This window comes from Ruegeria sp. ANG-S4 (assembly GCF_000814005.1).
Lineage (GTDB): Bacteria > Pseudomonadota > Alphaproteobacteria > Rhodobacterales > Rhodobacteraceae > Ruegeria.
Map to the genome: position 1 here is coordinate 913,087 of NZ_JWLK01000005.1, position 54,523 is coordinate 967,609.

Annotated in this window: 64 protein-coding genes (2 of these 64 running past the window's edge); 37 read left to right on the forward strand and 27 right to left on the reverse strand. The window is 57.7% G+C overall.

The genetic code is table 11. From position 1 onward, the window contains the following. A protein-coding gene (gene xseA / locus RA28_RS17455) for an exodeoxyribonuclease VII large subunit (protein ID WP_039531363.1) crosses the window boundary here: on the forward strand, positions 1 to 43 show its end. The gene continues 1,442 nt to the left of window position 1, outside the view; the window shows 43 of its 1,485 coding nt (coding positions 1,443-1,485); its start codon lies beyond the left edge, outside the window; its stop codon occupies positions 41 to 43. A gap of 8 nt (positions 44 to 51) precedes the next feature. Here xseA and RA28_RS17460 read toward each other — a convergent pair whose 3' ends face one another. Beyond that, complete coding sequence (locus RA28_RS17460; protein WP_039531365.1) at positions 52 to 447, reverse strand: hypothetical protein; 396 nt, start codon at positions 445 to 447, stop codon at positions 52 to 54. A 128-nt stretch (positions 448 to 575) separates the two neighbouring features. Here RA28_RS17460 and RA28_RS17465 point away from each other — a divergent pair, with 128 nt between their 5' ends. The 5 genes from RA28_RS17465 to RA28_RS17485 all read left to right on the forward strand — a co-directional run bounded on the left by RA28_RS17465 (position 576) and on the right by RA28_RS17485 (position 4,810). Next, the gene (locus tag RA28_RS17465) at positions 576 to 1,214 is read left to right on the forward strand and encodes a lysoplasmalogenase (protein WP_039531367.1); all 639 of its coding nucleotides are present in this window, start codon (positions 576 to 578) and stop codon (positions 1,212 to 1,214) included. A 58-nt stretch (positions 1,215 to 1,272) separates the two neighbouring features. Beyond that, on the forward strand, positions 1,273 to 2,382 hold the full coding sequence (ftsY, locus tag RA28_RS17470) for a signal recognition particle-docking protein FtsY (RefSeq protein ID WP_039531369.1): 1,110 nt from the start codon (positions 1,273 to 1,275) through the stop codon (positions 2,380 to 2,382). Positions 2,383 to 2,499: 117 nt separating this feature from the next. Next, on the forward strand, positions 2,500 to 3,402 hold the full coding sequence (locus RA28_RS17475) for an EamA family transporter (protein WP_039531831.1): 903 nt from the start codon (positions 2,500 to 2,502) through the stop codon (positions 3,400 to 3,402). Positions 3,403 to 3,419: 17 nt separating this feature from the next. After that, positions 3,420 to 4,025, forward strand: a complete 606-nt coding sequence (locus RA28_RS17480) for an inner membrane-spanning protein YciB (protein ID WP_039531372.1) — start codon at positions 3,420 to 3,422, stop codon at positions 4,023 to 4,025. A gap of 116 nt (positions 4,026 to 4,141) precedes the next feature. Continuing rightward, positions 4,142 to 4,810 carry a Crp/Fnr family transcriptional regulator gene (locus tag RA28_RS17485; protein WP_039531374.1) on the forward strand — a complete coding sequence of 223 codons (669 nt, stop codon included), beginning with the start codon at positions 4,142 to 4,144 and terminating at the stop codon, positions 4,808 to 4,810. Between the two features lie 241 nt (positions 4,811 to 5,051). Here the strand turns inward: RA28_RS17485 and RA28_RS17490 are convergent, their stop codons facing one another. The 6 genes from RA28_RS17490 to rpiA form a co-directional block, all read right to left on the reverse strand. Further along, a complete protein-coding gene (locus RA28_RS17490) occupies positions 5,052 to 6,566 on the reverse strand; it encodes a Do family serine endopeptidase (protein WP_152612101.1) in 1,515 nt (504 codons plus the stop codon). A gap of 111 nt (positions 6,567 to 6,677) precedes the next feature. Then, on the reverse strand, positions 6,678 to 6,872 hold the full coding sequence (locus RA28_RS17495) for a DUF2065 domain-containing protein (protein ID WP_039531377.1): 195 nt from the start codon (positions 6,870 to 6,872) through the stop codon (positions 6,678 to 6,680). Next, a complete protein-coding gene (hflC, locus tag RA28_RS17500; protein ID WP_039531379.1) occupies positions 6,872 to 7,750 on the reverse strand; it encodes a protease modulator HflC in 879 nt (292 codons plus the stop codon). Before hflC ends, RA28_RS17495 begins: the two co-directional genes overlap by 1 nt. Then, positions 7,750 to 8,895 (reverse strand): FtsH protease activity modulator HflK, encoded by a 1,146-nt coding sequence (gene hflK / locus RA28_RS17505; RefSeq protein ID WP_039531382.1) that lies wholly within the window; start codon positions 8,893 to 8,895, stop codon positions 7,750 to 7,752. The genes hflC and hflK overlap by 1 nt, the downstream gene beginning before the upstream one ends. A gap of 72 nt (positions 8,896 to 8,967) precedes the next feature. Beyond that, positions 8,968 to 10,326, reverse strand: a complete 1,359-nt coding sequence (gene gor / locus RA28_RS17510) for a glutathione-disulfide reductase (RefSeq protein ID WP_039531385.1) — start codon at positions 10,324 to 10,326, stop codon at positions 8,968 to 8,970. Between the two features lie 124 nt (positions 10,327 to 10,450). Further along, positions 10,451 to 11,233: a ribose-5-phosphate isomerase RpiA gene (gene rpiA / locus RA28_RS17515; protein ID WP_039531836.1), complete on the reverse strand. Its 783-nt coding sequence runs from the start codon at positions 11,231 to 11,233 to the stop codon at positions 10,451 to 10,453. 167 nt (positions 11,234 to 11,400) lie between these two features. Between rpiA and RA28_RS17520 the strand changes: the two genes are divergently transcribed. From RA28_RS17520 to RA28_RS17535, 4 genes are read left to right on the forward strand one after another with little or no spacing between them, the layout of a single operon-like run. Further along, the gene (locus RA28_RS17520; RefSeq protein ID WP_039531839.1) at positions 11,401 to 12,102 is read left to right on the forward strand and encodes a glutathione S-transferase family protein; all 702 of its coding nucleotides are present in this window, start codon (positions 11,401 to 11,403) and stop codon (positions 12,100 to 12,102) included. A gap of 1 nt (position 12,103) precedes the next feature. Further along, positions 12,104 to 13,477 carry an L-serine ammonia-lyase gene (locus tag RA28_RS17525; RefSeq protein WP_039531388.1) on the forward strand — a complete coding sequence of 458 codons (1,374 nt, stop codon included), beginning with the start codon at positions 12,104 to 12,106 and terminating at the stop codon, positions 13,475 to 13,477. A gap of 33 nt (positions 13,478 to 13,510) precedes the next feature. Further along, the gene (locus tag RA28_RS17530) at positions 13,511 to 13,921 is read left to right on the forward strand and encodes a GFA family protein (protein WP_039531391.1); all 411 of its coding nucleotides are present in this window, start codon (positions 13,511 to 13,513) and stop codon (positions 13,919 to 13,921) included. 53 nt (positions 13,922 to 13,974) lie between these two features. Further along, the gene (locus tag RA28_RS17535) at positions 13,975 to 14,889 is read left to right on the forward strand and encodes a DMT family transporter (RefSeq protein ID WP_039531393.1); all 915 of its coding nucleotides are present in this window, start codon (positions 13,975 to 13,977) and stop codon (positions 14,887 to 14,889) included. Here RA28_RS17535 and RA28_RS17540 read toward each other — a convergent pair. Further along, positions 14,834 to 15,529 (reverse strand): thiamine diphosphokinase, encoded by a 696-nt coding sequence (locus RA28_RS17540; RefSeq protein ID WP_342585426.1) that lies wholly within the window; start codon positions 15,527 to 15,529, stop codon positions 14,834 to 14,836. The two genes, RA28_RS17535 and RA28_RS17540, sit on opposite strands and share 56 nt — an antisense overlap. A gap of 134 nt (positions 15,530 to 15,663) precedes the next feature. Here RA28_RS17540 and RA28_RS17545 point away from each other — a divergent pair, with 134 nt between their 5' ends. After that, entirely contained in the window at positions 15,664 to 17,238 is a 1,575-nt protein-coding gene (locus tag RA28_RS17545; RefSeq protein ID WP_039531398.1) for a hypothetical protein, read from the forward strand. Positions 17,239 to 17,448: 210 nt separating this feature from the next. Beyond that, a complete protein-coding gene (locus RA28_RS17550) occupies positions 17,449 to 17,991 on the forward strand; it encodes a GNAT family N-acetyltransferase (RefSeq protein ID WP_039531840.1) in 543 nt (180 codons plus the stop codon). A gap of 103 nt (positions 17,992 to 18,094) precedes the next feature. Here RA28_RS17550 and RA28_RS17555 read toward each other — a convergent pair whose 3' ends face one another. The 6 genes from RA28_RS17555 to nthA all read right to left on the reverse strand — a co-directional run bounded on the left by RA28_RS17555 (position 18,095) and on the right by nthA (position 22,257). After that, a complete protein-coding gene (locus RA28_RS17555) occupies positions 18,095 to 18,811 on the reverse strand; it encodes a hypothetical protein (protein WP_052261493.1) in 717 nt (238 codons plus the stop codon). 71 nt (positions 18,812 to 18,882) lie between these two features. Beyond that, complete coding sequence (locus RA28_RS17560) at positions 18,883 to 19,125, reverse strand: DUF2842 domain-containing protein (RefSeq protein ID WP_039531401.1); 243 nt, start codon at positions 19,123 to 19,125, stop codon at positions 18,883 to 18,885. Further along, entirely contained in the window at positions 19,125 to 20,420 is a 1,296-nt protein-coding gene (locus RA28_RS17565; protein ID WP_039531403.1) for an adenylosuccinate synthase, read from the reverse strand. Before RA28_RS17565 ends, RA28_RS17560 begins: the two co-directional genes overlap by 1 nt. 219 nt (positions 20,421 to 20,639) lie before the next feature. Further along, positions 20,640 to 20,972 (reverse strand): nitrile hydratase accessory protein, encoded by a 333-nt coding sequence (locus RA28_RS17570; RefSeq protein ID WP_039531406.1) that lies wholly within the window; start codon positions 20,970 to 20,972, stop codon positions 20,640 to 20,642. After that, on the reverse strand, positions 20,969 to 21,646 hold the full coding sequence (gene nthB / locus RA28_RS17575; protein WP_039531409.1) for a nitrile hydratase subunit beta: 678 nt from the start codon (positions 21,644 to 21,646) through the stop codon (positions 20,969 to 20,971). Before nthB ends, RA28_RS17570 begins: the two co-directional genes overlap by 4 nt. Continuing rightward, positions 21,643 to 22,257 (reverse strand): nitrile hydratase subunit alpha, encoded by a 615-nt coding sequence (gene nthA, locus RA28_RS17580; RefSeq protein ID WP_039531411.1) that lies wholly within the window; start codon positions 22,255 to 22,257, stop codon positions 21,643 to 21,645. Before nthA ends, nthB begins: the two co-directional genes overlap by 4 nt. A gap of 150 nt (positions 22,258 to 22,407) precedes the next feature. Here nthA and secG point away from each other — a divergent pair, with 150 nt between their 5' ends. The 11 genes from secG to RA28_RS17635 all read left to right on the forward strand — a co-directional run bounded on the left by secG (position 22,408) and on the right by RA28_RS17635 (position 30,964). Further along, positions 22,408 to 22,773 (forward strand): preprotein translocase subunit SecG, encoded by a 366-nt coding sequence (gene secG / locus RA28_RS17585; RefSeq protein WP_039531413.1) that lies wholly within the window; start codon positions 22,408 to 22,410, stop codon positions 22,771 to 22,773. 159 nt (positions 22,774 to 22,932) lie between these two features. After that, positions 22,933 to 24,576: a CTP synthase gene (locus tag RA28_RS17590; protein WP_039531843.1), complete on the forward strand. Its 1,644-nt coding sequence runs from the start codon at positions 22,933 to 22,935 to the stop codon at positions 24,574 to 24,576. A 91-nt stretch (positions 24,577 to 24,667) separates the two neighbouring features. Next, the gene (locus tag RA28_RS17595) at positions 24,668 to 25,444 is read left to right on the forward strand and encodes an isocitrate lyase/PEP mutase family protein (protein ID WP_039531415.1); all 777 of its coding nucleotides are present in this window, start codon (positions 24,668 to 24,670) and stop codon (positions 25,442 to 25,444) included. A 71-nt stretch (positions 25,445 to 25,515) separates the two neighbouring features. Continuing rightward, on the forward strand, positions 25,516 to 25,809 hold the full coding sequence (locus tag RA28_RS17600) for a DUF1330 domain-containing protein (protein WP_039531418.1): 294 nt from the start codon (positions 25,516 to 25,518) through the stop codon (positions 25,807 to 25,809). A 42-nt stretch (positions 25,810 to 25,851) separates the two neighbouring features. Further along, on the forward strand, positions 25,852 to 26,301 hold the full coding sequence (locus RA28_RS17605; RefSeq protein ID WP_039531420.1) for a tellurite resistance TerB family protein: 450 nt from the start codon (positions 25,852 to 25,854) through the stop codon (positions 26,299 to 26,301). A gap of 20 nt (positions 26,302 to 26,321) precedes the next feature. Beyond that, entirely contained in the window at positions 26,322 to 26,759 is a 438-nt protein-coding gene (locus RA28_RS17610; protein WP_039531423.1) for a tellurite resistance TerB family protein, read from the forward strand. Then, entirely contained in the window at positions 26,756 to 27,508 is a 753-nt protein-coding gene (locus RA28_RS17615; protein WP_039531425.1) for a phosphate/phosphite/phosphonate ABC transporter substrate-binding protein, read from the forward strand. Before RA28_RS17610 ends, RA28_RS17615 begins: the two co-directional genes overlap by 4 nt. Positions 27,509 to 27,633: 125 nt before the next feature. Then, positions 27,634 to 28,410 (forward strand): ABC transporter ATP-binding protein, encoded by a 777-nt coding sequence (locus RA28_RS17620; protein WP_039531428.1) that lies wholly within the window; start codon positions 27,634 to 27,636, stop codon positions 28,408 to 28,410. Between the two features lie 32 nt (positions 28,411 to 28,442). After that, positions 28,443 to 29,192, forward strand: a complete 750-nt coding sequence (locus RA28_RS17625; RefSeq protein WP_039531432.1) for a transporter substrate-binding domain-containing protein — start codon at positions 28,443 to 28,445, stop codon at positions 29,190 to 29,192. An 81-nt stretch (positions 29,193 to 29,273) separates the two neighbouring features. Beyond that, positions 29,274 to 30,161: an ABC transporter permease gene (locus RA28_RS17630; RefSeq protein ID WP_039531435.1), complete on the forward strand. Its 888-nt coding sequence runs from the start codon at positions 29,274 to 29,276 to the stop codon at positions 30,159 to 30,161. Beyond that, positions 30,158 to 30,964: an ABC transporter permease gene (locus tag RA28_RS17635; protein ID WP_039531438.1), complete on the forward strand. Its 807-nt coding sequence runs from the start codon at positions 30,158 to 30,160 to the stop codon at positions 30,962 to 30,964. Before RA28_RS17630 ends, RA28_RS17635 begins: the two co-directional genes overlap by 4 nt. Here RA28_RS17635 and RA28_RS17640 read toward each other — a convergent pair. Continuing rightward, positions 30,961 to 31,770 carry a M90 family metallopeptidase gene (locus RA28_RS17640; RefSeq protein WP_039531441.1) on the reverse strand — a complete coding sequence of 270 codons (810 nt, stop codon included), beginning with the start codon at positions 31,768 to 31,770 and terminating at the stop codon, positions 30,961 to 30,963. The two genes, RA28_RS17635 and RA28_RS17640, sit on opposite strands and share 4 nt — an antisense overlap. Positions 31,771 to 31,918: 148 nt before the next feature. On the opposite strand from RA28_RS17640, the gene RA28_RS17645 reads away from it, so the two are divergent. The 5 genes from RA28_RS17645 (at position 31,919) to RA28_RS17665 (ending at position 37,978) form a co-directional block, all read left to right on the forward strand. Next, positions 31,919 to 33,238: a glutamine synthetase family protein gene (locus tag RA28_RS17645; RefSeq protein ID WP_039531443.1), complete on the forward strand. Its 1,320-nt coding sequence runs from the start codon at positions 31,919 to 31,921 to the stop codon at positions 33,236 to 33,238. Positions 33,239 to 33,296: 58 nt separating this feature from the next. Then, the gene (locus RA28_RS17650; RefSeq protein WP_039531446.1) at positions 33,297 to 33,977 is read left to right on the forward strand and encodes a type 1 glutamine amidotransferase; all 681 of its coding nucleotides are present in this window, start codon (positions 33,297 to 33,299) and stop codon (positions 33,975 to 33,977) included. Next, positions 33,977 to 35,335 (forward strand): glutamine synthetase family protein, encoded by a 1,359-nt coding sequence (locus RA28_RS17655; RefSeq protein ID WP_039531449.1) that lies wholly within the window; start codon positions 33,977 to 33,979, stop codon positions 35,333 to 35,335. The genes RA28_RS17650 and RA28_RS17655 overlap by 1 nt, the downstream gene beginning before the upstream one ends. A gap of 11 nt (positions 35,336 to 35,346) precedes the next feature. Next, positions 35,347 to 36,651 (forward strand): NAD(P)/FAD-dependent oxidoreductase, encoded by a 1,305-nt coding sequence (locus RA28_RS17660; protein WP_446737319.1) that lies wholly within the window; start codon positions 35,347 to 35,349, stop codon positions 36,649 to 36,651. A gap of 112 nt (positions 36,652 to 36,763) precedes the next feature. Next, the gene (locus RA28_RS17665; protein ID WP_039531453.1) at positions 36,764 to 37,978 is read left to right on the forward strand and encodes a DegT/DnrJ/EryC1/StrS family aminotransferase; all 1,215 of its coding nucleotides are present in this window, start codon (positions 36,764 to 36,766) and stop codon (positions 37,976 to 37,978) included. Positions 37,979 to 37,981: 3 nt separating this feature from the next. Here RA28_RS17665 and RA28_RS17670 read toward each other — a convergent pair whose 3' ends face one another. The 4 genes from RA28_RS17670 to RA28_RS17685 all read right to left on the reverse strand — a co-directional run bounded on the left by RA28_RS17670 (position 37,982) and on the right by RA28_RS17685 (position 41,820). After that, positions 37,982 to 38,743 (reverse strand): trypsin-like serine peptidase, encoded by a 762-nt coding sequence (locus RA28_RS17670; RefSeq protein WP_039531456.1) that lies wholly within the window; start codon positions 38,741 to 38,743, stop codon positions 37,982 to 37,984. 9 nt (positions 38,744 to 38,752) lie between these two features. After that, positions 38,753 to 39,307, reverse strand: coding sequence for a polyhydroxyalkanoate synthesis repressor PhaR (phaR, locus tag RA28_RS17675; protein ID WP_039531458.1), 555 nt, complete (start codon positions 39,305 to 39,307; stop codon positions 38,753 to 38,755). Between the two features lie 133 nt (positions 39,308 to 39,440). Beyond that, a complete protein-coding gene (locus RA28_RS17680; RefSeq protein WP_039531461.1) occupies positions 39,441 to 39,887 on the reverse strand; it encodes a phasin family protein in 447 nt (148 codons plus the stop codon). Between the two features lie 130 nt (positions 39,888 to 40,017). Next, positions 40,018 to 41,820, reverse strand: coding sequence for a PHA/PHB synthase family protein (locus tag RA28_RS17685; RefSeq protein ID WP_039531463.1), 1,803 nt, complete (start codon positions 41,818 to 41,820; stop codon positions 40,018 to 40,020). A gap of 111 nt (positions 41,821 to 41,931) precedes the next feature. Between RA28_RS17685 and phaZ the strand changes: the two genes are divergently transcribed. Both phaZ and RA28_RS17695 read left to right on the forward strand, forming a co-directional pair. Then, positions 41,932 to 43,206, forward strand: coding sequence for a polyhydroxyalkanoate depolymerase (phaZ, locus tag RA28_RS17690; RefSeq protein WP_039531465.1), 1,275 nt, complete (start codon positions 41,932 to 41,934; stop codon positions 43,204 to 43,206). Positions 43,207 to 43,208: 2 nt separating this feature from the next. Further along, complete coding sequence (locus RA28_RS17695) at positions 43,209 to 43,799, forward strand: DUF6151 family protein (RefSeq protein WP_039531467.1); 591 nt, start codon at positions 43,209 to 43,211, stop codon at positions 43,797 to 43,799. Here RA28_RS17695 and RA28_RS17700 read toward each other — a convergent pair. From RA28_RS17700 to RA28_RS17715, 4 genes are all read right to left on the reverse strand, one after another. Continuing rightward, positions 43,796 to 44,506: an alpha/beta fold hydrolase gene (locus tag RA28_RS17700; protein ID WP_039531469.1), complete on the reverse strand. Its 711-nt coding sequence runs from the start codon at positions 44,504 to 44,506 to the stop codon at positions 43,796 to 43,798. The two genes, RA28_RS17695 and RA28_RS17700, sit on opposite strands and share 4 nt — an antisense overlap. 82 nt (positions 44,507 to 44,588) lie before the next feature. Beyond that, on the reverse strand, positions 44,589 to 45,203 hold the full coding sequence (locus RA28_RS17705; protein WP_039531845.1) for a hypothetical protein: 615 nt from the start codon (positions 45,201 to 45,203) through the stop codon (positions 44,589 to 44,591). Positions 45,204 to 45,228: 25 nt separating this feature from the next. Further along, a complete protein-coding gene (locus RA28_RS17710; RefSeq protein ID WP_039531471.1) occupies positions 45,229 to 46,209 on the reverse strand; it encodes an alpha/beta hydrolase in 981 nt (326 codons plus the stop codon). After that, positions 46,209 to 46,958: an alpha/beta fold hydrolase gene (locus RA28_RS17715; protein WP_039531474.1), complete on the reverse strand. Its 750-nt coding sequence runs from the start codon at positions 46,956 to 46,958 to the stop codon at positions 46,209 to 46,211. The genes RA28_RS17710 and RA28_RS17715 overlap by 1 nt, the downstream gene beginning before the upstream one ends. A 209-nt stretch (positions 46,959 to 47,167) precedes the next feature. On the opposite strand from RA28_RS17715, the gene thrS reads away from it, so the two are divergent. From thrS to RA28_RS17740, 5 genes are all read left to right on the forward strand, one after another. Continuing rightward, positions 47,168 to 49,111, forward strand: coding sequence for a threonine--tRNA ligase (gene thrS, locus RA28_RS17720; RefSeq protein ID WP_039531477.1), 1,944 nt, complete (start codon positions 47,168 to 47,170; stop codon positions 49,109 to 49,111). Positions 49,112 to 49,333: 222 nt separating this feature from the next. Further along, entirely contained in the window at positions 49,334 to 49,621 is a 288-nt protein-coding gene (locus tag RA28_RS17725) for a BufA1 family periplasmic bufferin-type metallophore (protein WP_039531480.1), read from the forward strand. A 71-nt stretch (positions 49,622 to 49,692) separates the two neighbouring features. Further along, positions 49,693 to 50,550, forward strand: coding sequence for an MNIO family bufferin maturase (gene bufB / locus RA28_RS17730; RefSeq protein WP_039531483.1), 858 nt, complete (start codon positions 49,693 to 49,695; stop codon positions 50,548 to 50,550). Beyond that, positions 50,547 to 51,308 (forward strand): HvfC/BufC N-terminal domain-containing protein, encoded by a 762-nt coding sequence (locus RA28_RS17735; RefSeq protein ID WP_039531485.1) that lies wholly within the window; start codon positions 50,547 to 50,549, stop codon positions 51,306 to 51,308. The genes bufB and RA28_RS17735 overlap by 4 nt, the downstream gene beginning before the upstream one ends. Further along, on the forward strand, positions 51,305 to 51,832 hold the full coding sequence (locus RA28_RS17740) for a DoxX family protein (RefSeq protein WP_039531488.1): 528 nt from the start codon (positions 51,305 to 51,307) through the stop codon (positions 51,830 to 51,832). The genes RA28_RS17735 and RA28_RS17740 overlap by 4 nt, the downstream gene beginning before the upstream one ends. 1 nt (position 51,833) lies before the next feature. On the opposite strand, the gene RA28_RS17745 is transcribed toward RA28_RS17740, so the two are convergent. Then, complete coding sequence (locus tag RA28_RS17745; RefSeq protein WP_039531490.1) at positions 51,834 to 52,202, reverse strand: hypothetical protein; 369 nt, start codon at positions 52,200 to 52,202, stop codon at positions 51,834 to 51,836. Between the two features lie 41 nt (positions 52,203 to 52,243). Further along, complete coding sequence (locus RA28_RS17750; RefSeq protein ID WP_039531492.1) at positions 52,244 to 52,561, reverse strand: ArsC/Spx/MgsR family protein; 318 nt, start codon at positions 52,559 to 52,561, stop codon at positions 52,244 to 52,246. 213 nt (positions 52,562 to 52,774) lie between these two features. Between RA28_RS17750 and RA28_RS17755 the strand changes: the two genes are divergently transcribed. Then, on the forward strand, positions 52,775 to 52,981 hold the full coding sequence (locus tag RA28_RS17755; protein WP_008758035.1) for a cold-shock protein: 207 nt from the start codon (positions 52,775 to 52,777) through the stop codon (positions 52,979 to 52,981). A 72-nt stretch (positions 52,982 to 53,053) separates the two neighbouring features. Here the strand turns inward: RA28_RS17755 and RA28_RS17760 are convergent, their stop codons facing one another. Further along, positions 53,054 to 53,362 (reverse strand): hypothetical protein, encoded by a 309-nt coding sequence (locus tag RA28_RS17760; RefSeq protein ID WP_052261494.1) that lies wholly within the window; start codon positions 53,360 to 53,362, stop codon positions 53,054 to 53,056. 53 nt (positions 53,363 to 53,415) lie between these two features. After that, positions 53,416 to 54,327, reverse strand: a complete 912-nt coding sequence (thyX, locus tag RA28_RS17765; RefSeq protein WP_039531850.1) for an FAD-dependent thymidylate synthase — start codon at positions 54,325 to 54,327, stop codon at positions 53,416 to 53,418. Between the two features lie 178 nt (positions 54,328 to 54,505). On the opposite strand from thyX, the gene RA28_RS17770 reads away from it, so the two are divergent. Then, positions 54,506 to 54,523 carry the start of a VOC family protein gene (locus RA28_RS17770; RefSeq protein WP_039531498.1) on the forward strand. It continues 411 nt past the right edge of the window, so only the first 18 of its 429 coding nucleotides appear in the window; its start codon is at positions 54,506 to 54,508; its stop codon lies off the right edge, out of view.

Below are 54,523 nucleotides of genomic sequence, written 5' to 3' on the forward strand. Positions count from 1 at the left end.
GAAACCCAAACCACCGACGCCGGATCAGGGGTCACTGTTCTGACCTGAAATTCAGACGCCGACGTCCGGGCCGTAGCAGACCATCTCTTCCCCGATGTCGTCGGCTTCGTATAGTTCGGTCGCTTCCGGATCACCTTCGAACTGCGCAATCAGGCCCGAGCCGGACTGCGTAAAGACCCAGCATTGTGGATCAAAACGGTCTTCGTAAACAAAGCAAATCTGGTCGTCCCGTTCATACCAGACGCCCTCTTTGCAATCGCCGTCCAGGAAAGACCAGATCACGCGACGGTTGGGCAGATAGCGTTCCGCACCGTAAACCGTGCCGCCGAAGCCATAGAACAAGGTCTTGCCGCGTGTATAGGCATCAAATTCGGCACCGGACAATGCGGTCTGCGCCCCAGCGGCTTGCACACTCAACGACAGTAGAATCACGAACGATCTCAGCATGTAATGATTGTGTCAGATGCACCGAACCAATGCCATTCGCTTTGCTGCGAGATACCTGCCTTAACGTCACGGTTGAGCAAAGCGTCGGGCAAAGTCAGTGTTTACCCAGGAAACCGGGACGCAAGAACATGACAAATCTGCTTTTTGGGCTGGCAGCCGCATGCGCCATTACCTACCTGCCGATGGCATCCCGGCCTGCAAATGGTTTGCGATCAATGCTGAAAACCGCTGCGGTCGTCTTGCTGGCAACGATCGCAGTGATCAATGGCAGCGGCCCGCTTCTTGTTCTCGCCCTCGCCCTATGCGCCGTCGGAGATGCACTGCTGTCCCGCGACACCGATACCGCCTTCACGGCAGGTGTCGGTGCATTTGCGGCAGGCCACATCGCCTATATCGCCCTGTTTTTAAGCCAACCAGCCAGCAGCCTCGAACTTGTTCTGGATCGCCCCGGTTATTTCTGGTCGCTTATCATTCTGGGCATTGTCGCTGCGACGTTGATCGCCCCACGTGCCGGAGACCTGAGGCCTGCCGTATTTGCCTATATCCCGATCACCCTCGGAATGGGCATCGCAGCGCTGACGTTGCCCGAAAGCGGGACGTTGCGTTGGGCCCTGCCAGCTGCGGCCGGTTTCATTGCCTCAGATCTCATTCTGGCGACCGAGAAGTTTCTGTTGCCCGGCGATCACCCTGCGCAGAAGCTGACGCCCTATCTTGTCTGGGTGCTTTATTGGGGCGCACAAGCCGGATTGTTGATCGCCTTTGTCTGACCCTTTGCAACTGCTGCAAATCCGCATTAGGTGAGGGCAACACCTGCGGAGACCAAAGATGGCGTTTTTTTCCAAGCTGAAAGACCGGTTGTTCAAATCCTCGTCCCGCCTTGAGCAAGGGCTTGAAGCGATTGTCGAAGATGGCGGTGAGGAAGAAGCACCGCAACCACCTGCACAAGCGCCTGAACCAAGCCCCGTTCAAGACAGCCCGCAGCCAGAGCCTGTCCCCCAACCCGACCGTCCGCAGCAGCATGAACCTGTTGAGGCCACGGCCGAGCAACCCAAAGGTATGCTGGGCCGCCTCTTTAATCGCAGCGAAAACCGTAACGTCGTTCGCCGCGCGTTGGACGACGATATGCTTGAGCAGCTTGAAGAGCTTTTGATCGCCTCGGACATGGGCGTTGATACGGCCCTGCGCGTCACCGCCAACATGGCAGAGGGACGCTTTGGTCGCAAACTATCGACCCAGGAAATCAAGCAACTGCTGGCGCAGGAAGTCGCGCGGGTCATGGAGCCGGTGGCCAAGCCCCTGCCCATCTATCCCAAACGCCCTCAGGTGGTTTTGGTCGTCGGCGTCAATGGGTCCGGCAAAACGACGACAATCGGCAAACTCGCCAGCCAGTTCAAAGCAGCTGGCAAAAAGGTCGTTATTGCCGCCGGCGACACCTTTCGGGCCGCTGCAGTCGAGCAATTGCAGGTCTGGGGCGAACGTGCTGGCGTTCCTGTTCTGACGGCGCCAGAGGGCTCGGACCCGGCCAGCCTCGCCTTTGATGCCCTGACGAAAGCGCAGGAAGACGGAGCGGACCTTTTGATGATCGATACCGCCGGCCGTCTGCAAAACCGGGCTGATCTGATGGAAGAACTGGCCAAGGTTGTCCGCGTCATTCGCAAGAAAGACGAAACCGCACCGCACAACACGCTTCTGGTTCTGGATGCCACAACGGGTCAAAACGCGCTGAGCCAGGTCGAGACATTCCGCAAGCTGGCCGACGTCTCCGGCCTTGTGATGACCAAGCTTGACGGCACCGCAAAGGGCGGCGTGCTGGTTGCCTTGGCCGACAAATTCGGATTGCCGATACATGCCATTGGTGTGGGTGAACAAATTGACGACCTGGCCCCGTTTGACCCCGAAGAATTCGCCGCTGCCCTGACCGGTTTGCAATCCTGATCCTCGTCCGCCCCCTAAAACCCCCGGTTTTTTCGATTGCTGCTTCATCGCTTTCGGAAAACGGTGATGCAGGGTACGACCGGTCCCTTTCCCGTCCGACCAAACAAAGGCCCTGATTTGAGCGATTGGCTGATCTCACTTGAAGGTACCGAAGCGGGCCATCGGCTCGCGCTTGGGCTGGCGTTGATGGCGGCCTTTCTGCATGCGGTTTTTGGTGCCCTTCAAAAAGGGCGTCACGATCCCTGGCTGTCGCGCGGTGCGATCGATGCAAGCTATGGCCTGATGGCGGCGCCCTTTGCCTTGTTCGTTGTACCCTGGCCCGAGTCCTACATGTGGCCGATCTTTGGCATCGTCTGGCTGATCCACATCGCCTACAAGACGCTTCAGGCTATGGCATACACAAAAGGGTCTTACACAGTGGTCTACCCTGTGGTGCGCGGAACCGGGCCCCTGTTCACGGTCATTGGCGCATACCTTTTGTTCGGAGAAACCTTTTCCGGCACACAGTGGCTTGGCGTGGCCGTTCTGTTGGCCGGTATTTTCGGACTGGCGGCCTACAATCTGAGGTATTTGGAAACCGACCGAGAGACGCTTGGCATTGCCCTTATTCTGGCGGTTGCCACCGGGTTGTTCGTGGCGCTGTATACCACCTATGACGCCTACGGAATCCGGGCGACTGCGGACCCTTTTACCTTTCTGGCTTGGTTCTTCATGATCGATGGTGCGGCAATGCCCATCTACGCCTTTCTGAGATGGCGCGCCATGATCCACCGACCCACATTGGGCCCGCTGATGCTGCGCGGGCTTGCTGGCGGTATCATCGCGCCCTTGTCATTCGGATCGATCATGTTGGCAACCAGATTGGACAAAGTGGGCGAAGCCGCCGTTCTGCGCGAAACGTCAACTGTTTTCGCCGCGCTGATCGGCTGGCTGGTTCTGAAAGAAACCGTCGGACCCCGGCGCATTGCACTCATGGCGCTGATTGCATTGGGCGCCATAATCGTTGAAATGGGCGGGTAAGCAGCAGGACGCGAATAATGACAGGCAAAAAAGACATAAACCCGTTTCTGAAACAGGTGCTCGAGCTCGGCCCGCCTCTGGCCTTCTTTTTCATCTACCTTCGGCTGCGCGATGACAGCTTTCTGATCGGCGGCATCGAATATTCCGGGTTCATAGTCGCCACGATCATCTTTGTTCCGCTTATGCTGGCAGCAATGGGAATCTTGTGGTTTCTGACCGGCAAACTCAGCAAGTTGCAGATTTTTACAGCCTTCATGGTAATCTTTTTTGGGGGCCTGACCGCCTGGTTCAACGACGAGCGGTTTTTCAAGATGAAAACGACCCTTGTTTATGGCGTCTTCTCGGCCATTCTGGGTATTGGTTTGTTGCAGGGGAAATCATACCTCGCCTATGTGCTGGACGAGATGCTGCCGATGCAAAACGAGGGCTGGATGATTCTGACCCGTCGGCTTTGCGCCTGTTTTGCCGTTCTGGCCTTAGCAAACGAAGTTGTCTGGCGCACGATGTCCACTGATCTGTGGGTCAAGATCGAGACATTTGGGTTCCCAATTGCCTTGATGGTGTTCCTGATGCTGCAATTCAGCATGCTGCAAAGCTATATGGATGACCCGGACAAGCAGTAACGCAAGGGCACGGCAACAGGTTTCTGCAGATTTGGCTAAAAAAACTTGGCTTACAGTCCAACCTGTGAAAAATTGAGGCACCACTCAGCCCACTCCAGCGGAGAATAACGCACCACATGACGGCATTTCCCAATAGCGGATTCCTTTCCGAAGCCTCGGAACGGCTTCGGGCAATGCTTGCTGCGCAGGCGACCGAAGTTTCTTTGGACAGGGGTGAGGTTCTGTTTGAACAGGGCGACGAAGGTGACGCCCTGTTTGCCATTCTCGATGGGCTGCTCGAAGTATCCTTCCTGGCGATGAGCGGGCGCAAGCTTGCGCTCAATCTGTTGCGTCCGGGCGAAGTGTTTGGCGAGATTGCCCTGTTCGACGACGGCCCGCGCACGGCAACCGTGACCGCAGCCGAACCCTCGCGCGTGCTGAAAGTGCGGCAGAGGGATGTGATGGGGCAAATTCGTCAGCACCCCGACCTTGCGGTCGATATGATCCGGCTGGCCGGTCTGCGGATGCGCATGATGGGCGTGCAGTTGAACGAGCAGGTGTTTTTGCCGATGCCGATACGCCTGGCGCGTAAACTGCTGCACCTGGCGAACGAGCAGGACGACCCGTCGCAACGCATCACGTTGTCGCAAAGCGAACTGGCCGAATTTGTTGGTGCCACGCGCGAGGCGGTTTCCAAAACCATCTCGATCTGGAAGCGCAGCAACGTGGTCGAGGCGTCCCGAGGTGGTTTGCAGATCCACGATCTCGATGCTTTGCAGCAACTGGCCGAGTCCGACCTGATCTGATCCCACATTCTTGCCGCAGATTGTGACCCGGTTCACAGACCTGTCACGGCAAAACGCCTAAGGTGATTCCTGTTACCGTAGGAGGTCAGCTTATCATCCCCGATATCTGTCCACTGGCCTCTCCCTGTACACGAGCCATATGCCAAGCCCGGCATATGGCTCTTTTCTTTGTTCATCCCGTTTTTGAAGCGAAAAGGCCGGGGAAATCCCCGGCCTTTCAAACTTTGGCAATATCGGCTCTCTACTGTTCCAGGCTTAGCGCAACAAACCGGGGTTCACCGCCGCGGCGAACCAGCAACAACAGCGACTTGCGGCCAGCCTCGCGCGCCTCTTCCATGCGGGCCTCAAGATCTTCGATTGAAGTCACCTTCTGCTGACCTGCTTCCGTAATCAGGTCACCGGCACGCAAGCCCTTGGAATAGGCCTCGGACGCCTCGTCAACGTTTGAAACAACCAGACCTTCCGCATCGTCGTCGAGACCCATTTCACTGCGCAATGCATCGGTCAGGGGCGAGATGGTCAGGCCAAGGATGTCGGTATCCTCTGCTCCCTGTTCCTCGTCCGTAGCTTCCGCCTCACCCTCTTCTTCGCGTTCTGCATCTTCGCGGCGGCCCAGAGTCACCAACACGGTCTGCGTGCCGCCATCACGATGAACCACGACCCGTACAGACTTGCCCACTGTGGTTTCGCCGACTTGGCGAACCAGCCCGCGCGTGTCTTCAACTTCGACCCCATCAAAGCTCAGGATCACGTCGCCCGCCAGCAATCCGGCGTCCTTTGCAGGCCCATCCGGAACGTCACTGACCAACGCGCCGCCGGGCTTGTCCAGCCCCATCGCCTCGGCCATGTCCTCGGTCACGTCCTGAATACGCACGCCCAACCAGCCACGACGGGTTTCGCCGAACTCACGCAATTGATCTACGACCTTCGTGACGACGTTGGATGCCATGGAAAAACCGATCCCGATCGATCCACCATTGGGCGACAATATAGCCGTATTCACACCGATAACCTCGCCGTTCATATTGAACAGCGGACCGCCGGAATTGCCCCGGTTGATCGCAGCGTCGGTCTGGATGTAATCGTCATACGACCCGCTGAGCGCTCGGTTCCGCGCGGACACGATCCCGGCCGAGACCGAGAAGCCCTGCCCCAGAGGATTGCCCATGGCTATGACCCAATCACCAACCCGGGCGGTGTCGCTGTTGCCGAACTGGACGTATTTGAGCGGCCCGGTTGCCTCGACCTTCAGAAGGGCAATGTCCGTTTTTTCGTCAGTTCCAATCACCTTGGCCGGCAGTTCTTTGACTGGCTGGCCATCGCCCGGAAAGAACTCGACCAATATCTCATCGGCCTCGGCGATCACGTGGTTGTTGGTCACGATGTACCCATCTTCAGAGATCACAAACCCGGACCCCAGTGCATTGCTGCGTCGGGGCGGTCGGTTGTCATCGCCGTTTCGGTCCTGAAACTCGCGAAAGAAATCCTCGAACGGGGAACCTTCTGGCACAATCCCTTGCGGACCGGTCTGCCCCTCGACAAGAGTCGACGTGGTAATGTTGACAACAGCGGGGCTGATCTGTTCGGCCAGGGGCGCAAGGCTTTCCCCACGCGCATGCGCGGCTATGGTCTGCGCCAGAACAAACAGCATCCCGACAAAAGCCAGCCACATCATTCGTACCATAACACTCACATCGTCCCGCCGGACGGATATACTGCGCGCTTTTGCCTGCACCTCGGCTCTCCTTGTCGACATCTCTTTGGGCGGCTGACTGAATTCAGCCATTCTTAGCAACCAATGTAGTCAGTTTGGCCAAGCCCGCAACTCGGGATCGCGGGGAAATCACCGGCGCGTGAAACCGCAGCCTCAGAATCCGAACTGATACGCCAACCAGACAAGGACCAAACCGCTGACAACACAAAGCAGCCCAGCCAGCTGTCTTGCCTGAACGGGCAATGACCGCAGCGCTTCCAGCATCCGTTCTATAAGCGAAGGGGCCAGCGCATAGGCCAGCCCCTCGACAATCAATACCAGCCCGATGGCCAGAAGGATCAGCCCCATTACCGGGTCGCCTGCCCTGTGGGCGATTTCAGATAGTTGAAGAACTCGGAGTCCGGGCTCAGCACCATCGAGCTGTTGCCGCCGCCCAGCGCCTGTTCATAGGCAGAAAGCGAGCGGTAGAATTCAAAGAATTCCGGGTCAGCGCCGTAGGCTTCGGCAAAGATCGCGTTGCGTTCGGCGTCGGCCTCACCGCGAATGATCTCGGCTTCGCGATTCGCGTCGGATACGAGTTCCACCACGGTTCGGTCAGCCTGCGCGCGCACGCGCTGCGCCGCCTCGTTACCGCGGGCGCGTTCGTCGGTCGCCTCGCGCTCCCGCTCGGCCTTCATCCGATCAAATGTCGCTTCGAGGTTTGCCTGCGGCAAATCGGTGGCTTTCAATCGCACGTCGATCACGTTGACGCCCAGTGCCTGCGCTTCGGCAATCGCGCTGTTGCGGATGCGCAGCATCAATGCCGCCCGGTCCGAACTCAGAATATCGCGGGACGAAACCGAACCCAGAACCTCGCGCGTTTCGGCGCGTAGAATACGGTCCAGACGGTCCTCGGCGACGGGAACACCGCCAACACCAACCGCCTGCCGGAATTGGTTCAGGTCAGCAATCCGATAGCGAGCAAAGGCATCAACCACCAAACGGCGGTCATCGAGCGGCGTCACTTCCAGCGGCTGAACGTCGATTGAAAGGATACGGTCGTCATAACGCACCACTTCGTCAACAAAGGGCAGCTTGAAGGCCAGACCCGGCTCTTCTTTTACGTTCACGACGCGTCCGAACCGCAGAACAAGCGCGCGTTCGCGTTCGTCGACGATGAAGACCGAAGACAAGCCAACCAGGATGAGACCGAAGATCAGGATGAGGATAATGGGTGTCTTACGCATCAGTTGCTCTCCTGGGCTTGATTGCGGCGCAGTTCATTCAGCGGCAGATAGGGAACCACGCCCTGCCCGGAACCGGTCGAGTTTTCGTCCAGAATGATCTTGTCCACGTCCCCAAGGACCTGTTCCATCCGTTCAAGGTAAAGACGCTTGCGGGTGACATCCGGCGCCTTGGAATATTCCTCCAGAACGGCGCTAAAGCGGCTTGCTTCACCCATCGCGCTGTTGATTTGTTGGGCACGGTAGGCTTCGGCCTCTTCAAGGACCTGCGCCGCTTCACCACGGGCTTCCGCCAGAACGCGGTTGGCATAGGCGTCCGCCACGTTTTGCAGACGGTCACGTTCCTGCGCCGCGGCCTGAACGTCACGGAATGCCGCGATCACATCCTGCGGCGGGTCGGCCTTGTCAAAGTTCACACGGATGATGTTCACGCCCGAGTCGTAACTGTCCATCGTCGCCTGAATCAGTTCCTGCAGACGCTCGGCGATGATACCGCGATCCCGGTTCAGGATCGGAGCCAGTTCGCTTTGCGCGATGATCTCGCGCATGGCTGATTCCGAAACCGCGCGGATGGTTTGGCGCGGGTCGCGCAGGTTGAACAGAAACTTGGCCGGATCATTGATGTTCCAGACCACCTGATAGTCGATGTCGACCACGTTCTCGTCACCGGTCAGCATGAGACCATCGTCGCTGCCGCGCGCGCCGCCCATGTCTTCGGTTTGTTCGCGGGTCACCGGAATGACCTCAGCCGTGACAAAGGGCCATGGTGCAATGTTCAAGCCCGGATTGCCAACGGCAGAAAACTCACCCAGAAACAGTTCGACAGACTGTTCTTCCGGCTTGACGGTATAGACGCTTGCGAAACCCCACAAAACGACCGCTGCAATTACGCCAATCGCGACCGTTCCCCGGGTGAAGATCGGGCCACCACCGCCCGAACCTTGCCCATTGCCGCCCCGGCCCGAGCCGCCGCGACCGCCCATAAGGACGCGCAACTGTTCCTGACCCTTTTTCATCAGCTCGTCGATCTCGGGGATCTGCGGGCCGTCGCCTTCGGGCGGGCGTCGCCCGTCGCCGTTATTACCCCGATTTCCTCCGCCGCCGGAAGAGCCTCCGCCCCCCCAGGGGCCACCGCTGTTGCCCGCCATATGTTTCGATTCCTTCGTTTAGGCCCGTGTGATCACGGGGTCCCTTGTAACTTGTGTGCGCGCGGTTGCAAATCAAGCCGTGCGAACAGGTTGCCGCATTGTCACCAGTTCTTCTGCCATAACAGGGTGAACCGCAACCGTGCGGTCAAAATCTTCTTTGGTTGCGCCCATCTTTACGGCGATCCCTGCCAGTTGGATCATCTCGCCGGCACCCGGTGCCACGATGTGACAGCCCAACACCTTGCGCGTTGCCTGGCTGACGATCAATTTCATCAGCACCCGCTGAGTGCCCCCGGCAAACGCTTTTTGCATCGGCTTGAACGACGTTGCGTAAACCTCAACGGGTTCCTGCGCCGCCGCTTCTTCCTCGCTAAGTCCAACTGTACCAAATTCCGGCTGCGTGAATATCGCGGTCGGAATCAGGTCGTGGTCGACGGGTGTTGGGTTACCGTTAAAAACGGTTTCAACAAACGCCATACCCTCGCGGATGGCCACGGGTGTAAGATTCACCCGGTCCGTTACGTCGCCGATGGCAAAAATCGAAGGCACGGCTGTCTGGCTGTATTCATCAACGATGATCTCGCCCTTGCGCCCCCGTTCCACGCCGATCGTATCAAGGCCCAGATCGTCCGCATTTGGCGTCCGGCCAGTGGCAAACATGACGGTGTCAAAGCGATCCTCTGTGCCGTCCGTCGCTTTGACGCGGATCTGGTCGCCGTCTTTCGTCATCTCAAGAACATTGGTGCCCAGCCGTACATCTATTCCATTCTGGCGCATTTCCTCGCAGATCAGACCGCGCGCCTCTTCGTCGAAGCCGCGCAGGATTTGCGCCCCCCGATAGAACTGCGTTGTCTGGACGCCCATGCCGTTCATGATGCCCGCAAACTCGCTCGCAATGTAGCCACCGCCAACAATCAATATGCGGCCCGGCAGTTTGTCGAGATGGAAGATCTCGTTCGACGTAATGGCCAGCTCCGACCCCGGAAACTGTGGCACGACTGGCCGACCACCGGTGGCAATCAGGACGTGCTTGGTCGTCTTGCGTGTCCCATCGGCAAGTTCGATCGTGTGTGCATCGACCAGTCTGGCCCGTTGATCAAATGTCTCGACACCGTTGTTCTTCAGAATATTGCGGTAAATGCCTTCCAGCCGATCAAGTTCGGCGTACAGCTTGCCCCGGAACACATCCCAATCGAATGCACCGGGTTTTACATCCCAGCCATAGGCCTGGGCGTCTTGGACCATATCCGCATATTCGCTGGCAAACACCATCAGCTTCTTGGGCACGCACCCGCGGATAACGCAGGTGCCGCCATAACGATCCTCTTCCGCCAGCGCCACTTCGGCGCCCGTTTCACCCGCAGCTACTCGCGCCGCGCGCACCCCGCCCGAGCCGCCACCGATGACGAAAAGATCATAGTCAAAGCTCATGCCGGGTTCCTTCGTTCAGTCTGAAAACGTTCTGCATATCTACGTAAGAAAAGCTGCGTGCCAACCCCAAGAACCGGAAAAAGCGCAATTCCCGGGATCCTGCCTGTCGCAAGTCAGCCGCGCGTTACTCCGCCAAGTCCGAGAACAGGTTTTCACCACTGCTGGCTTCACCCATTTCAACGGTGCCTTCGTTCAGGTCGCGCAACTCGACCCGACCGTCGCCATAGCCGATCACGACCTTGTCGCAGATATCGATGAACAAGCCGTTTTCAACAACACCGGGTATCTGGTTCAGAACCAGCGCCAGTTGCCTGGCGTGTCCAATGCGTTTCAGGTGCAGGTCCAGAATGTGATTGCCCTCATCCGTGACCTTAGGCGCCTCACCATTCATGCGCAGCGTCACCGAGGTGCCCAGAACATCCATGGTGTCCAGCGTCTCTTCGATCAACGTCCGCGTGGTCTGCCAGCCAAACGGGATCACCTCGACTGGCAGAGGAAACGCGCCCAGCGTTTCAACCTCTTTGCCCGCATCCGCAATCACCACCATCTGATCGCTCGCGGTAGCGACGATCTTCTCCTGCAGCAAGGCGGCGCCACCGCCTTTGATCAGGTTAAACTCTCTGTCGAACTCGTCGGCGCCGTCGATCGTCAGGTCCAGCCATCCAGCCTGATCCAACGAGACAACTTCGATCCCGACCTCACGCGCCAATTGCGCGGTCGCGGTCGACGTCGGGACACCTTTGATCTTCAGCCCGTCCGACTTTACCCGTTCGCCCAGTTTGCGCACCATCCAAGCTGCGGTCGAGCCGGTTCCCAATCCGACACGCATGCCATCCTGTACCAGATCGGCGGCGCGGTTTGCAGCGACATATTTTGCCTTTTCAATCGGCGACATTTCCCCGGTCATGGCAGCATCCCCAAGTTCATTTGCCGGTTGTATACGGAATGCCTTGCCCAACTGCGAGAGACAATTGCATCCGGGCATGTTTTAACATGTCGCTGAAATGCGCGTTTCCGATGGGAAACGTCGCAATCGGGTATTCGTACAGCGCCCAGACAGATTACATAGACCGCATGGAAACTCCGTACCGCCTGCATTACGCCCCCGACAATGCCTCGCTGGTCGTCCGACTGGCGTTGGAGGAAATGGGCGTTCCCTATCAAAGTGAACTGGTCGATCGCCGCAGACACCAGCAGGATGAGGCCGCGTACCGTGCGTTGAACCCCAATGGCCTGATCCCGGTGCTGGAAACGGATCAAGGACCGATCTTTGAAACAGCCGCCATTCTGTTATGGCTCGCAGACCGCCACGGACAACTGGCCCCGTCGCCCGACAGCAATGACCGGGCCGCTTTTCTGAAATGGCTGTTTTTTGCGTCCAACACCCTGCATGCCGATCTGCGGATCGTGTTTTATGCCGAAAAGTACATTGAGACGGCGCAGGCTGAATCGCTGCGGGCCGGTATACGGCCTCGGCTGCGCCAACATCTGCAAAACCTGGACGCGGTTGCGCAAAGCAAACCGGATTGGCTCTGCCCCGAACACCCTTCGGTCCTGAACTTTTACATAGCCTGCATGATGCGTTGGATGGCGCTTTATCCGGCGCGGTCGGATCGCAGTTGGTTTCAACTGGCAGACACGCCATATTTGCAGACGCTTCTTATGCAGCTGGAGATGCGTCCTTCGACGCGGGCTGCCATCGCCGCCGAGGGGTTGGGTGTTACGCCCTTCACCTCTCCGACTTATGCCAATCCTTCAGAAGGCTCAGCGACCTGACATGTTTCTTTCCGTCTTCGATATGTTCAAAGTGGGCATTGGCCCGTCATCATCGCACACGATGGGGCCGATGGTGGCTGCTGCGCGGTTTCTCGACCTGATGCGGGCGTCCCCGTTCGAATTTTCGGGGCTTCGCGGCTCGCTGCATGGTTCGCTTGCGTTCACGGGTGTCGGCCACGCAACGGATCGCGCAACCATCCTGGGTTTGGCGGGGTTTGTACCGGACACATACGACCACGAACAGGCCGAAGCTGCATTGGCTGACATTTCGGAAACACATATGGTTTCGCCGGATGGCCTGCCCACGCTTGCTTTTGATCCAAAGGCGGATCTTGTCTTTGATTTCGACAACAACCTGCCCGGCCACGCCAATGGTATGATCCTGATGGCGACCGATGCGCAGGGCGACGTTATCCTGCGACAAGTTTATTACTCCATCGGTGGTGGATTTGTCCTGACCGAAGAGGAACTGGCCGAAGGCAAGGCCACCGAGGAAGGCGCCCCTGTGCCTTTCCCTTTCAAATCAGCAGTTGAAATGTTGGACATGGCCCGATCCAGCGGCAAGAACATCGCACAGATGAAGCGCGAGAACGAAATCGCGCGAGGATGCGCAGACAGCTTTGCCAAGGGGACGACTCGCCTTTGGCAAGTGATGAACGACTGTATCGAGCGCGGGCTGAACACTGACGGCATTCTGCCGGGCGGATTGCACGTGCGTCGCCGGGCCAAGGGTATTCATGATGCTCTGCAGGCCGAGCGAGGTATGAACCTGAACGCGCCGCACACAATCAACGACTGGATGAGCGTCTATGCGATGGCCGTGAACGAAGAGAACGCCGCCGGAGGTCAGGTCGTCACTGCCCCAACCAACGGTGCGGCGGGCGTTCTGCCAGCGGTGCTGCGCTATTACCTGGATCACGTACCCGGAGCCACGGAATCCCGGATCGAAGATTTCCTGCTGACAGCCGCAGCGATCGGTGGACTTGTAAAATACAACGCCTCAATCTCGGGGGCCGAAGCCGGGTGTCAGGCAGAGGTTGGCAGCGCTTCGGCCATGGCCGCCGCAGGCTTGTGCGCTGTAATGGGCGGGACGCCCGAACAAGTCGAAAATGCCGCTGAAATCGCCCTGGAGCATCATTTGGGCATGACATGCGATCCGGTTGCCGGGCTGGTTCAGGTCCCGTGCATCGAACGTAACGGTCTGGGCGCGATCAAGGCCGTCTCGGCCGCGTCTTTGGCCCTGCGCGGCGACGGGCAACATTTTGTTCCATTGGACGCCGTAATCGAAACGATGCGCCAAACCGGGCACGACATGCACGAAAAATACAAAGAGACATCATTGGGCGGCTTGGCAGTGAACGTTCCAAACTGCTGACCAAGTCAAAGGAACATAGAGCGAGGGCAAAACATGCAGGGACATTGCTTATGCGGAGCGGTCCGCTACGAGGTCACCCCACCCGTTCTGTCTTGCGTGAACTGCCATTGCGATAGCTGTCGACGTCAATGCGCGGCCCCGATGACCACCTATTTTGGGATTCGGGATGGCCAATGGCGCTGGACAGCCGAAGCGCCCAGGACCTTTAACTCGTCGCCGGGGGTCGAACGCAGCTTTTGCCCCCATTGCGGGACGCCCATCTCGTTTCGATCAACCGTTATGTCCGACGTCCTGCACCTGTACGTTGCAACACTGGACGAGCCTGAGGCGCTGGAGCCAACGCTGAACGTCGCGCATGAAGAAAAACTGCGCTGGTTGAAACTGAACGATGGTCTGCCGCACTGCATCGGACCGGATTACACCAAGGTTCAACCCATCGATTAAACTCGTTGCGGTAACGGCTTTTCAGCGTCGCAGCAAAACGTTAGCGTCGCGCCATGACTCATGACCGCCCTGTTTTTGGCATCGCGTTGATGCTTGGCTTTTGCATACTCGCCCCGATGGGCGACGCGATGGCCAAACTGTTGGGGGAAACCACGCCCGTTGGATTGCTGGTTTTCGTGCGATTTTCCGTTCAGGCCGCAATCCTGATCCCCTTGATTGCCCTAACGGGACGACCTTGGCGGATGCGCGGAAGGGTCCTGCGGCTGACACTGGTTCGAACTGTGCTGCATATTGTCGGGATCACGGCAATGTTCAGTGCGTTGCAGTATTTGCCGCTGGCCGATGCGGTCGCGATTGCCTTTGTCATGCCGTTTATCATGCTGCTGTTGGGGCGCTATGTGCTTGGCGAAGAAGTCGGTGCGCGCAGACTGATCGCTTGTATCGTGGGCTTCATCGGAACGCTTCTGGTCATCCAACCCAGCTTTGCCGAAGTCGGCGCCCCGGCGCTTCTGCCGCTGATCGTTGCAGTCGTCTTTGCGCTTTTCATGCTTGTGACCCGTCAAATCGCCAAGGAAACAGACCCGGTTGCGTTGCAGGCAGTTTCCGGCGCTATGGCCACGATTGCGCTGCTGCCAGTTTTGGTGCTCGGAACCTATGCGGACATTTGGGAAATCTCCCTGATCATCCCGCCAGCGGAATTGCACTGGCTGTTGCTGGCGATCGGGGCGCTGGGAACGGTCGCGCATCTGTTCATGACGTGGTCACTGCGGTTTGCACCGTCCGCCACGTTGGCGCCGATGCAATACCTGGAGATACCGGTGGCTACCCTAGTCGGATGGCTGATCTTTCACGATCTGCCGAACGGATTGGCGGCGGTTGGTATCATGATCACGATTGCGGCCGGGCTCTACGTTATTCTGCGCGAGCGGGCCAGCGCGCGCTCTGCCCCGACAGAAACGCCCGCATAACCTCGTCCAGCATGTCACGCGGCAGCATTACCAAAAGACCGGGCCCATCCACCTGCAACTCGATTGCGCCAAGTGCCCGGTTCGAAGTGCCCACTTGCCCATCCGGTTCAAACACCAGTTGATCTATCGGCCATTCGAGACCGCGACTGCGACCTGTCACGCGCCGCAGCGGGAACAGAGACACGGTTTGCCCCTTCGCCATTGGCAGAGCGAGCTTTGGCGGTGCATGAAGAATCACCTCGTCCTCGCCCAGCAGCACGCACGGGCGATCCTGCAATCTTACAAGCGTGTTGAACGCAGCCAGTTGATGATCCACCCGCGCGCCCAGAAACCCGACCCCGAGGACCAAAGGCGCCTCGATCTGGCGCAGCGCCTTTTCGAAATCGGTGCTGTCCTGTTCGCTCACGAAAAACTGCTGCGCGTCGGGGATTTGGTCTCGGTAAACCGGATCAAGCGAGTCGAAGTCACCGATAACGGCGTCTGGAATACGTCCCGAATCGATCAGAATCGCCGCACCACCATCTGCCGCAACAACGCAATTTACGCGGTTGAACGCCAGATTCAGGTCGTCAGGACCGATCTGGCCCCCTCCAAATAGCGCGATTGGCTCCTCTGAGCGTACAATCGACTCAATTTTCACAAGATTGACCATATTTCCCGGATTTGGACATAATGAAAACACAAAATGATAGACTCATGAACAAAGTTAAGAGTCGATTGTGGGCGGGCTGCGCCCACAATGTGACTTGGTAGTTTGTAGAGGACGTGTGTCTGATGGTACAGAACAACAAGGTATTGACCGTTTCCTACGGTACATTCTCCTGCACATTGGAAGGGTTCGACGACTCCTTTGAAACAATGAAAGCGATTGCCGAGTACTTTCGCGATCTTGCAGCGGATGATCGGTATTTCGGATCAGAACCCCCCCAACCAGACGCCGAAATGCTGACACGCATCGCCCAACGCGACCAGTCGCAACGGGTAGAGGCCAGCCGGAACGACACTGGCTTGCTGCTACGCGCAACGGACGAGGTTTCGACCCCCGCCTCGCCCGCATCTGGCGCGCCTGCTGCCGAGCAGGTGGATAGCACCGCCGAGTTCTTTGCCAATTCCGAAACCGACGAGCCCGCCGCATCCGACAGTATCGCAGCCAAATTGCAGCGCATCCGTGCCGTTGTTTCCCACTCTGGCGAGGCGACGGCACGCTACAGTGAAGACGAAGACGAAAACGGTGGGTTTGTCGCCCCGGCCCAGCCAAAGGTCGACGCGATCTCAGCCGCTTTCGAAGCGGGCGCACTGACGCCGGCGGACCTGCAGACGCAAGTCGAAGACGAAGATCCGCAGCCCGTTGAAGACCTGATTGAGGCGGAAGACACAGCGCAGGCTGAACCCGTCGAAGAGCCCGTCGCGGCAGAAGTGGAAGCGGAAGTACAAACAGAATCGGAAGAGGCCGAGGTTTCGACCGATGACGTTCTGTTTACGGACATTGAGGAAAAGGCCGAGGCCGACTCTGAACCGGACGAGATCGTCAATATCCTTAATGAGGAGACGGACGAGCCGGAAGCGGAAGAAATAGGTGGTTCAGAATTTGACCACGACGTCCTTACCGCCGCCGAAGAAGCCAAGCTGTTGGACGAGATCACACTGGTCGAGTCGGAACTGGCAAAGCGGGCGTCACAGCCCCTGCCCGAGGCCGACGACCTGAACGACGATGTCACGCGCCTGATGGACACGGCTGGTGAGCGTATGGATGACCCGGAAACATCCGGCCAGCGCGAAACATATTCGCATCTGCGCACTGCCGTCGCTGCAACCGAAGCCGAACGCTCGGATACAAACGATGACGCGGCCGAGTCTCCAGATCAGGATTATCGTGGTGACCTGGAATCCGTTGTCAGCCCGCGCCGGCCCGAGATTCAGGTCACAAGCATTCGCCCCGACGCGGACACTGCGCCCCTGAAACTGGTGGCCGAACAGCGCGTCGATACCGACGAATCGGATCGCGGACCCGTCACACCGCGCCGCGTGACCGCTGATCAGGAAGAAGCGGAAGACGAAGAAGGTGGTTTTGCCCGTTTCGCCCAGGAGCAAGGCGCGCAATCCCTGCCCGATCTTCTGGAGGCCGCTGCCGCATACCTGTCATTCATCGAAGGACAGGAGCAGTTCTCGCGTCCGCAGTTGATGAACAAAGTGCGCTCGCTCAAGCAGGAGTCATTCAACCGCGAGGAAAGCCTGCGCACATTCGGGCAGCTGTTGCGGGACGGTAAGATTGAAAAGGCCGGAGGTGGCCGGTTCGCCGCCTCAAATCAGATCGGTTTCCGTCCGGACGACAAACGCGCCGCCGGTTAATCAGCACCAAAAAGACTATTCCCCCTCATACCTTGGGTCAGAGCCATCTCTGGCCCAATTTCCTTTGGCGCAAACGCGTGACACGTCAGCAGATAAACACGTGCTGCCGGCAAAATGCCGCTGTTGGCTCATCACCGTTATGCTGCAGCGCAGAAACATGCTATGTTTCATGGAAGTCCGCTGATCCATAGTTCCCGCCGAGGCATCAAAATGCATGACCTTGCAATTCGACGCTTACGCATATTCGACAAAGCCCAGATCGTTGCACATTTCAACACTCTGGACCGCGAAACGCTGCGGTCGCGATTTGGCGCAACGGTCACGGACGCGTATGTCCAAAACTACGTGGCGACAATGTTTGACGATACCGCATTGATTTATGGCGCATTTCCCGACACTGCCTTACGCGGAGTCGCCGAACTGCGCCCGATTGGCAATCCCCCTACCCGAATTGCAGAGGCCGCGTTTACCGTCGAAGCATCCTGGCAGGACAAAGGGATAGGCGACGCGCTTCTGTCTCGCATCATCGCCGTTGCACGCAATCGAAGCATTCGCGAGGTGCACATGGTGTGCCTCGCAACGAACCAGCGCATGCGGCATCTGGCCTGCAAACACGACGCTGATCTGCAACTGATGACAGGTCAGGTTGCTGCGACCCTGACGCCTCCCTGGCCCACGCCAATCAGTATGGTGCAAGAAATTGCCGGTGAGTATCACGCGTTCGCCCGCGCCGTACTCAGTTGGCCGGACTGAGATGGCGCCCAGCCTGTCTGGGATCAGAAAAACCAGTTGTGCTTTCTGACCCTAGATCTGGTAATCTTCAGTTAAATTTCAGTATGTAATGATCCAAACTTGATCAGAAATTGAACCCCAACGCGACGTAAGGCCCGGTCAGGATCAGGTCAATGACTTCTCGCCCCTCCTGAAATTCGACATCCAGATGACGATACCCACCGGCTACACGTACCGTTTCGGTCCATTTCCAGCTTGCCTGTGCCAACGCCTCCCACTGAAACTTTGACCCCACGTCAAACCCACCGATGTTGCCCATCCCGGTCAGCGTCCATCGGTCATTCACTACATGATTAAATCGCGCCCCGACCAACGGGTCGGTCCAGCTTTGGTTCGTACTGGCCGTACGACGCGCAACAGTCGTCGAAACATCCAGATCCCAATGCCGCACCCCACCCAGTGCCTCAAGCCGCGAATTGCTGTTCTGATAGACCGCATAGCTGCCGGCCAGCGTCACCATGGTTCCCTCAAGGTCCCAACTGGCCGCGCTATCGAACGGCCCAATCCGAACATCATCGCTGAGTTTGAGGAAATTGAACTCGCCACCGATGGACCAACGCCCATTGCGCGCTTCACCCGCAATCAGAAACGCGCCATCCAGAATGTCAAAGATCGAGGTGTCGCCGTCGACAGGAGGGTTCGGACCTATATCCAAGGACGTTCTGAGCTCGGGCCCCCAGAAATACGGCGCGATGGTGTATTCCCAGTTTTCGGCCCGTGCGGTCCCAGCCACCGCCATTGCCGAAACGACAGAAAACGCCACGAAAGTCCTGTTTTTCATAGAAAACCCGCCTGCCAGCAATCATTTGCGGGAATTCTGGCAGGCAGCGACTTACAAAACAAGCGCCGGGGTCAATCCTGAGTCTGATCTGGGTCTTCTTTGCCCACGCCGCGAAAGATGAACTTGAACGGCAGCGCCCACAGGATGCCCAGGCCGACATAGATGAGCAATTCCACCCATATTGGCGGTCGGTTCAGCAAGTTCACAAGCGTCACCACCGCAACAATATACAATGGCAAGCCGATCACCAGAATGACCAGCGACCAGCGTCGGCGCGCCTTGTAGCTCAGCCCGGATTTGCGCTCGTTGCTCATCAATCAGCAAACGGGTCGGTCACCAGGATGGTGTCGTCCCGCTCCGGACTGGTGGACAGCAAGGCCACCGGGCATTCGATCAGTTCTTCCACCCGGCGCACGTATTTGATGGCATTGGCAGGCAAATCCGCCCAGCTGCGCGCACCTTCGGTGGATTCACTCCAGCCCGGCATTTCCTCGTAGATGGGCGTACAGCGGGCCTGTTGATCCGCCGCCGTCGGCAAGTAGTCCAGGCGCTCACCGTCCAATTCATACGCGACGCAGATTTTCAACGTCTCGAACCCGTCGAGAACATCCAGTTTCGTTAGTGAAATCCCGTTTACACCACTGGTCGCGCAGGTCTGGCGCACCAGACAAGCGTCAAACCAGCCGCACCGGCGCTTGCGGCCCGTCGTGGTCCCGAACTCGTGCCCCCGCTCTCCCAGACGCTGCCCGTCCGCATCGTCCAGCTCGGTCGGAAACGGCCCCTCGCCCACGCGTGTCGTGTAGGCTTTGACAATCCCCAGTACAAAATTGATCGAACCCGGTCCGATGCCGACGCCCGTCGCGGCCTGACCCGCAATCACATTCGACGATGTGACGAATGGATACGTCCCAAAGTCGATATCCAGCAGGGCGCCCTGCGCACCTTCAAACAGGATACGCTTCCCAGCCTTGCGCTTTTCTTTGAGCACTTTCCAGACGGGTGCCGCGAATGGCAGAATCTCCTGCGCGATCTCTTTCAACTGAGCAATCAGGGCATCCCGATCCACCGGCTCGATCCCCAGACCCTTACGCAGCGGATCGTGGTGCTGCAGCGCCCGGTCTACACGAGCTTCCAGCGTCGCTTCATCCGCAAGATCGGCGACCCTTACCGATCGGCGACCGACCTTATCTTCGTATGCCGGGCCAATTCCGCGGCCGGTGGTCCCGATCTTGGTCCCCTTGCTGGCCGCTTCTTCGCGAGCGCGATCAAGTTCGCCATGAATCGGCAAGATCAACGGGGTGTTCTCGGCGATCATCAACGTATCAGGAGAAATATCGACACCCTGTGCCCGGATCGTGCCAATCTCCTTGATCAGGTGCCACGGATCCAGAACAACGCCGTTGCCAATGACACTCAGCTTGCCGCCACGTACGACACCCGAAGGCAACGCGTGCAGCTTGTAGACCTCTCCGTCAATAACCAATGTGTGCCCGGCATTATGCCCGCCCTGAAAACGCGCGATCACATCTGCCCGCTCGCTGAGCCAGTCGACGATCTTGCCTTTTCCTTCGTCACCCCACTGGGCGCCGACAACAACCACGTTGGCCATATCCGGTCCTTTTGCACTGAAATATCAAACCCGGCTGATATAGCGAGGCTCAGACGGCAGGGAAACCGCTATTTCGCCGCATGGAACAATCGCGCTGCGCGCGATGCCTCCGGCGGGGATATTTTTAGCCAGATGAAGAGCGGATCCCCTGCTTCATCTGGCTGCAAGTATCCCGGGGGAGACGCCCGGAACGGGCGGCGGGGGCAGAGCCCCCTTCTCTCACTTCGGCAAACGGACCGGTCGGCCATGCGGTGTTGTCAGGTACGCTGCTTCCCACGCGTCGCGCGTCGTTTCGAGATCGGCGGGCAACGCATCGCCGCTTTCCGCCAGAAAACCTTCGAGCGTTTCCAGCCAGGCGTTGAAATAATCGTCACCTCCGTCCAGATCCCGCTCCAGCCCGTGCCGCTTCAGCGTCTGAGAAAAGCGCGTGGCCCAGTCGGGCCAGTCAAACCGGCCGGCCTCATTCAGCGCCACGGCGACCGCAAAGACCTGCGCGTGCCAGGGTTCGGCAAAAACCGGTTCGGGGGCCGCGTATGAATGGCAATCGTTCATACGGGCTCCAGGTATGACTGCCAAAGGTCCAGCACGACCTCGTCGTCCGGGTGTTCCGGATCGGCCCAAAGCTCGGACGACGGGAAAGCCACCGCATACAGTGGCTCCGGTGCCTCACCCAACCCATGCGCGTTGGAATCCGGCAGGACATGAGACCCGTGCAGCCGGAGCACTCGCCCAACAGCACCGGCTGCATAATCCGGCAGCCGCGTATGTCCGCCCACGACAAGCCGGTTCGCCGTTGGGCGCAGCGTGCGCACCGCCTGCCCGACCTCAAACCGCGCCGTGATGTTGGAGGGGCGGTCTGCGGGCCCTCCCTTTGCGAGCGCTGCGGCCACTTTCTCGGGTTTCAGGGCCTGCGCGGCCAGTCGATGTTTCTGATCATCAGGCACACCACGCAGATCATCCTGCGTCAGGATCCCTTTTTCGACCAACAAATCCGCCAAGGCAGATATCCATTTTTCGAAGTATGAAAACCGCGCGTAATCTTTCGGAGACAACCGCTCGCGCGCGTGTCGCGATGTATCGATGTTCCACTGCCCCAGAAACCCGGCGGCCAATGTCACCGCCAGCGCACGCGCCTGCCAGTCTTCCGCGAAAACCGGAGCATCCTCGGATCCCGGCTGAACCGGCCCGTCCCCGAAGCGACCGCCCATGTCGTGAACGCGGGTCATGCGGCCCCCTTGGGCAGACCAGTGCCGATCATGCTGTCGCGTGTGACCAGAGCGGCCAGCGCGTTTTCGTCCAGACCCTCGGTGCCTTCGGGGCGCATGGGCAGCACGAGATAGCGAATCTCGGCGGTTGAATCCCACACGCGGACCGATGATTCTCGCGGCAGGGTCACTCCAAACTCCGCCAGCACTTTGCGCGGTTCGCGCACCGCACGGGCGCGGTAGGCATCGGATTTGTACCAACCGGGCGGGATGCCCAACAACGGCCACGGGTAACAACTGCACAAGGTGCATACGACCATGTTGTGCTGTTGGGGGGTGTTCTCGACAACGACGATGTGTTCACCCTGACGACCGTAATATCCAAGCGCGGCGACCACGGGCGTGGCATCGGACAGCAGTTTGGCTTTGAAATCGGGATCGCTCCACGCCCTGGCAACGACGCGTGCGCCATTCTGCGGACCGATCCTGTTCTGGTAAGTGTCGATGATCTCGTCCAGCGTCGCAGGGTCGATCAGCCCCTTGCGGGTCAGAATCGTTTCCAGCGCTTTGACGCGCAGCGCAGGTTCGGGCGGCAAAAGGGTGTGGGGGTGGTCGTGATCGTCATGTGGCATGCCTGCAGCCTGCCTTAGGCCAGACGACCGAGTCCAGTCCCATTGCCGTGATAAACCACATCGTCGGCGCGCAACCCAACTCGTGACTTGCCCCCAGAACCAAACTTGCATAAGTACCACGCGATACACGCCACGCTGTACAGGACCACCATGGAAAACGTTGTTCTCATCATTCACCTTCTTCTGGCCCTGGGCCTGATCGCCGTCGTTCTGATGCAGCGGTCCGAAGGTGGTGGCCTTGGCATGGGTGGCGGTGGCGGTGGCGCAATGACGGGTCGCGCGGCAGCGACTGCTTTGGGCAAGCTGACGTGGATTCTTGCAGCATGTTTCATCGTGACATCCATTACGCTGACCATTCTGGCGGCGCAAAAGTCTTCGGGAAGCTCCGTGATCGACCGTTTGGGCGTTCCGGCACCTGCGCCGACGGAAGAAAGCAACCCGGCGGTTCCGTCGGCAGATGACCTGCTGCCACCCACGCAGGGCAGCAACACACCGCTGATCCCGCAGGCCGACTAAGCCACAAAACCTAGAAATCCAAAAGAGAACTGCAACAGCATCTTGCGGTTCCCTTGCGCTTTTGGCGCGAATCCTTTATGAGTGAAGTCCCGTGATGCAGCGGTTTTTTGAACCGCCGGGCAGCTAATAATGACGTCTCACGGGGGCAGCCGAAAAAACATGGCGCGTTTTATTTTCATCACTGGTGGTGTGGTTTCATCCTTGGGCAAAGGGCTGGCTTCGGCGGCATTGGGTGCGCTGTTGCAGGCCCGTGGATATTCGGTGCGTCTGCGCAAGCTGGACCCCTATTTGAACGTCGATCCGGGCACCATGTCACCGTTTGAACATGGTGAAGTGTTCGTGACCGATGACGGCGCGGAAACCGATCTGGACCTCGGCCATTACGAGCGTTTCACCGGCGTGGCCGCACGCAAGACCGACTCGGTCAGCTCAGGCCGGATTTATTCGAACGTTCTGGAAAAAGAGCGTCGTGGCGACTACCTCGGCAAAACCATTCAGGTGATCCCGCACGTCACCAACGAGATCAAGGATTTCATCGCCATCGGCGAGGATGAGGTCGATTTCATGCTGTGCGAGATCGGCGGCACCGTTGGCGATATTGAAGGCCTGCCCTTTTTCGAAGCCATCCGTCAGTTCAGCCAGGACAAGCCCCGCGGTCAATGCATCTTTATGCACCTCACCCTGCTGCCCTACATCAAGGCATCTGGGGAGTTGAAAACCAAGCCGACACAGCACTCGGTCAAGGAACTGCGCTCGATCGGGCTGGCGCCCGATATTCTGGTTTGCCGCTCTGAGGGCCCGATTCCGACGAAAGAGCGTGAGAAACTGGCCCTGTTCTGCAACGTCCGCCCCGACAGCGTGATCGCGGCGCAGGACCTCAGCACAATTTATGACGCACCACTGGCGTATCATAAGGAAGGTCTCGATCAGGCGGTTCTGGATGCCTTCCAGATCAGCCCGGCCCCCAAGCCCGATCTGGCGAAATGGGAAGACGTCAGCGACCGCATCCACAACGCCGAAGGCGAGGTGAAGGTGGCCATTGTCGGCAAATACACCCAGTTGGAAGACGCCTATAAATCGATTGCCGAGGCCCTGACTCACGGCGGCATGGCCAACCGAGTCAAGGTCAAGGTCGAATGGGTGGATGCCGAGGTGTTCGACACCGAAGACGTCGCTCCGCATCTCGAAGGCTTCCACGCCATCCTTGTTCCCGGTGGCTTTGGCGAACGTGGTACCGAAGGCAAGATCAAGGCGGCACAATACGCGCGCGAGCATAAAGTGCCTTATTTGGGTATCTGTCTGGGCATGCAGATGGCCGTCATCGAAGCCGCGCGTAATGCCGCTGGAATCTCTGCTGCGGGATCGGAAGAATTCGACCATGAATCGGGTGAAAAGCGTTTTGAGCCCGTCGTTTATCACCTGAAAGAATGGGTGCAGGGCAATCACAAGGTTGAACGCAAGGTTGGCGACGACAAGGGCGGCACCATGCGATTGGGCGCATACAATGCCGTTCTCAGCGATGGTTCCAAAGTGGCCGACGTTTACGGCGGCACCCAGATCGAAGAGCGCCATCGCCACCGCTATGAAGTCGACATCAAGTATCGCGACAAGCTTGAAAAGGCTGGGCTGAATTTCTCGGGCATGTCACCCGACGGACGGTTGCCGGAAATCGTCGAATGGTCGGATCATCCTTGGTTCATCGGTGTTCAATACCATCCGGAACTCAAATCCAAGCCCTTCGAACCGCACCCCTTGTTCCGCGATTTCGTACGCGCAGCGAAAGACACTTCGCGTCTGGTCTAGGTCACCGCAATTTGTCGGGTCGTTGCGAAAAACCAGTATGCGGCGGCCCTCTGACACGGTTAAATGCCGACGACTCAGAAGGAGACCGGCCATGACCGAACAAATCACACGCGCAGAGAACTTTGCTGCCCTTCACAAAAAGGGCGACCCGGTCATCCTCTACAATATCTGGGACCCGGGCAGCGCCGTCGCCGTACGCGATGCGGGGGCAAAGGCACTGGCCACGGGCAGCGCCCCGGTTGCAATGGCGCAGGGTTATTCAGACGGTCAAAACATCCCGTTTGACATGGCGCTGGACAATGCCCGCCGCATCGTCGATGCCGTGGACATCCCCGTCACAATGGATCTGGAAGGGGCATACGCCGAAGATACGTTCGGCATTGCCGCGAATGTCGGACGCGCCTTGGAGACTGGGGTGATCGGCTTCAATTTCGAGGATCAAATCGTTGGAACCAAAGACCTTTACGACATAGAGACCCAAGCTGCTAGGGTCGCCGCGATGCGCGAAGGATGCGACGCCGCGGGGTTACCGGCCTTTATCAACGCCAGAACGGACATCTTTCTGAAGGCCGCTCCGGACACGCATAACACGGCTATGCTGGAAGACGCGATGGCCCGTGCCAAAGCTTACGCGGATGCGGGCGCAAGCGGCTTTTTTGCTCCGGGCCTTAAGGATGAAGCGATGATTGGCCGCCTTTGCGAGGCGACGGAACTGCCAGTCAACATCATCGCCCTGCCCGGCACGCCTGACACGGCGACTTTGGCGGGTCTTGGGGTGGCGCGCATCAGTTATGGGCCTGTTCCTTATCGGCAAATGGTTGCTTGGTTGCAGGACAAGGCCCGCGAAGCCCTGCAAGGCGGCACTTGATCCACTTTTAGGGGATTGCATTCTGCCAAGTTCCTCCGCACCTTGTGGGGAAATGTGGAGGAGGACGGATCGTGCCTAAAGGATACTGGGTTGCGCATGTCGATGTGGACGACTTCGAAACGTACAAGTCCTACATTGCCGCCAATGCCGCGCCCTTTGCCGAATACGGGGCGAAGTTTCTGGTGCGCGGCGGCACGCGCGAGGAAAAAGAAGGTCAGGCGCGGGCCCGCACCGTTGTTATCGAATTTCCCAGCTACGAACAGGCATTGGCCTGTTATGACAGCGACCAGTATCAGCAGGCCAAAGCCCTGCGTGATCCCGTTTCGACCGGCGATCTTGTGATCATTCAGGGCTATGACGGGTAGCCCCGGCTTGGCGGACCATAAAATAGGGACTAACCTGACCCCATGTTGAAAAAGTTCTTTCAGGCGTTTCGCCCGCCGCAACACGATAACCTGCCCGACCCGGATGCCGAATTGGCCCTGGGTGCATTGATGGTTCGTGTGGCGCAGGCGGACCGGGACTACAAACTGGAAGAAATCAGCCTGATCGACCGCATCCTCGCCCGCCTCTACCAGCATAACGCAATTGAGGCTGCGAAAGTGCGCGCGACCTGCGAAAAGCTGCATGCGGCTGCACCCGAAACTGACACGTTCGGTAAACTGATCCGCGAAACAACAGGCGAAAAGGAACGGCTGGCCGCACTTGACGCGCTTTGGGAGGTTGTACTGGCTGACGGCGACACCGACGAAGGAGAGGTCAAAATCGTCGAGGAAGCCCGCACCGCGATGGGCTTGAGTTACAATGACAGTCAGGCGGCGCGCGCACGCGTGCAATCGCGCTTGGAAGCCAGTTAAGCCGGGTCTATATCTTACGCATGTTCAGTGATTTCCTGTCCCGGCTGACACAGCCCCAGCCCGATCCGCTGGCCGATGACGACGCGCGTCTGGCCCTTACGGCCCTTCTGGTGCGCATTGCCCGGTCCGACAATGACTATGCCGACACGGAAATGGCCCGGATCGACCGGGTATCAGCCGAACGATATGGTCTTTCACCGTTCGAGGCCGCCGGTCTTCGCGCCCGCGCCGAGGATCTTGAGGCCGAAGCCCCGGATACGGTGCGTTTTACCCGCGCGATCAAAGAAGCGGTGGCCTATGACGACCGCCTCGCCGTGGTACAGGCGATGTGGTCTGTGGCGCTGGCCGACGGCCATCGCAGCGAAGAGGAAGATTCGCTGCTCAGGCTGGTCGTCAGCCTGCTTGGTGTCAGCGATGTGGATTCGGCGTTGGCACGACAAAAGGCCGCGAAATCGTGATCGCCGCATTGGGCATGTACGACATGCCCGCCACCGCACAGGCCAATGATCGCTTCTGGAACCTGACGCGGTCCGCCCTGGGTTTTGGTCCGGAACGGCTGACGCGCGACCGCGACATGTGGGACGTCTGGACGCATCCTGACCTGGTGTTGGCCCAAACCTGCGGCATGCCCTATCGGACAAAACTGCAGGGGCAGGTTCAGCTTGTCGGTACTCCGGACTATGGCCTGCCGGACTGCCCGCCCGGTCACTACTGCTCGGTTTTTGTGGCCCGCCGCACCGATCAGAGAGATCTGTCCGAGCTGATTGACGGTGTTTTTGGCTATAATGAAAGTCTGTCGCAATCCGGGTGGGCCGCGCCAATCACGCATCTGGCTGGGCAGAACCTCAAACCGGAAACACTGTTGGAGACCGGCGGTCACGCAAATTCGGCGCACGCCGTAGCCAATGGACAGGCAGACGTTGCCTCGTTGGACGCGTTGACATGGACGTTGTTGCAGGAACACACAAAACTGGGGGAACAGTTGCGCGAGGTTGCCAGAACCCCTCCGACCCCCACCCTGCCGTATATTACGGCACCGGGGCGGGACCCGGACCGCATCGCCCATGCGGTTCGATCAGCAATCAAGGATCTGTCAGACCATGACCGGCGGCTTTTGCACCTAAAGGTCCTGACACAGATACCAGCCGAAAAATATCTGTCAGTCCCTAACCCGCCCAGTCCTGAGGCGATTGTCGCAACAAACTAGCAATTTTGATCAGAACGTTTGGTCAAACTGGCAGATTCAGCCCTTGATCTTGTCATTTGCGCATTGCATTGGTCCGTTTTTTCAGCCCTAGTACCGCACCAACACCAACCAGCCCGAGACTGCCCGTGACAGAAACCGCTCCCGTCATCGAGATCAGGAACCTCCATAAGAGTTTTGGACAACTCGAAGTCCTCAAAGGTGTGGATATCACGGCACATCGCGGCGATGTGGTTTCGCTGATCGGGTCATCAGGTTCGGGAAAGTCCACGCTGCTGCGCTGTTGCAACCTTCTGGAAGACAGTCAGGATGGCGAGATATTGTTCAAAGGCGAACCCGTGCACTGGACAGGCAGCCACCATCATCGCCGCCCGGCTGATCCCAAACAAGTGCTGCGCATCCGCACCAACCTGTCGATGGTGTTTCAGCAATTCAATCTGTGGGCGCATATGACCATCCTGCAAAACGTGATGGAAGCCCCGGTCACAGTTTTGGGCCGCGACCGGGCCGAGGTCGAAGACAGCGCGCGCAAATATCTGGACAAGGTCGGCATCGGCGACAAATGCGACGTGTACCCGGCGCAGTTGTCGGGCGGTCAGCAACAACGTGCCGCCATCGCCCGTGGCCTTTGCATGGAGCCAGAAGCGTTGTTGTTCGACGAGCCGACTTCGGCTCTGGACCCCGAGCTGGAACAGGAAGTCATCAAGGTAATCAAAGATTTGGCCGCCGAAGGCCGCACCATGATCATTGTGACTCATGACATGAAAATGGCTGCCGACATTTCAAGCCACGTTGTGTTCCTGCACCAAGGCCTGATCGAAGAAGAAGGCACGCCGGAAGATATCTTTACCACCCCTGAATCCACGCGGCTTCAGGGTTTTCTATCCGCCACCAAGGCGGCATAACCTCAGAACAGATCAAAGTAGGGGAGTAACCAATGAAAAACCTGATTCTGACCACCGCAGCACTGGCGCTGACCGCCGGCATGGCAATGGCAGACACTGTGCGCATGGGCACGGAAGGCGCCTACCCTCCGTACAACTTCATCAATGACGCAGGCGAAGTTGACGGGTTCGAGCGCGAGCTTGGCGACGAGCTGTGCAAACGCGCAGGTCTGGAATGCGAATGGGTCAAAAATGACTGGGATTCGATCATTCCAAACCTGGTGTCCGGCAACTACGACACCATCATCGCGGGCATGTCGATCACGGATGAACGGGACGAAGTCATCGACTTTACCCAGAACTACGTTCCGCCTGCGGCGTCGGCCTTTGCCGCTGCATCTGACGGCGCCGACCTGAGTGGCGGCGTGGTTGCTGCGCAAACCGCAACGATTCAGGCTGGGTACGTCGCGGAAAGCGGCGCGACACTGGTCGAATTCGCAACGCCGGAAGAAACCATCGCGGCCGTTCGCAGCGGTGAGGCAGATGCTGTGTTCGCAGACAAAGACTACCTTGTTCCGATCGTGGAAGAATCGGGCGGCGAGCTTGTATTCGTAGGCGATGACGTGCCGCTGGGCGGCGGCGTTGGCATGGGCGTCCGCGAAAGCGACGGCGAACTGCGCGGCAAGTTCGATGAAGCCATCACTTCGATGAAGGCGGATGGCACTCTGAATGAGATGCTGAAAAAGTGGTTTGGTGAGGGCACTGCCACTTATGGTACCGACGGTTCCGTCGTAACCAACTAAGCGCTTGCTCAATAGGTCCGGCGTGCATGATGCGCCGGACCTCCCGGCAGCTTGCCGGGTCTGACGTTCGAAAGACGCCTGATGTTCTCCTACTGCGTTGATCCTGACACGCTCGGCACGTTCCGCTGGTTCTCTTGTTACCTGACGACCGGCGTGCACTGGTCGTTCTACCTTTCTTTTCTGAAAGTTCTGCTGTTGTTGGCCGTGACTGCTCCGGTTGCGCTTAGCTTTGGATTTGCAGGGGCAATGGCAGCGCGGTCGCATTTTCCGCCGCTCAGCTGGTTGGGCAAAGGCTACATCGCAATTGTTCGCGGCGTTCCCGACATCGCGTTTTTTCTGTTTTTCGTCATCGCATTGGATCAGGGGTTTGAATGGATCCGCCACAAAGTCCTGTGCCCGGATTGGAGCGAGCCCATCCGGCAGGGAAACGACTTCCTTGTCTGTCAGAGCGCCAAACTGCCTTTGGGAACTGCACCTGAATGGGTGCACGAGACATATGGCTTCATTCTGGCGGTTATCACGTTTTCGATCGTGTTCGGGGCGTTCGCGGCCAACGTTCTGTTTGGCGGTATGCGCGCTGTTCCACACGCTCAGTTAGAGACGGCTGAAGCCTACGGCATGACGCGCCGCGAGACTTTCTGGCGTATCCTGGTCCCGCAAATGTGGGTCTATGCCCTGCCCGGCCTTTCAAACCTCTGGATGGTCCTGATCAAGGCGACGCCATTGCTGTTCCTGCTGGGCATCGAAGATATCGTTTACTGGGCCCGCGAATTGGGTGGCACCAAAACGTCCAGATTTACGGAATACCCCCACGGTGACTGGCGCATGTGGTACTTCCTGTTCCTGCTGATTTTTTACCTTGGCATGACGCGCGTGTCCGAGATCGGACTTGAAAAGCTGATGCGGCGTCTGTCACACGGACAGGCAACATCCGGCGGTGAATTGCTGCGCAAGGAGACCACCGCATGAGCTGCTTGCAAACCATTCAGGACTACGGCCTCCGGTCCATAGGCATCGGCGAGCGGTTGCTGCCCAAGACCGATTTTACCCTTTGCGAGCATTTCACTCTGATTGGCTCGGGCATGATCTGGAATATCTATTTCGGGATCATGGCGATGATCACCGGGTTCTTTCTGGCAACTGCGCTGGCTGTTGGAAAAGCATCCCCGAACAAATGGCTGCGGAAGCCATCGCAGTGGTTCATCTTCCTCTTTCGCGGCTCGCCGCTCTTTATCCAGTTCTTCTTTGCTTATTTCTTCTTTCTGTCGCTCAAGAAGACGTACCCGATGTTTGACGCGCTGACCTCGGCCTGGCTGGGCGCTTTGATTGTCCTGTTCCTGAACACATCGGCCTATTCGGGCGAAATCTTCTACGGTGCGCTGCGTTCGATTCCCAAAGGCGATATTGAGGCGGCGGATGCCTATGGCATGACCGGTTGGGCCCGGTTCCGGCGGATAACGTGGCCGACGATGCTGCGCCTCGCCTGGCCGGCCTACACCAACGAAGCCATCTTTGTGTTTCAGTCGACCACGCTGGTCTTCTTTTCGGCCTTTCCCGCATGGCAACAACGCGGCGATGCTCTGTATTACGCCAGCTATTTTGCCGACAAAACGTTCAACCCATTTGTTCCCTACCCGATACTGGCCTTTTACTTCATCCTGCTCACGCTGGTGATCGTTTGGAGCTTTGGGATGGTGAACAAGCGCCTGAACCGCCACCTGCCGGCGGAAAGAAAAGCAAAGATGCGGTTCCGCCTCAACCTGGCGCGTTAAGCCCACTCGACAGGGTCCAGCCTGAACAGCTTCGAAAGCTGGTCGTAAACCTCTGGGACTTCATGTTTCAGGGCGCGCGGGCGCTCGAAGAAGACCTCGACCGACACGGCAAAAAACTCTTCGTGGCCGGTTGCACCGTAAGGATCGATAACCGTATGCCGCCCGGTTTCAACCGCGTGAACATGTGCATCGTAAGCGGTCAGAAATACCTTTTCCCATTCAGCGAAACTCTGACCTTTATTCAGGACCGGAACGCCGTTGGTGCTGCCTGAAAGGTCGTCGATCTGGTGGGCGAACTCGTGAAACACGACGTTCTGCCCGTCGTGGTCATCCAATGCGCCTTGTCGGCTGTGCGCCCACGACAATATCACCGGACCGCGATCCCAGCTTTCGCCTGTGCGTACGATTTCTTTCTCCGTCACGACATAGCCGGACCGCCGCTGCTGGCGGGATTTAAACGCATTCGGGTAGATCAACACCGTGGTCAGGTTGTCGTACCAAAGCTCGCTATTGATGATCAGCAGACAGGCCTGAGCAGCGATTGAGAGCTGCATCTCTTCTGTCACGTCCAGACCGTCGCAGCCGTAGAACTCGACCTGATCCAGAAACAGGTTCACCTTGCCGTCCAGCTTGGTGCGCAGGTCAGGTGGCAGTTTGCGCAGAATCGGCACCTGAGCATCAATGATCGCGCTTTCGCGGTTGGTCAAAGGTGTCGAAAGAAGGCGCGTTCGGGTTTGAGATTTGGACCAGGCCCGATACCCAAAATACCCTGCGCCGAGAAAAACGATGACAAGAAAGATGTACATTCCAGAACACTAGGCCAATCCCGTCCGGCAGGAAATCCCGTTGTCCAGTGGGCGCGTCCCGGATCAGCGCTTCATAATTTGATCAAATTTCGTGACATGGGGCACAGGGTCAATTACACCTAGCTCAGCATGTCCTTAGGAGGGTTCTGTGGACTCGAGCAATGTGAACAGTATTCGCGTCGTCGCTTGTGATCTGAACGGTCAGATGCGTGGAAAGCGGGTGCCGCCGTCTTATGCTGCCAAGCTTGACACGGGCGCGATCCGAATGCCGTTTTCCGCACTGAATGTCGATCTGTGGGGCGCCGATATTGACGGCAGTCCGCTTGTCTTCGAAAGCGGCGATGCCGATGGGGTTCTGTTGCCGACCGGTCGCGGACCGGTGCCCGTCCCCTGGCTGGACACGGCGACCGAGCTGGTTCCGATGGGTTTGCATGATGATCAGGGTGTCCCCTTCGACGGCGATCCTCGCCATGCTCTTTCCGGTGTCTTGTCACGTTATGCGCAACGGGGCTGGTCCGTCGTGGCGGCCACCGAGCTTGAGTTTACGCTGCTGGACAGTTCAGGGGCCGAACCACGACCGCCGCTGAACCCGCGCACCGGTCGACGATTGAGCGATGAGGCTGTTTTGTCCGTCTCCGAAATGGACGCGTTCGATGCGTTTTTCACCGATCTATATGACGGATGCGATGCGATGGGCATCCCCGCCCAAACCGCCATTTCAGAAAGCGGGATCGGTCAGTTCGAAATCAACCTGAATCATCAGGACGCCCTGCGGTGTGCCGATGATACGTGGCTTTTCAAGGCGTTGGTCCGTGGCATTGCGCAAAAGCACGGGTTCTCGGCCACTTTTATGGCGAAACCATATGCCGAGGACGCGGGGAATGGGATGCATGTGCACTTTTCGGTACTGGATGCGGACGGGCGAAACGTTTTTGACGATGGCGGGCCGGAAGGGAATGATACGCTGCGCGCGGCGGTTGCCGGGTGTCTGGCTGCGATGCCGGGGAGCACCCTGATCTTCGCGCCGCACGGAAACTCTTTTTCGCGACTTGTGCCCGATGCACATGCCCCGACGGGGGCGAGTTGGGGATACGAAAACCGAACCGCTGCGATCCGCATCCCGGGCGGCGCGCCAGTAGCTCGACGGATCGAACATCGCGTGGCCGGTGGAGATATTAACCCCTACCTGATGTTGGCAGCTATATTGGGTGCCGCCTTTGTCGGAATCGAGGATAACATGTCAGCGCCCGAACCGATCACGGGAAACGCTTACGAGGCTAAAGACCTTCCGCAGCTGGCAGCGGATTGGGACGCCGCCATTTCGGCGTTCGAAACCGACCCGATCGTCGCGCGCATTTTTCCCGCTGATCTGATCCGCAATATGGCCCTGACCAAGCGGCAGGAAATCGTCCGCTTTTCGGACCGGGCGCCCGAGGATCACTGGCTCAGCTATGTCGGTGCAGTGTGACCCTCTTGTCCGGGCTTTGGGAGTCCGTTAGACTTAATTTGATCAAATTTGGTGACTTATGAAAATCGGCATCCTTGTGACCGGCCACCCCCCGGACGAGCTTTATGACCAGTTTGGTGAATATGATGGTATGTTCCGCACCCTGCTGGACGGCAACGATTTTGAGTTCGATACTTTCTTTGTCGTTGATGGCCAGTTCCCCAGCGACGCCTTGCAGGCTGACGGTTGGATCATCACTGGCTCGCGTCACGGCGCTTATGAAGACCATCCCTGGATTCCCCCACTTGAAGACTTGATCCGAGCGATATGGGACAGCCGCAGACCATTGATCGGTGTGTGCTTTGGCCATCAGATCATCGCCCAGGCTCTTGGCGGCAAGGTCGAGAAATTCAAAGGCGGTTGGGCGGTCGGTCCAACGGAATATGCGTTGGATGGTGATGCGGTAACTCTGAACGCCTGGCATCAGGACCAGGTCGTCGAGCTGCCGGAATGCGCCCAGGTCACAGGAACCAACGACTTTTGCGAGAACGCGATGTTGGCTTATGGCGACTCGATCTGGACAGTTCAGGCGCACCCCGAATATGGCGGCGATTTCATCGCTGGCCTGATGCGCACACGCGGCAAGGGTGTGGTGCCTGACGCTCTTTTGAAAGATGCAGCCGACAACGCGGACAAGCCGGACGACAACGCGGTAATCGGGCGGTATATGGCCAATTTCCTGAAGAAAGCGAGGGGCTGATGGCCGATTGGACAGAAAAATTGCCAGAGGCGGCACGCGACTACTTCGAAGGCAAGCGCCTAGACGAGGTTGAATGCATCATCTCGGACTTGCCCGGGATTGCCCGTGGCAAGGCGGTTCCGGCCTCAAAATTCGCAAAGCAATCCTATTTCCATCTGCCCGACAGCATCTTCTACCAAACCATTACCGGGGACTGGGGCGAAGCCGCTGGCGAAGACGGCTTCATTGAACGGGATATGATCCTCAAGCCGGATCTGTCGACGGCAACGGCCGCGCCCTGGACCGGGGATTGGACGCTTCAGGTGATCCACGACGCCTATGACCGTGACGGAAACCCGATCCCTTTCAGCCCCCGGAATGTGTTGAAGCGGGTTGTCCAGCTGTATCACGACAAGGGCTGGAAACCGGTTGTCGCACCGGAAATGGAGTTCTTTCTGGTCGCCCGTAACGTCGATCCTGCACGCGGCATCGAACCAATGATGGGCCGCTCTGGCCGCCCGGCTGCTGCGCGTCAGGCCTATTCCATGACCGCGGTTGACGAGTTTGGGCCGGTGATCGACGACATCTATGACTTTGCCGAGTTTCAGGGATTTGAGATCGACGGTATTACGCAGGAAGGCGGTGCTGGACAGCTGGAAATCAACCTGCGCCACGGCAATCCCGTCAAACTGGCGGACGAGGTTTTCTATTTCAAGCGCCTCATCCGTGAGGCAGCATTGCGCCACAACTGCTTTGCGACATTCATGGCGAAACCGATCGAAGAAGAACCAGGGTCTGCCATGCACATTCACCACTCGATCACGGATATCGAGACGGGCCAGAACATCTTTTCCGGGCCCCAAGGCGGTGAAACGGACGCGTTCTACAATTTCATTGCAGGGCTGCAGACTCACCTGCCAGCCGGGTTGGCCGTCATGGCGCCTTATGTGAATTCTTACCGGCGTTACGTCAAAGACCACGCAGCCCCGATCAATTTGGAATGGGCGCGGGACAACCGCACGACGGGTATCCGCGTCCCTCTTTCTGGTCCGGAAAGCCGCCGGGTCGAGAACCGCATCGCCGGGATGGATTGCAATCCTTACCTTGGCATCGCGCTATCGCTGGCGTGCGGGTATCTTGGCCTGATCAATCAGGACAGACCCCGCCGACAGTTTTACGGGGACGCGTATGAAGGCGAAGGCGATATTCCGCAGGTAATGGGGCAAGCCTTGGAGTTGTTTGACGAAGCCGAAGCGCTGCACCAGGTCCTGGGCCCGGAATTTGCGCGCGTCTACAGCATCGTAAAGCGCGCGGAGTATGAAGAGTTCCTGCAGGTCATCTCTCCGTGGGAGCGTGAGCATCTGCTGTTGAACGTCTGAACATGGCTGGTCTGAACCTTCTCTATTCAAACGACCAAAAGGCCGAGTTTCCGCCAAGCTGGTATGCCGCAACCGCGCATCCGGCGGATCGTTACCCGGCCTTGCATGGCGAGATCAAAGCGGATGTTTGCGTCGTCGGCGGCGGCTATACCGGTCTGTCGGCAGCGCTGCACCTTGCCGAGGCCGGGTTTGACGTGGTTCTGTTGGAGGCGCACCGTATCGGGTTCGGCGCATCCGGTCGCAACGGCGGTCAACTGGGCAGCGCGCAGCGCATGGGGCAGGAAGAGCTGGAGCGTCTGGTTGGGGACGCCGATGCCCACAAGCTGTGGGAGCTGGCGGAAGATGCCAAAAACCTCGTCAAATCCTTGATTGCGAAACACGGGATTGATTGCGACCTGAAACCCGGGATTGCCGAACTGGGGCTCAGCAGCGGCGAACGGCAGGATCTTCACGCCCATGCCGCGCATCTTTCGGACAAATACGGCTATGACCAAATCGAGTTGCTGGATGAAGAAGCCGGCCACGCGATCTGCCCCTCGCCTGCGTACAAGGGTGGTTATATGGATATGGGTGCTGGCCACCTGCATCCGCTCAACTACGCTTTGGGTCTAGGTCGTGCAGCGGTTGCCGCCGGGGCGCGGTTCTATGAAGAAACCGAAGTTCTGGGCATAGATGAAGGTATCCGCACCACGATACGCAGCGAAAATGGCAGCGTCACGTCGGATCACGTTATTTTGGCCTGTAACGGATACCTTGGAACCTTGGACCGCCGGGTTGCATCTCGCGTCATGCCAATCAACAATTTCATTGCTGCAACGGAACCTTTGGGGGCTGCAGCGCAGGACGTTCTGACCCGCGACATAGCGGTCGCTGATACAAAATTCGTGGTGAACTACTTCCGCCTCAGCGCCGACAGGCGCTTGCTGTTTGGTGGCGGCGAAAGCTATGGCTATCGGTTTCCAACCGATATCGCAGCCAAGGTTCGCAAACCGATGACCGAGATCTTTCCCCATCTGCGCGACGTCCGGATCGACTATGCATGGGGCGGCACATTGGCCATTACAATGCGGCGCATGCCTTACCTTGTGCGTTTGGCCCCGAATATTCTGTCGGCTTCGGGCTATTCCGGTCACGGGGTTGGCACGGCGACACATGCCGGACAGTTGATGGCGCTTGCCATCCAGGGACAGGCGGACGGCTTTGACACGATGGCGCGTGTTCCCGCCTTGCCCTTTCCCGGCGGGCCTGCATTGCGCAACCCGCTGCTTGTTCTGGCCATGACCTGGTACGCGCTACGCGACCGGATCGGGCTCTGATCCTCCATCACATGACGGTTTGGTGAATTTTTGCCGAAGCGGCGAAAGAAGACTTGGCTTGTCAAATCTCTGTCTTTATATATTCCAAATATAAAATTCGGGAAAACCAAATATGACGCTTCCTCCAAACGTTCATGACGCCGAACCCATCCCCGCAGCAGCCAAAGACGCGATAGATGCCCTGATGAAATCGGGCGATCTGTTTCGCTATACCGCACCCCAAGATGCCCCGGTTGCGCTGCTGGAGGCGGAATTTGCCGAATTGCTCGGATCGAAATATGCATTGGCGGTCTCGTCCTGCTCGGCAGCTTTGTTTCTTTCGTTGAAAGCCCTTGGTTTGCCGCGCGACGCCCGCGTGCTGATACCCGGTTTCACCTTTGCCGCGGTACCGTCCTCAATTGTACATGCGGACTGTATTCCGGTTTTGTGTGAAGTGGGCCAAAACTACCGCATTGATATAGCGGACTTCGAAGCGAAGTTGGACACTGTGCAGGCCGTTATCATTAGCCACATGCGCGGTCACACCTCTGATATGGATGCGATCATGGAGTTGTGCGATGCGCGCGGTATCCCGGTGATCGAGGACGCGGCGCACTCGTTGGGCACCACATGGCATGGTCGCAACATCGGAACCATCGGCAAGGTCGGTTGTTTCTCGTTCCAGTCCTACAAGATGATCAACGCGGGCGAAGGTGGCATCCTGATCACCGATGACGCAGATCTGGTCGCACGAGCCGTCATCATGTCTGGCGCCTACGAGCACAACTGGAAAAAGCACAAAGGTCCGCATGGTGACAATTCACCAGAGCTGGAGGAAGCCTTTGCCAAATGGCAGAATAAACTTCCGCTATACAATCTGCGCATGAACAACCTCAGCGCAGTTGTGATCCGTCCACAGATTCCCGAACTTGCGCGACGCGTGCGCGATGGTTTGGCAAATCACGATTATGTCGCGAACCGCCTGAACACGTCGCCCCACATCGACGTCCCCGCCCCGCTGGCGCCCGAACAGCGCGCGCCGGATTCAATCCAGTTCAATCTGGTTGATATGGACGACGCCGACATCCGCGCCTTTTCCGCCGCCGCAGAGGGGCGCGGCGTCAAAGTTCAAGTGTTTGGTCAAAGCGAGGATAACGCCCGCGCGTTTTGGAACTGGCAATTCCTGCCGGAACAGGTCGAGTTGCCAAACACGCGCTCCATGTTGATGAGCGCCTGCGATGTTCGTCTGCCAGTCAGGCTGACGCGTCAAGAGTTGGATGTGATCGCCGACATTCTGTTGGCTTCGGTTGCCGAGGTCACCGGCCCGGTGCCGGTGTACGGCACTTGAGCCCTAAGGAACCGGAAGCTCGAACACGTCGATGGACAGGAACATCGCGTTGATGCCCTCGGGGGTCGGCGCGATGCGCGACAGGATGCCGGCCACCGCAGGGCCCGTGTCCGTCTCCACCAACAACGGAGCGCCCGAGTCACCCATCATCACCGGACATATAGCGCTGAGCAGACTGGTCGACATCTGCGCGATGTTGCATGTCGGCGTTCGGCTGAGCACGTGTGGACGCAATCCCGGATAGCCGGTGACGAACGCCGTTTGATCGCCCGACTGCGCGATTGGCAAAAATCCCACGTCGCGCCCGATCGGGTGCTGTAGTTCCAAAACGGCCCAATCCTTGCTGGCCCGATTGTCGAACGCTGTCCCCTGCCCTTGTTCCGACGCCACGTGGTAACTGCCGACCAGGGAAAAAGCGGCGTATTCACCCCGTTGATACCCCGCTGCAAAACGTAAGCTGGTTGGAGGAATCCACCTTTTGCGCGCTGCATTGTAAAGACAGTGCGCAGCCGTCAAAACATGCCTTTCGGAAACCAAAACGCCAGTGCAGTGCGAGCGCTGGCTGGCACCGGCGAAATTCACACGTCCGATGGCGCGCCAGGGTTCAGATGAGGCATCAAGAATTTCCCTGGCTCGGATATCCTCACATCCCGCCGCAGAATTGCTGCCCAGCGTGCAAACAGGTTCCCAAACCGTTGAAAACCGGCCCTGCGCGACCGCCGTGCCCGACCACATCCACACAGCGATCAGCACCAGCAGACGCATATGGTCTGCTCAGCTAAGCTTGGACAGCTTTTGCTGCAACTCGGCCAGTTGTTTCTTGATGTCGTCCAAGTCTTCCTTGGGCTCAGCCTCGGCTTCGGCGTCTTTGTCCGGCCCGGACCAATTGCCGGACAAGCCGCCGGTCATCGCCTTCAGAAACGCCTGCTGCTGCGCCTGCATTGCTTCGAACCCCGGCATTTTGTTCATCGGGTTCATGGCGTTCATGTTTTCCATCATCTTGGACTGGCTTTCGCGCAGCATCTCAAACGAGCTTTGCAGGAACTGCGGCATCATCCCACCGCCGGGAACCATATAGCTGCGCACCAGATCGTTCAGCACGTTGACCGGCAGGACGTTTTCGCCCCGGCTTTCGTGTTCGGCGATAATTTGAAGAAGGTACTGCCGCGTCAGGTCATCGCCGGTTTTCAGGTCGATGATCTGAACCTCGCGCCCGTCGCGGATAAACCCGGCGATATCTTCAAGTGTCACGTAATCGCTGGTCTCGGTGTTGTACAACCTTCGGCTGGCATACCGTTTGATCAACAGCGGTTTTTCTTGTTCCGACACCGTTTACCCTCCCCAAGGATGATGCATTGCAGCAGAGATTATGCGAGTGCAGAACAAAAAGAAAGGGCAGGTCAAACGACCTGCCCGAAGCGATGCACCTATTGGGAGGGATAAGCGCGGATCGCCAGTTGCCTTACTTGGCAGCCGTTGCTTTCTTGGCAGCAGCGGTTACTTCGTTGGTGGCTTTTTTGACAGCTGCGGTTGCGTCTTCAGCAGCGTCTTTGCCAGCCGCCATCAGCAGCTCAACAGTTTCGGTCTGAACTTTTTTCGCGATTTCTGCGAATGCAGCCATGTTTTCAGCAGCAACTTCAGCCGACGCGCTTGCGAAGTCGGTTGCGGCTTTTGCGTAATCAGCAGGCTCTGCTTTTGCTTTCGACATCTCGGTCAGCTTGGCCAGGGTTTCCTTGGTCCATTTGTTCGAGATTTCAGCCGACTTTTCAGCTGCGTCCAGAGCAACGCCCGACAGCTTTTCGTTCAGCGAAGCGGTCGACTTGAATGCGTCTTCCAGTGCGGTTGTGTCAACCGGGAACGCGCCCATCATGTCTTTGAGGGTCGCGGTAAAGTCTTGGGTCTTTGCCATTGTCCTAATCCTCTTAGCTGTTCCGGGCCCACCCCGGGTTTTGTCAGCTTGAGGACAATATGATTGCTGCGTCGCAGCATTTCAAGTTTTTTCTTGCTGCGTTGCAGAAATTTTTAGTTTCAATGTGAAATCAGATGTTTGCTTTTACCCGCACATAGGTTCCCGGCGCTGGCGCAAGGCTTGGATGATCCGAATCGCCGGGACTGCGGGCCGGAACCTGCTTGCCGGACCGCTTTTTCAACCACGCCTCCCACATCGGCCACCATGACCCCTCATGGAAGTCCGCGCCCTTCAACCAATCATCCGCATCTGCCTTCATATCCGGGTTGGTATAGTGTCCGTATTTCTTTTTGCTGGGCGGGTTGACGATCCCGGCAATGTGGCCGGATTCCGAGACTACAAAACTCTTGGATTTTGCGCCCATTTGCTGAACGCCGCGATAGCAATCTTTCCAGCGGGCGATGTGATCCGTCTCGCAGGTGATCGCCATCAATGGGACATCAACATCCTTGATTCGGAGTTTGTGGCCCAGCAACTCGAAGCCATCACCAACAAAGTCGTTTCCCTGACACAGGCCGCGCAGATACTGGATGGCCATTTTGCCCGGTAAGTTGGCCCCGTCCCCATTCCAGTACAAAAGGTCAAAAGCGGGCGGAGTTTCCCCCATCATATAACTGCGGATCGCAGGGGTATAAATCAGATCGCGAGAGCGCAGGAAGGACATTGTGCGGCCAAGAATCCACGCGCGCAGAATACCCTCTTTCGAGATTTGTTCTTCGATCCCATCAACGAAATCGTTTTGCAGAAAGGGTGTGAACTCACCTTGTTCGCCAAAGTCGGTCAGTGTCGTGAAAAACGTCGCCGACTTGACCGACTTGTCCCCGCGCTGCTTGAGCAATGACAACGTCAGGCTCAGCGTCGTTCCGGCAATGCAGTATCCGACCGCATTGATCTGCTTGACCTTGCAAATCTTCTTGGCTTCTTCAATCGCTGTCAAAAAGCCTTCTTGGATGTAGTCCTCCATTCCGACGTCAGTGAACGACGGATCGGGGTTCACCCAACTGACGACAAACAAGGTATAGCCCTGCTCGGTCACCCATTTGATCAGACTGTTCTGCGCTTTCAAATCCAGAATGTAGAACTTGTTGATCCAAGGCGGGAACAGAACGATCGGCGTCTCGTGTACGGTTTCTGTCGCCGGCTTGTATTGGATCAGCTCCATCATCCGGTTGCGATACACCACATCCCCGGGCGTTGTAGCGATGTTGCCCCCAATCTCGAAGGCCGTGTCATCCGCCAGCTTCACCACCAACTCGCCGTCGTTCGCCTCAAGATCCGAAACGAGGTTTTCCAACCCGCGTATCAGGGATTGACCTTCGGTTTCGACCGCCCGTTCCAGCGCATCCGGGTTGGTTGCCAGGAAATTCGTCGGCGCCATCATGTCCACGATCTGCTGCGAGAAGTATTTCAGGCGCTGCAAATCCTTCTGATCCAGATCATCAACCGAGGCGACCGCCTGTTCGATTGCCTGTGCGTTGGTCTGATACTGCTGTCGGATAAAGCGAAAATAGGGGTTGGTTTCCCACATCGGGTTGGAAAAACGACGATCTTTGGGGGCGGCCTCGTCCTCATCAACCTCGCCTTTGGTAAAGGCTTGCTGTGCCTCGGCAAAGTTCATTACCGATTTGCCCCAGAATTCAATCTGTTGTTCCAGCAACTTGGCAGGATTCTGCCATGCTTCGGCCCAGTATGCTGTTGCTGCTCTTGCAAAAAGCTCTTGATTCGGACCGTCCAGTGCGGGGTTGTGCGCCTTTTTTCCGGCCATGACTTCGATCAGCCGTTTCGACAGTGCCTCGACCTTTTCCATATTTTCTTTAAGGCGTTCAATATGTTCTTCGGTCATTTCGGTCGTCGGGCCTTCGCTAGTTGTCATTTTAACAATTCCCCCCTAACTTCGCTGCCATGCAGAATAACGTCGTGGGCGTCGGGGGGCAAAGCGACGAATGGTCCGAACTCTCAGGCTGACACTTAGGAGGCCCATTTCATGCGCTACATGATGACCTACGACCTGATGGAAACCATTCGGAATACCAATCAATGGCTTGGCGCAACCGCCAGCGCTGTTGCATCGTACCCGCAATTTTCCATGATCCCAAATCCGGCGTTCAACTGGATGGCCGCGTGGGGCGAAGTCACCGAACGCACCTTTCAACGAATGGTCGTCAAGCCGGACTGGGGCATCCGCACCTACACCTGCGAAGATGGCAAAGACCACCTTGTCGATATTACCACAGTGACCGAGCGTCCTTTTGGCGATCTGGTGCACTTCCGGGTTAACGGGCGGGAGGAACAGCCGCGAAAAGTCCTGCTCGTCGCACCGATGTCGGGCCACTATGCGACATTGCTGCGGTCGACTGTCAAAAGCCTTTTGGTCAATTGCGAGGTATACATTACCGATTGGCATAACGCGCGCGACATTCCCGTGTCAGAGGGCAAGTTCGATGTCGAGGACTATACCCTGTACCTTGTCGATTTTATGAAGGAACTGGGCCCCGACACCCATGTTGTCGCCGTCTGTCAGCCAGCGCCGCTGACGCTTGCCGCGACAGCTTATCTGGCAGAGGTCGAGCCCAAGGCACAGCCCAGCACCCTGACATTGATCGGTGGCCCGGTTGATCCCGATGCAACGCCAACGGAAGTCACCGACTTTGGCCGGCGCGTCACGATGGGTCAGTTGGAAGAAACCATGATCCAACGGGTGGGTTTCAAATACAAAGGCGTCGGGCGCATGGTTTATCCCGGCCTTTTGCAACTGGCCTCGTTCATGTCGATGAACGCGGACCGCCACAGCAAGGCATTCTCGAACCAGATCCATCGTGTCATTCGGGATGAGGCATCTGATCACGATGCCCATAACCGTTTCTACGACGAATATCTGGCCGTTATGGACATGACTGCGGAATTCTACCTGTCGACCGTCGAGCGCATTTTCAAAGACCGTGAGATCGCGCGGAACGAATTTGTCGTGGCGGGTCACAAGGTCGACATCGGCAAGATCACCGATGTTGCCGTCAAAACCGTTGAAGGGGCGAACGACGATATTTCTGCGCCCGGTCAATGTATCGCAGCATTGGATTTGTGCACCGGTTTGCCTGACGAGAAAAAAGCCAGCCATGTCGAACCGGGTGCCGGTCATTACGGTATTTTCGCGGGCCGCAGCTGGCGTGACAACATCCGTCCGCTTGTGATTGATTTCATGAATGAAAACAGTCGCAAGAAGCCACGCCGCCGCGCAGCCAACAGCAACAAGGTGGCCTGACAGTGTCGGGCAAGACGCAGCAACCATGCGATCTTGCCTTTTCCTGCCATTGCGGCGCGGTTCAGGGTCATATCACAGCTTCCGGTGTTAAGTCGGGCACGCATGTCGCGTGTTTTTGCAAAGATTGCCGAGCCGCCCAACTTTACTTTCAGCAGCCCGATCCGGCGCCGGGTCCCGTCGACATTCTTCAGACCACGCCCGAAGATATCGTTTTTGAAAGCGGTGCCGACAAGTTAGGCCTGATGCAACTCAGCCCAAAGGGAATGCCGCGCTGGTATGCCACGTGTTGCAATACGCCCATCGCGACGACCACGCGAACGCCAAAATTCCCGTTTGTAGGCTTCCTTGCCGATCGCTTGCGCGACCCCGACAAACTGGGGCCAGTCAAGGTTCGTGGCTTTGTTCCCGGCCCCGGCGGCAAACAATCCTATCAAGGAGTTCGGCACGCAATTACCGGACTGCTGTCCCGTGTCGTGAAGTCACGGCTTTCCGGGCGATGGAAAGACACGCCGTTCTTCAACATCGAAGCAGGCACGCCCGTGGTTCCTCCGGTCATCCTCAGCAAAGAACAGCGCACCGCCCTGTATGACTAGGAAATCCGCAACGGGATGCGAAGCCATTCCTCCAAGGCACCGGTAACGGTGTCGGGTGTCTCCAACGTCGGCAAATGCCCCGCGTCCTCGATCACCTGCATACTGGCACCGGGGATTAAATCTGCCATAAAGGCGTGTTTCTTGACCGGTGTCAGGGTGTCATGCGCCCCACACAAAAGCAGCGTTGGGACATTGATCCGGCGTAGCGTCCCCTGTTGGTCAGGACGCTTTTGAAGAACGCGCATCTGCCGGACGAAATGATCCGCGCCAATATCCAGCGCCATGCTCAGGACATCATTGAGGATCGGAATACGCCGGGGCCCCGGGGCCAGGTTATCCGAACCGATCGCCTTGCGCATAACATCCTCTAGACGTCCGCCTTGAGCGCCGACGATCAGGTCTTCGCGCCCGGCCGCCATGTGCGGCGTGTCCGCCTGGCCATCGGTTGAAATCAAACACAATCGGGTCACCCTGTCTGGTGCCCGCCGGATCAATTCCAGCGCGACCATTCCGCCCAAGCCCTGCCCGACCAGCGCAAACCGATGCGGTACGACGTCCAAAAGCCCCGAGGCGATCTCCTCCACCCTGTCACCCGACAGAGTTGATGCAATCATAACAGCACGGCTGCGCGACAAACGCTCGGTCTGTGGGCCAAACAGACGGGCGTCGCTCATAAGTCCGGGCAGCAGAACCAGCGGCTCGATCACGCGGAACCTCCGAAATCTGACGTCTTTTGCGTCTTTCCTTGCCTCAGGATGAGAGTTTTGAACCCGTGGGGCAAGGGAAACTTCAGGGATAGGCGATCCCTCGAAACGCCGGAAAATCCGCGTACCGCGCCTGCCGCACTTCTAGGCTTTCCCGAGGTTCTTCCCCCGCGCGCAACAAGCATCCGCGCGGCGCGATGTAACTGTCGATCCGCCGGACAGGCTTGGGTCGCCAAACAAGGTTGAAGGCGCAGAGTTTCGGAAAAAACCAAATCTCCGAATAATCCAGATGATCGTGCATCCACCATGCCAGATCCCGCCAGTCTCGGCCTTTGTCATATTGATCCGCAAACCATGGCACGACAATGGAAGCGCCCGCGATCCGCGCCTCGTCGACGCCCCGATCCCAGATATGGCATTCCATCCAATTGTCGTTTCGGGCGCAGTTCAGCTTATTCTCGTTCCCGAACCTATTCAGCGACGGCGCGCGATAGCCTGACCGAACCGCGATGCGCCCAAAGGTCTCTTCAAGCGGGTCCAGCAAGGTCTTGCAGAATGCCGTTCCGGTCTCAATCGCAAGGTCGGGATTTTCAGGGATGTTCTGCAGCGCGTGAAAGTTCCCGATCTCAGAGTATAGAAACTCGCGCATGAAAAAGTGTCGGGACAGGCGCACACGTCCCAACGTCTCAAGGCTCCACATGCTGGCTGGTTTGCGCATCAGGTCCCTACTCTATCCCCTGTTCCGCCAGCCAATCCAAAATCCCTGCGACCGCTGCATTAGTTTGACCCGGTGACATCAACCGCCCCGCAATCACATGCGAAGCCGGATCATCCCCAGCCCCCATCGTAACCAGTTGAACGTCGGATGGCCCACCCCACTTTGCGGCCACCTCATGGGTTCGGTCCGGACGTACCACCTGATCCTGATCTGAGAACCAGAACAAAGTCGGGACCTGCGCCTGCGCAAAATCCAACCCGAAAACCACATCAACAAGCACGGACATGGGAACGACGGCCTCCCAGGGATAGGTAAGTGTCCAGTATTTCTCTTGCTCCGGATTTGTAGAGGACGCGGTTCGCTCCTGCCCCAACAGCACGGGCAACCATGTTCGTGCCCAGGGCAATGTCGGAACCCAGGCACCGGGCGTGTTCACGCCAAAGTTCGGCGACACCATCGCCATTGCCGCGACATCCTCGCTCAGCACGGGGTCGACCGCCACGGCGGCGGCCAGCGTACCACCGGTCGAGGTCGAGATGACAATCACCGCATCACCCACCGCGCGGGCCGCCGCCAGTCCTTCAGCCATGTCCCGCATCCAACCCGAAGCCGTTCCTTCGGCCATGGCCGCCCCGGTCCTTCCATGACCTTGCAAGCGGGTGTAAACCAGATTGGCCCCAAGCGCCTCGGCCACCTTGTCAGGGACCGGACGGATTTCCTCGGACGTCGCCGAGAATCCGTGAACATAAAGAACCGCGTATTTCGTTCGCTGCTCGGTGAAACCCGGCTGCCAGATCACCCGCTTTTCAACACCCGGGACAATGTCATCAAAGGCTGACTCGGTCGCCTCGAAATAAACCTGTACACCCTCGCCAAACTTGCGCGGATCAAATGTCGGTTGCAAATCGACCTGCTCGCGCGGGCCAAAGAAAAACATGAGTGCTCCAACGCCGATCACGCCCAGCATGACCCACCCAAACCACTTCATCAATCAGACCCGATAACGTCTAGAATGGCATCCTCGATCAGCGTCAGGCAGCGTGGATCGGAAAAGCGATGATCCGCGTCCTTGACCAGCAGCAGCCGGATGTCAGGGCCGCTGGCATGATCAAGCAAGCGCATCGCCGTGTCGGTCGATACGGCCGTATCGGCGGTGCCTTGAAGAAAGCGCACCGGAAAGGAGAGGCTCAGCGCGTCACGCAGCACCAGGTTCTGTCGCCCATCCTCGATCAATCGTTTCGTGATGACATACGGTTCCATGTAATCCGAAGGCAACTCAACCGAACCAACGGCATCCAAGGCCGCTTTCTGCTCATCCGAAAAGTTTGCCCAATAACCGTCTTCCGTAAAATCCGGCGCTGCAGCTATAGTCACCATGCCGACAATTCGTTCGGGCATTGCCTTGGGCAGCAACAGCGCTTGCCACCCGCCCATGGACGAGCCGACGATGATCAGCGGCCCATCGGTCAGCGCGGATACGGCCGCGACGCTGTCTTGGTGCCAGTCCCCGATGCATCCCTCCTCAAAAGTTCCAGAGCTTTCACCGTGACCGGAATAGTCAAACCTAAGAAAACTGCGCCCGCGCGCCTGCGCCCACGCCTCCAGATGCACCGCCTTGGTGCCTTCCATATCTGACTTCAAACCACCCAGAAAAACGATAGTTGGACCAACACCTTCACTGGCATGATAGGCCAAGCGCCGCCCTTGGGCCGTGTCCAGAAATTTCGCAGCTGCCATGATACATCCTCGATTTATTTCAGCATCATGCACGCTGCTTCGCCAAGCGCAATTCCTCTTCATCTTTTTACAAATACTCATTTCCGCGCGTGCGACCGGCCCCAACGGGGTGCCACTTGACACCGGCACCCTCAACTGCCACATGGACCGAACACCATAACCCGCAACCGGGCGTTCAGTGGGCGCCAAACCGACGAGGAGAGCCAACAATGGCTTTAGACGCACAGTCAGTCTCACTCACTTTTCCCGATGGCAATGCAAGATCCTATGACGCAGGTGTTGCGCCCGCGCAGGTGGCTGCTGACATCTCGACATCTTTGGGCAAAAAGGCAATCTCGGCAACTGTGAACGGCCAGCACTGGGACTTGCAATGGCCCATCGAGGCGGATGCCGACATCGCAATCCACACCATGAAAGACGAAGTTCAGGCCAACGAACTCATCCGCCATGACCTGGCGCATGTGATGGCGCGCGCTGTGCAGGAGATCTGGCCTTCCACCAAGGTCACCATTGGGCCGGTCATCGAATACGGCTGGTATTATGACTTCGACCGTGATGAGCCTTTCACGCCCGAAGATCTGGGCCTGATCGAAAAGAAGATGAAAGAGATCATCAACAAGCGTGATCCGGTCACCACCGAGGTCTGGGAACGCAAGCGCGCGATCGAGTTCTACAACGCCAACAACGAGCCTTATAAGGTCGAGTTGATCGAGTCGATTCCGGGGGATGAACCTCTGCGAATGTACTGGCACGGTCACTGGCAGGATCTCTGCCGCGGCCCGCATTTGCAGAATACCGGACAACTTCCCGGCGACGCATTCAAACTGATGTCCGTCGCAGGCGCGTATTGGCGTGGTGACAGCAACCGCCCGATGTTGCAGCGTATTTACGGTGTGGCGTTTACCGGCAAGGAAAAGCTCAAGGCCCACCTGCATATGCTGGAAGAGGCCGCCAAACGCGATCACCGCAAGCTGGGTCGCGAAATGGACTTGTTCCATTTTGAAGAGGCCGCGCCGGGATCGGTTTTCTGGCACCCGGCCGGATGGCGCGTCTTCCAAAATCTGATCGCCTACATGCGCCGCCGTCAGGAGGCTGCGGGATATGTCGAGGTGAACACGCCCGACATCATGGATCGCAGCCTGTGGGAGACCTCGGGCCACTGGTTCAATTACATGGAAAACATGTTCCTCGCCCAGACGCATGATGATCGGGACTATGCGCTCAAGCCGATGAACTGCCCCGGCCATATGCTGATCTACAATCACAGCCTGCGCAGCTATCGCGAGCTGCCGATGAAGATCGCCGAGTTCGGCAAGGTGCACCGATACGAGCCGTCGGGCGCGTTGCACGGCCTCTTGCGCGTGCGCAGCTTCACACAGGATGATGCGCATATCTATTGCACGCCGGAGCAACTGACCGAGGAATGTCTGAAGGTCAACGACCTGATCCTGTCGATCTACAAGGACTTCGGCTTTGAAGATGTACATGTCAAACTGTCGACCCGTCCCGACAACCGCATCGGCAGCGATGAAAGCTGGGACTTGTCCGAAGGCGCACTGAAGACCGCTCTCGATCAGGCCGGGATGAACTACACGATCTTCGAAGGTGAAGGCGCGTTCTACGGGCCCAAGCTGGAGTATGTCTTACGCGATGCCATCGGACGCGATTGGCAGTGCGGCACCCTGCAGGTTGACTATAACCTGCCGGAGCGGTTCGGCTCGACCTATGTCAGTGCCTCTGGCGAAAAGCTTGCGCCGGTCATGCTGCACCGGGCGCTCTTTGGCTCGCTGGAACGATTCATCGGCATCCTGATCGAAAACTGGGAAGGCAAATTGCCGTTCTGGCTGGCACCACGTCAGGTCGTGGTTGCCTCGATCACGTCCGAAGCCGACAGCTATGTCGCCGAAGTGGTGAAGACGCTCAAAGCCGCAGGCATTCAGGCTGAGGCCGACATTCGCAACGAAAAGATCAACTACAAGGTCCGCGAACACTCGCTGGCCAAAGTGCCGATCATTCTGGCGGTCGGCCACCGTGAAGTCGAAGATCGCACCGTCAGCGTTCGCCGATTGGGCGAGAAACAGACGCAGGTTCAATCGCTTGAGGCTGTAACAAATGAGCTGTCGCAGGCAGCGACACCGCCTGACCTGTTGTAACATTCGGCGGCATATCGCCTGATATCCGGCCCCGGCAAAGGGGCCGGATTGAAACATTTTCTATTTTTCAATTCAAAAACAGTTTGTTAACCTGCAAGGGGCCATGACGGTCTTTGACGGGGTTGTGAGACACGGGCTCGTGAATTCACCTGCCGGGTCTAAGTCACTACCTTCATCAATGTCACAAGCAGACATACGCAGTTATCAAAAGGGATTACCGAGATGTCGAACACCGCAAAAACACTGGTTATCGCAAGCGCAGTCGCCGCAGCCGTATCGGGTGCAGCAACAACCGCTTCTGCCCAAGCCAAAGAGAAATGCTATGGCGTTTCGCTGGCGGGTCAGAATGACTGTGCCGCTGGCCCCGGCACCACCTGCGCGGGCACTTCAACGGTAGATTATCAGGGCAACGCGTGGACCTTGGTCGATGCAGGCACCTGTGCAGATATCGAACTGCCGGACAACCGCAAAGGCTCGCTTGAGCCACTGGATCGCGACCTGCCGGCATAAGGTCGACCCAACGAATTTTCAGGGGCGGGCACCATCGCCCGCCCCTTTCTTCGTGATCAAGGAACTGGCTCATGTTGGATGACGCTCTGAGGTCAAATCGTTTGCCCGCCGCTCCGGGTGTTGGGTACAAACCACAGCATTTCACCCAGATTCTTGAATACGCAAAACCTGTTTCCTGGCTGGAAATCCACGCTGAGAACTATATGGGCGACGGTGGCAGGCCATTGGCCCAGCTGCGCCATCTGTCCGAGATATTTCCGATTTCCGTCCATGGCGTTGGACTTTCGATTGGCGGAGAAACCCCGCTTGACCGCGACCACCTCGCACGCCTGAAACACTTGATCGGATGGCTGAACCCGGCCAGCTTTTCGGAGCATTTGGCTTGGTCAACGCATGACAGTCACTTTCTGAACGACCTTCTGCCCCTTCCCTATACGGATAAGACTCTGGCACGGGTCTGCGACCACATCGATCAGGTTCAAGACGTTGTCGGGCGCCAAATGCTGCTGGAAAACCCGTCAAGCTATCTGGCCTTTGAGGAAAGCACATGGTCCGAACCCGATTTCCTGCGCGAAATCGCCAAACGCACCGGGTGCGGGATGCTGCTGGACGTCAACAACGTGTTTGTGTCGGCGACAAACCTCGACTTTTCGCCGCAAGAATACATCGACGCCTATCCGCTGGAGAAAGTCGGTGAAATCCATCTTGGCGGACATAACGAGGACGAAGACGATCACGGCCACCCCCTGTTGATCGACAGCCATGGTCGCGAAGTGGTCGATCCGGTTTGGGCTTTGCTGGACTATGTTCTGGACAAATCCGGCCCCAATCCGGTGCTTGTCGAATGGGATACCGACGTTCCGGATTGGCCGGTATTGCGGGCCGAGGCTGAACGTGCGCTGGCGGCGTTGGACCGGGTTCCGGCATGAGCGTGTCGCAGACCAAGTTCCATGCGGCCCTTCTGGACGCAAGCCAACCCGTGCCGGATGGGTTGCTGGACGCGGATGAACGCCCGGCCGGTCGCCGCTTTAGCGTGTACCGCAATAATGTGGCCGTATCCCTGACCGAGGCAATGCATCAGGCCTTCCCGGTCATCACCAAATTGCTGGGGCAGAAGAATATGGATGGATTGGCAGGTATTTTCCTGCGTCAACATCCACCGTCTTCACCCTTGATGATGTTTTACGGTGAGGAATTCCCCGAATTTCTTGCCGGTATGCAACAGCTGTCTCATCTGGGGTATCTGGCTGATGTGGCCCGTCTGGAGCTGACTTTGCGCCGCGCCTACCACGCCGCCGACAGCGACCCGATCGATCCCGAGGCTTTGGCAATCGCGCCAGAAGACCTGATGCAGGCCAAGCTGACATTGGCACCTGCAGTCGAGGTTTTATCCTCGGACTGGCCGATCTTTTCGATCTGGAAATTCAATACGCAAACAGACGCCCCAAAACCCGAAACGGGTGGTCAGGATGTTCTGATCACACGCCCGGAATTCGATCCGGCACCCCAACTGTTGCCACCTGGCGGTGCGTCTTGGATCGGCAGGATAAAAAATGGTCTGACCATCGGCGCTGCTTCCGAAGCGACGATGTCCGAGATGCCCGAGTTTGACCTTGGGCACACCCTGGCACTGCTTTTGCAAGGCGGTGCAATAACTTCCGTGACTATCGAAAGGCTGGAGACATGACCGCTCTGATCTCTTTTCACAACAACACTCTGGGAAAGCTCGACCTGACCTCGGGTTGGCTGACTCCGACTCTGGCCCGGCTGGTATTCGCGGCAACGCTGCTGATTTACTACTGGAACTCGGCCACGACCAAAATCGGCAGCGGTTTCTTTGGTTTTCTGTTTCCGTCCGACGGTGCCTATGTGCAGATCTTCCCTAAGGCGATGGAGGCCGTCAGCTATGACAGCTCCCAACTGGGTTTCTTTCACTGGGTCGTCGCGCTCGCCGGGACATGGGCAGAATTTCTGTTGCCTGCCCTGCTGGTTATCGGCCTGTTTTCACGCGTGGCCGCATTGGGAATGATCGCCTTCATCTGGGTACAGACGATTGTGGATGTCGCCGGACATGGCGCCCAGTTGGGCAACTTTTTCACTGCCGCGCCGAACATCCTTGATCAGCGGACTATGTGGACATTTCTGATGCTGGTCATCGTGATCAATGGCGCAGGCCCGCTGTCGGTGGATCGTATTCTGGGCGTTAAATGAGCTAGAAATGCGCCTTGGGCTCGTCAGGTTTTCCTGCGGCGAGCCCAAGCACGCCGGCGACACCGGCGAACGCGATCGGGAACATGGTAAAGACGCCAAACCCAAACGCATAGTACATCCCGGCCGCTGAAACGAGCAGCAACACCCCCGCGATCAAAGCGCGCGCATGTGCCATCGCACCGCCGACAATCGCAAGCAGCGGCGCGAGAATCGACGCGGTCTGGATAAGTTCTGGGTTCGAGACCTGTTCGGCGATGCCATCTATCTCGCCAAAACGGTCGATGAACGCGACAAAGCCATATCCGAAAAACCCGACTATCATTCCGACCAACCCGGCAATGATGCCCAGTATCATGGCTGCGTTGCGCATTCACTTTTCTCCGATTTTGCCGGACCTACATATGCAGCCCGTCACGCAACGCCAAGGTCTTTGCGCGTTTCTTCGGTCCAACCGAGGAACAATCGACCGTCCGAGCTAATCAATGGACGTTTCATAAGTGTCGGATGATCTGCCAGCAGCGCCTGTGCGGGTCTTGCACGCTCCTGCTCGTCCAAGCCGCGCCAGGTTGTTGAGCGGGTATTGAGCAAAGCATTGCCGAAATCGTTCAATGCCTGCTCAATCACGTCGCTTGGCACACCCTGCGCCCGAACGTCCACAAATTCGGCATTTGGAAGATTTTTCAAAGCCTTGCGGCACGTGTCGCAGGTTTTCAACCCGTAAAGGCGCATATTTCGGTGACTCCTATCGTTGCTAAATATTGGGCAAAAATATCATCTTAGCCCGGTTGTTCTTGATTTTTTACTTTACCGTGCAATGTTGAAAAAGGTGAAACACGCAATTCGGGCCGTCTCGTGTGGGCGAAACAGTGATGTGTTGCGGTCGCGCCAACCACAGCCCCGCCAATTTGCGGGCGAACGTGAAAGAAGAAGGAGACACGGGAAATGCCAACTGGCACCGTGAAATGGTTTAATACCACTAAAGGCTATGGGTTTATCGCCCCCGATGAAGGCGGCAAGGACGTGTTTGTTCATATCTCAGCCGTTGAACGCTCGGGCCTGACCGGGCTCGCAGACAATCAGAAAGTTTCGTACGAGTTGCAGGACGGACGGGACGGTCGTCAGATGGCGGCTGATTTGAAGCCATTGTAACTGCTTATCCGCCTTTGGCGGAGCATTTCAAACAAGGTTAACGGCCCAAGTCCGGCCGTTAACCATATTTTGCTAGCCTCGTGCGGGGGCCGTGGTGTCGTGGTTGAACCAGTCATCCCCCATCGCGACGATGCAGGACGTTCCGGTCGCGTAGGTTACGACCATCGTCCATGAACCAGACTTGCTGGTCCAAACTTCCATGATTTGTTCGGGCCCACGCACGCCCGTCGCCGCGCGCTCTGCCCCGAATTGGCGGGTCAGCTTGTCGTAGAGCTTTCCGGTCGGTTCGCAGATCACGTCGGCAATCGGGGATTTTGCTTGCGCCGGCACCGCCAGCAGCAAAGCAAAACCCAAACCTCGTATCAGAGAAGACGTTGTCATGAGTGTCTTGTAACAGATTCACGACAAAACGTATAGACAAATGATATGCGCGATCAGGTTTCGCGGATAACAGCCTCAAACTCGCGCCACTCCCTTGCGGTCATGCCCGAGTTTGCCTGGGTGACATCTTCCCCGGCCAGCATCCGGCGGAGGCAGGAGACCATCTGCGCAGATAGATTGACCGCACCCAGGCGATAATCCTCGAACGCGCGATAGGCGAAAGGCACCCAATCGGCCACGATTTTGCACATGGCTTCGGCATAGACCCGAATTTCGTATTGTGCGTGCGGGTCTGCCCTGAGACGCAGGAAATGAAACAGGTTGTGAAGGTCAACCTTCCAATACCATTGCGTGTAGACGTTTGCCGGTAGATTCATCCGCGCCAATTCCCGTGCCAGCCCTTGCTGCCCATCCTGCCCAATCATGGATTCGTAATTGTCATAGCAGCGCGTGCTGTCGGCCTTGAGAATTTCCAGAACCCGCGCGGCCTCATCCCCTTGCAACGTATCACCGCGGCCCTGATTGTTTATTTCGGACTGCGCGGCCACATGTTCCGGTGCCGGAATATAGAATTCACGGTCGAGAATGGAATAGCGCGCCGAATATTCGTTCACATTGGCCGTGCGGTGGCGAATCCATTGCCGGGCGACAAAAACCGGCAACTTCACGTGCAGCTTGATCTCGCACATCTCGAATGGGGTCGAGTGCCAATGCCGCATCAGATAACGGATCAAGCCCTCGTCGTTTTGGACAGATTTCGTGCCTTTGCCATAGGATACGCGGGCCGCCTGACAGATCGCTGCGTCGTCGCCCATATAGTCGATCACACGTACAAATCCGTGATCCAGCACCTGATGCGCGGTGTACAGATGGTCTTCCATACCTTGAGCAACGACGCGGCGGGTCGGGATCGCCTGCGCGCGTTGTCCTTCGATTTCGGCCAGTTGGTCGGAAGACAGCGGCATGAAATGGTCCTTTCCAGAAATGAGTCGCATACCACTATATATCGACAATACACCCACTGAAACCGCACTATGTGCCTTGATCTTCGTAAATACTGAAATGTGTCTGCTCTGCCCCCTCGACACTTGAGGACCGCGCGCTAAGCTGCAGGCAATTGCAATCACAATAAGGAAAGCCGCGATGGGGCTGACATATCTT

Bases quoted from the DNA above. Each gene is read 5' to 3' on its own strand.
- RA28_RS17755 (WP_008758035.1), top strand. From the start codon at position 52,775: ATGCCAACTGGCACCGTGAAATGGTTTAATACCACTAAAGGCTATGGG.
- RA28_RS17545 (WP_039531398.1), top strand. From the start codon at position 15,664: ATGGTACAGAACAACAAGGTATTGACCGTTTCCTACGGTACATTCTCC.
- rpiA (WP_039531836.1), bottom strand. From the start codon at position 11,233: ATGACCGGGGAAATGTCGCCGATTGAAAAGGCAAAATATGTCGCTGCA.
- ftsY (WP_039531369.1), top strand. From the start codon at position 1,273: ATGGCGTTTTTTTCCAAGCTGAAAGACCGGTTGTTCAAATCCTCGTCC.
- nthB (WP_039531409.1), bottom strand. From the start codon at position 21,646: ATGACCCGCGTTCACGACATGGGCGGTCGCTTCGGGGACGGGCCGGTT.
- RA28_RS17650 (WP_039531446.1), top strand. From the start codon at position 33,297: ATGAAAATCGGCATCCTTGTGACCGGCCACCCCCCGGACGAGCTTTAT.
- RA28_RS17535 (WP_039531393.1), top strand. From the start codon at position 13,975: ATGACTCATGACCGCCCTGTTTTTGGCATCGCGTTGATGCTTGGCTTT.
- RA28_RS17655 (WP_039531449.1), top strand. From the start codon at position 33,977: ATGGCCGATTGGACAGAAAAATTGCCAGAGGCGGCACGCGACTACTTC.
- RA28_RS17750 (WP_039531492.1), bottom strand. From the start codon at position 52,561: ATGCGCCTTTACGGGTTGAAAACCTGCGACACGTGCCGCAAGGCTTTG.
- RA28_RS17590 (WP_039531843.1), top strand. From the start codon at position 22,933: ATGGCGCGTTTTATTTTCATCACTGGTGGTGTGGTTTCATCCTTGGGC.
- phaZ (WP_039531465.1), top strand. From the start codon at position 41,932: ATGCGCTACATGATGACCTACGACCTGATGGAAACCATTCGGAATACC.
- bufB (WP_039531483.1), top strand. From the start codon at position 49,693: ATGTTGGATGACGCTCTGAGGTCAAATCGTTTGCCCGCCGCTCCGGGT.
- RA28_RS17570 (WP_039531406.1), bottom strand. From the start codon at position 20,972: ATGAACGATTGCCATTCATACGCGGCCCCCGAACCGGTTTTTGCCGAA.
- RA28_RS17480 (WP_039531372.1), top strand. From the start codon at position 3,420: ATGACAGGCAAAAAAGACATAAACCCGTTTCTGAAACAGGTGCTCGAG.
- thyX (WP_039531850.1), bottom strand. From the start codon at position 54,327: ATGCCGCTGTCTTCCGACCAACTGGCCGAAATCGAAGGACAACGCGCG.
- RA28_RS17760 (WP_052261494.1), bottom strand. From the start codon at position 53,362: ATGACAACGTCTTCTCTGATACGAGGTTTGGGTTTTGCTTTGCTGCTG.
- RA28_RS17640 (WP_039531441.1), bottom strand. From the start codon at position 31,770: ATGTACATCTTTCTTGTCATCGTTTTTCTCGGCGCAGGGTATTTTGGG.
- RA28_RS17630 (WP_039531435.1), top strand. From the start codon at position 29,274: ATGTTCTCCTACTGCGTTGATCCTGACACGCTCGGCACGTTCCGCTGG.
- RA28_RS17565 (WP_039531403.1), bottom strand. From the start codon at position 20,420: ATGGCCAACGTGGTTGTTGTCGGCGCCCAGTGGGGTGACGAAGGAAAA.
- RA28_RS17520 (WP_039531839.1), top strand. From the start codon at position 11,401: ATGGAAACTCCGTACCGCCTGCATTACGCCCCCGACAATGCCTCGCTG.
- RA28_RS17625 (WP_039531432.1), top strand. From the start codon at position 28,443: ATGAAAAACCTGATTCTGACCACCGCAGCACTGGCGCTGACCGCCGGC.
- RA28_RS17725 (WP_039531480.1), top strand. From the start codon at position 49,334: ATGTCGAACACCGCAAAAACACTGGTTATCGCAAGCGCAGTCGCCGCA.
- RA28_RS17490 (WP_152612101.1), bottom strand. From the start codon at position 6,566: ATGTCGACAAGGAGAGCCGAGGTGCAGGCAAAAGCGCGCAGTATATCC.
- thrS (WP_039531477.1), top strand. From the start codon at position 47,168: ATGGCTTTAGACGCACAGTCAGTCTCACTCACTTTTCCCGATGGCAAT.
- RA28_RS17610 (WP_039531423.1), top strand. From the start codon at position 26,322: ATGTTCAGTGATTTCCTGTCCCGGCTGACACAGCCCCAGCCCGATCCG.
- RA28_RS17550 (WP_039531840.1), top strand. From the start codon at position 17,449: ATGCATGACCTTGCAATTCGACGCTTACGCATATTCGACAAAGCCCAG.
- RA28_RS17530 (WP_039531391.1), top strand. From the start codon at position 13,511: ATGCAGGGACATTGCTTATGCGGAGCGGTCCGCTACGAGGTCACCCCA.
- RA28_RS17605 (WP_039531420.1), top strand. From the start codon at position 25,852: ATGTTGAAAAAGTTCTTTCAGGCGTTTCGCCCGCCGCAACACGATAAC.
- RA28_RS17670 (WP_039531456.1), bottom strand. From the start codon at position 38,743: ATGCGTCTGCTGGTGCTGATCGCTGTGTGGATGTGGTCGGGCACGGCG.
- RA28_RS17715 (WP_039531474.1), bottom strand. From the start codon at position 46,958: ATGGCAGCTGCGAAATTTCTGGACACGGCCCAAGGGCGGCGCTTGGCC.
- RA28_RS17745 (WP_039531490.1), bottom strand. From the start codon at position 52,202: ATGCGCAACGCAGCCATGATACTGGGCATCATTGCCGGGTTGGTCGGA.
- RA28_RS17495 (WP_039531377.1), bottom strand. From the start codon at position 6,872: ATGGGGCTGATCCTTCTGGCCATCGGGCTGGTATTGATTGTCGAGGGG.
- RA28_RS17560 (WP_039531401.1), bottom strand. From the start codon at position 19,125: ATGAGCAACGAGCGCAAATCCGGGCTGAGCTACAAGGCGCGCCGACGC.
- RA28_RS17710 (WP_039531471.1), bottom strand. From the start codon at position 46,209: ATGAAGTGGTTTGGGTGGGTCATGCTGGGCGTGATCGGCGTTGGAGCA.
- RA28_RS17460 (WP_039531365.1), bottom strand. From the start codon at position 447: ATGCTGAGATCGTTCGTGATTCTACTGTCGTTGAGTGTGCAAGCCGCT.
- secG (WP_039531413.1), top strand. From the start codon at position 22,408: ATGGAAAACGTTGTTCTCATCATTCACCTTCTTCTGGCCCTGGGCCTG.
- RA28_RS17555 (WP_052261493.1), bottom strand. From the start codon at position 18,811: ATGAAAAACAGGACTTTCGTGGCGTTTTCTGTCGTTTCGGCAATGGCG.
- RA28_RS17595 (WP_039531415.1), top strand. From the start codon at position 24,668: ATGACCGAACAAATCACACGCGCAGAGAACTTTGCTGCCCTTCACAAA.
- gor (WP_039531385.1), bottom strand. From the start codon at position 10,326: ATGAGCTTTGACTATGATCTTTTCGTCATCGGTGGCGGCTCGGGCGGG.
- RA28_RS17685 (WP_039531463.1), bottom strand. From the start codon at position 41,820: ATGACAACTAGCGAAGGCCCGACGACCGAAATGACCGAAGAACATATT.
- RA28_RS17525 (WP_039531388.1), top strand. From the start codon at position 12,104: ATGTTTCTTTCCGTCTTCGATATGTTCAAAGTGGGCATTGGCCCGTCA.
- nthA (WP_039531411.1), bottom strand. From the start codon at position 22,257: ATGCCACATGACGATCACGACCACCCCCACACCCTTTTGCCGCCCGAA.
- RA28_RS17735 (WP_039531485.1), top strand. From the start codon at position 50,547: ATGAGCGTGTCGCAGACCAAGTTCCATGCGGCCCTTCTGGACGCAAGC.
- RA28_RS17680 (WP_039531461.1), bottom strand. From the start codon at position 39,887: ATGGCAAAGACCCAAGACTTTACCGCGACCCTCAAAGACATGATGGGC.
- RA28_RS17705 (WP_039531845.1), bottom strand. From the start codon at position 45,203: ATGTGGAGCCTTGAGACGTTGGGACGTGTGCGCCTGTCCCGACACTTT.
- RA28_RS17665 (WP_039531453.1), top strand. From the start codon at position 36,764: ATGACGCTTCCTCCAAACGTTCATGACGCCGAACCCATCCCCGCAGCA.
- RA28_RS17465 (WP_039531367.1), top strand. From the start codon at position 576: ATGACAAATCTGCTTTTTGGGCTGGCAGCCGCATGCGCCATTACCTAC.
- hflK (WP_039531382.1), bottom strand. From the start codon at position 8,895: ATGGCGGGCAACAGCGGTGGCCCCTGGGGGGGCGGAGGCTCTTCCGGC.
- RA28_RS17635 (WP_039531438.1), top strand. From the start codon at position 30,158: ATGAGCTGCTTGCAAACCATTCAGGACTACGGCCTCCGGTCCATAGGC.
- RA28_RS17485 (WP_039531374.1), top strand. From the start codon at position 4,142: ATGACGGCATTTCCCAATAGCGGATTCCTTTCCGAAGCCTCGGAACGG.
- hflC (WP_039531379.1), bottom strand. From the start codon at position 7,750: ATGCGTAAGACACCCATTATCCTCATCCTGATCTTCGGTCTCATCCTG.
- RA28_RS17740 (WP_039531488.1), top strand. From the start codon at position 51,305: ATGACCGCTCTGATCTCTTTTCACAACAACACTCTGGGAAAGCTCGAC.